General features: G+C 68.9%; 43 protein-coding genes and 10 pseudogenes (2 of these 53 only partly in view). 21 read left to right on the top strand and 32 right to left on the bottom strand.

The genetic code is table 11. The features are described from left to right. Together ACQEXA_RS03875 and ACQEXA_RS03870 are read right to left on the bottom strand one after the other, a co-directional pair. A pseudogene (locus ACQEXA_RS03875) lies at nt 1-57 on the bottom strand (IS3 family transposase); it reaches 1,415 nt to the left of the window's first position. A 144-nt stretch (nt 58-201) separates the two neighbouring features. After that, nucleotides 202-1,170 carry a ferritin-like domain-containing protein gene (locus ACQEXA_RS03870; RefSeq protein ID WP_432937249.1) on the bottom strand — a complete coding sequence of 323 codons (969 nt, stop codon included), beginning with the start codon at nt 1,168-1,170 and terminating at the stop codon, nt 202-204. Nucleotides 1,171-1,699: 529 nt separating this feature from the next. Between ACQEXA_RS03870 and ACQEXA_RS03865 the strand changes: the two genes are divergently transcribed. Then, nucleotides 1,700-2,473, top strand: coding sequence for a class I SAM-dependent methyltransferase (locus ACQEXA_RS03865; RefSeq protein WP_432937252.1), 774 nt, complete (start codon nt 1,700-1,702; stop codon nt 2,471-2,473). Nucleotides 2,474-2,516: 43 nt separating this feature from the next. Here ACQEXA_RS03865 and ACQEXA_RS03860 read toward each other — a convergent pair. Further along, nucleotides 2,517-3,273 (bottom strand): annotated as a pseudogene (locus ACQEXA_RS03860) (IS5 family transposase); the annotation flags it as partial. Between the two features lie 315 nt (nt 3,274-3,588). Between ACQEXA_RS03860 and ACQEXA_RS03855 the strand changes: the two are divergent. The 9 genes and pseudogenes from ACQEXA_RS03855 to ACQEXA_RS03815 all read left to right on the top strand — a co-directional run bounded on the left by ACQEXA_RS03855 (nt 3,589) and on the right by ACQEXA_RS03815 (nt 12,961). After that, nucleotides 3,589-3,792, top strand: a complete 204-nt coding sequence (locus tag ACQEXA_RS03855) for a cold-shock protein (protein WP_071365560.1) — start codon at nt 3,589-3,591, stop codon at nt 3,790-3,792. Nucleotides 3,793-3,878: 86 nt separating this feature from the next. Continuing rightward, nucleotides 3,879-5,612 (top strand): DEAD/DEAH box helicase, encoded by a 1,734-nt coding sequence (locus tag ACQEXA_RS03850; protein ID WP_433128683.1) that lies wholly within the window; start codon nt 3,879-3,881, stop codon nt 5,610-5,612. A gap of 527 nt (nt 5,613-6,139) precedes the next feature. Then, nucleotides 6,140-6,892 carry a hypothetical protein gene (locus tag ACQEXA_RS03845; RefSeq protein WP_432937256.1) on the top strand — a complete coding sequence of 251 codons (753 nt, stop codon included), beginning with the start codon at nt 6,140-6,142 and terminating at the stop codon, nt 6,890-6,892. Between the two features lie 373 nt (nt 6,893-7,265). Next, nucleotides 7,266-7,754 (top strand): hypothetical protein, encoded by a 489-nt coding sequence (locus ACQEXA_RS03840; protein WP_432930360.1) that lies wholly within the window; start codon nt 7,266-7,268, stop codon nt 7,752-7,754. A gap of 81 nt (nt 7,755-7,835) precedes the next feature. Continuing rightward, the gene (locus ACQEXA_RS03835; protein ID WP_433128681.1) at nt 7,836-9,356 is read left to right on the top strand and encodes an ISKra4 family transposase; all 1,521 of its coding nucleotides are present in this window, start codon (nt 7,836-7,838) and stop codon (nt 9,354-9,356) included. Between the two features lie 342 nt (nt 9,357-9,698). Continuing rightward, the gene (locus tag ACQEXA_RS03830; protein ID WP_432939925.1) at nt 9,699-10,733 is read left to right on the top strand and encodes a NucA/NucB deoxyribonuclease domain-containing protein; all 1,035 of its coding nucleotides are present in this window, start codon (nt 9,699-9,701) and stop codon (nt 10,731-10,733) included. 95 nt (nt 10,734-10,828) lie between these two features. Further along, entirely contained in the window at nt 10,829-11,425 is a 597-nt protein-coding gene (locus tag ACQEXA_RS03825) for a hypothetical protein (protein ID WP_433128678.1), read from the top strand. Further along, a pseudogene (locus ACQEXA_RS03820) lies at nt 11,389-11,616 on the top strand (IS256 family transposase); the annotation flags it as partial. The gene ACQEXA_RS03825 and the pseudogene ACQEXA_RS03820, both read left to right, overlap by 37 nt. A 193-nt stretch (nt 11,617-11,809) precedes the next feature. Beyond that, complete coding sequence (locus ACQEXA_RS03815; protein WP_432937264.1) at nt 11,810-12,961, top strand: hypothetical protein; 1,152 nt, start codon at nt 11,810-11,812, stop codon at nt 12,959-12,961. A gap of 6 nt (nt 12,962-12,967) precedes the next feature. On the opposite strand, the pseudogene ACQEXA_RS03810 reads toward ACQEXA_RS03815, so the two are convergent. After that, a pseudogene (locus ACQEXA_RS03810) lies at nt 12,968-13,315 on the bottom strand (transposase family protein); the annotation flags it as partial. 375 nt (nt 13,316-13,690) lie between these two features. Here ACQEXA_RS03810 and ACQEXA_RS03805 point away from each other — a divergent pair. Continuing rightward, entirely contained in the window at nt 13,691-14,452 is a 762-nt protein-coding gene (locus ACQEXA_RS03805) for an SDR family oxidoreductase (RefSeq protein WP_432937266.1), read from the top strand. A gap of 320 nt (nt 14,453-14,772) precedes the next feature. Beyond that, nucleotides 14,773-16,080 (top strand): vanadium-dependent haloperoxidase, encoded by a 1,308-nt coding sequence (locus ACQEXA_RS03800; protein ID WP_433128676.1) that lies wholly within the window; start codon nt 14,773-14,775, stop codon nt 16,078-16,080. 151 nt (nt 16,081-16,231) lie between these two features. Here ACQEXA_RS03800 and ACQEXA_RS03795 read toward each other — a convergent pair whose 3' ends face one another. Continuing rightward, nucleotides 16,232-16,645 (bottom strand): cytidine deaminase family protein, encoded by a 414-nt coding sequence (locus tag ACQEXA_RS03795; RefSeq protein WP_432937273.1) that lies wholly within the window; start codon nt 16,643-16,645, stop codon nt 16,232-16,234. 247 nt (nt 16,646-16,892) lie between these two features. On the opposite strand from ACQEXA_RS03795, the gene ACQEXA_RS03790 reads away from it, so the two are divergent. Continuing rightward, nucleotides 16,893-17,288, top strand: a complete 396-nt coding sequence (locus ACQEXA_RS03790; RefSeq protein ID WP_432937276.1) for a GNAT family N-acetyltransferase — start codon at nt 16,893-16,895, stop codon at nt 17,286-17,288. Between the two features lie 303 nt (nt 17,289-17,591). On the opposite strand, the gene ACQEXA_RS03785 is transcribed toward ACQEXA_RS03790, so the two are convergent. Beyond that, nucleotides 17,592-18,101: a CGNR zinc finger domain-containing protein gene (locus tag ACQEXA_RS03785; protein ID WP_432937278.1), complete on the bottom strand. Its 510-nt coding sequence runs from the start codon at nt 18,099-18,101 to the stop codon at nt 17,592-17,594. Between the two features lie 37 nt (nt 18,102-18,138). Here ACQEXA_RS03785 and ACQEXA_RS03780 point away from each other — a divergent pair, with 37 nt between their 5' ends. Beyond that, nucleotides 18,139-18,795, top strand: a complete 657-nt coding sequence (locus ACQEXA_RS03780) for a hypothetical protein (protein ID WP_432937281.1) — start codon at nt 18,139-18,141, stop codon at nt 18,793-18,795. A gap of 676 nt (nt 18,796-19,471) precedes the next feature. On the opposite strand, the gene ACQEXA_RS03775 is transcribed toward ACQEXA_RS03780, so the two are convergent. The 5 genes from ACQEXA_RS03775 to ACQEXA_RS03755 form a co-directional block, all read right to left on the bottom strand. Then, the gene (locus ACQEXA_RS03775) at nt 19,472-20,440 is read right to left on the bottom strand and encodes a D-2-hydroxyacid dehydrogenase (RefSeq protein WP_432937284.1); all 969 of its coding nucleotides are present in this window, start codon (nt 20,438-20,440) and stop codon (nt 19,472-19,474) included. Continuing rightward, complete coding sequence (locus ACQEXA_RS03770) at nt 20,437-21,576, bottom strand: Glu/Leu/Phe/Val dehydrogenase dimerization domain-containing protein (RefSeq protein ID WP_433128674.1); 1,140 nt, start codon at nt 21,574-21,576, stop codon at nt 20,437-20,439. The genes ACQEXA_RS03775 and ACQEXA_RS03770 overlap by 4 nt, the downstream gene beginning before the upstream one ends. Before the next feature lie 112 nt (nt 21,577-21,688). Then, nucleotides 21,689-27,106: a non-ribosomal peptide synthetase/MFS transporter gene (locus tag ACQEXA_RS03765; RefSeq protein WP_433128672.1), complete on the bottom strand. Its 5,418-nt coding sequence runs from the start codon at nt 27,104-27,106 to the stop codon at nt 21,689-21,691. Next, entirely contained in the window at nt 27,103-30,465 is a 3,363-nt protein-coding gene (locus ACQEXA_RS03760; protein ID WP_433128670.1) for an amino acid adenylation domain-containing protein, read from the bottom strand. Before ACQEXA_RS03760 ends, ACQEXA_RS03765 begins: the two co-directional genes overlap by 4 nt. A 379-nt stretch (nt 30,466-30,844) precedes the next feature. After that, complete coding sequence (locus ACQEXA_RS03755; protein WP_432937295.1) at nt 30,845-33,424, bottom strand: amino acid adenylation domain-containing protein; 2,580 nt, start codon at nt 33,422-33,424, stop codon at nt 30,845-30,847. Between the two features lie 475 nt (nt 33,425-33,899). On the opposite strand from ACQEXA_RS03755, the gene ACQEXA_RS03750 reads away from it, so the two are divergent. After that, complete coding sequence (locus tag ACQEXA_RS03750; RefSeq protein ID WP_432937298.1) at nt 33,900-34,223, top strand: ANTAR domain-containing protein; 324 nt, start codon at nt 33,900-33,902, stop codon at nt 34,221-34,223. A 161-nt stretch (nt 34,224-34,384) separates the two neighbouring features. On the opposite strand, the pseudogene ACQEXA_RS03745 reads toward ACQEXA_RS03750, so the two are convergent. From ACQEXA_RS03745 to tnpC, 6 genes and pseudogenes are all read right to left on the bottom strand, one after another. After that, a pseudogene (locus ACQEXA_RS03745) lies at nt 34,385-35,759 on the bottom strand (IS1380 family transposase). A gap of 286 nt (nt 35,760-36,045) precedes the next feature. Then, a pseudogene (locus tag ACQEXA_RS03740) lies at nt 36,046-36,215 on the bottom strand (aldo/keto reductase); the annotation flags it as partial. Nucleotides 36,216-36,784: 569 nt separating this feature from the next. Continuing rightward, a complete protein-coding gene (locus ACQEXA_RS03735) occupies nt 36,785-37,657 on the bottom strand; it encodes a carbohydrate ABC transporter permease (protein WP_359407344.1) in 873 nt (290 codons plus the stop codon). A 12-nt stretch (nt 37,658-37,669) separates the two neighbouring features. Beyond that, entirely contained in the window at nt 37,670-38,617 is a 948-nt protein-coding gene (locus tag ACQEXA_RS03730) for a carbohydrate ABC transporter permease (RefSeq protein ID WP_359407341.1), read from the bottom strand. A gap of 53 nt (nt 38,618-38,670) precedes the next feature. Further along, entirely contained in the window at nt 38,671-39,792 is a 1,122-nt protein-coding gene (locus tag ACQEXA_RS03725) for an extracellular solute-binding protein (RefSeq protein WP_433128668.1), read from the bottom strand. Nucleotides 39,793-39,851: 59 nt separating this feature from the next. Continuing rightward, complete coding sequence (tnpC, locus tag ACQEXA_RS03720; protein WP_432920114.1) at nt 39,852-41,300, bottom strand: IS66 family transposase; 1,449 nt, start codon at nt 41,298-41,300, stop codon at nt 39,852-39,854. A 150-nt stretch (nt 41,301-41,450) separates the two neighbouring features. Between tnpC and ACQEXA_RS03715 the strand changes: the two genes are divergently transcribed. Then, nucleotides 41,451-41,954: a hypothetical protein gene (locus tag ACQEXA_RS03715; protein ID WP_433128666.1), complete on the top strand. Its 504-nt coding sequence runs from the start codon at nt 41,451-41,453 to the stop codon at nt 41,952-41,954. Nucleotides 41,955-42,185: 231 nt separating this feature from the next. Next, nucleotides 42,186-43,223, top strand: coding sequence for an IS630 family transposase (locus ACQEXA_RS03710; RefSeq protein WP_433128664.1), 1,038 nt, complete (start codon nt 42,186-42,188; stop codon nt 43,221-43,223). On the opposite strand, the gene ACQEXA_RS03705 is transcribed toward ACQEXA_RS03710, so the two are convergent. The 11 genes and pseudogenes from ACQEXA_RS03705 to ACQEXA_RS03655 all read right to left on the bottom strand — a co-directional run bounded on the left by ACQEXA_RS03705 (nt 43,220) and on the right by ACQEXA_RS03655 (nt 52,319). Continuing rightward, nucleotides 43,220-43,633 carry a hypothetical protein gene (locus ACQEXA_RS03705; protein WP_433128662.1) on the bottom strand — a complete coding sequence of 138 codons (414 nt, stop codon included), beginning with the start codon at nt 43,631-43,633 and terminating at the stop codon, nt 43,220-43,222. The two genes, ACQEXA_RS03710 and ACQEXA_RS03705, sit on opposite strands and share 4 nt — an antisense overlap. Nucleotides 43,634-43,800: 167 nt before the next feature. Beyond that, entirely contained in the window at nt 43,801-44,595 is a 795-nt protein-coding gene (locus ACQEXA_RS03700; RefSeq protein WP_433128660.1) for a hypothetical protein, read from the bottom strand. Then, nucleotides 44,592-44,849: pseudogene (locus tag ACQEXA_RS03695) on the bottom strand (ISKra4 family transposase); the annotation flags it as partial. The gene ACQEXA_RS03700 and the pseudogene ACQEXA_RS03695, both read right to left, overlap by 4 nt. A 68-nt stretch (nt 44,850-44,917) precedes the next feature. Further along, on the bottom strand, nt 44,918-45,754 hold the full coding sequence (locus ACQEXA_RS03690; RefSeq protein ID WP_433128658.1) for an IS66 family transposase: 837 nt from the start codon (nt 45,752-45,754) through the stop codon (nt 44,918-44,920). Beyond that, entirely contained in the window at nt 45,733-45,867 is a 135-nt protein-coding gene (locus ACQEXA_RS03685) for a hypothetical protein (protein ID WP_433128656.1), read from the bottom strand. The genes ACQEXA_RS03690 and ACQEXA_RS03685 overlap by 22 nt, the downstream gene beginning before the upstream one ends. 188 nt (nt 45,868-46,055) lie before the next feature. Then, entirely contained in the window at nt 46,056-46,691 is a 636-nt protein-coding gene (locus ACQEXA_RS03680; RefSeq protein ID WP_433128654.1) for a response regulator, read from the bottom strand. Further along, on the bottom strand, nt 46,688-47,827 hold the full coding sequence (locus tag ACQEXA_RS03675) for a sensor histidine kinase (protein WP_433128652.1): 1,140 nt from the start codon (nt 47,825-47,827) through the stop codon (nt 46,688-46,690). Before ACQEXA_RS03675 ends, ACQEXA_RS03680 begins: the two co-directional genes overlap by 4 nt. 4 nt (nt 47,828-47,831) lie before the next feature. Then, nucleotides 47,832-48,602 (bottom strand): hypothetical protein, encoded by a 771-nt coding sequence (locus ACQEXA_RS03670; protein WP_433128650.1) that lies wholly within the window; start codon nt 48,600-48,602, stop codon nt 47,832-47,834. Further along, nucleotides 48,599-49,534, bottom strand: coding sequence for an ABC transporter ATP-binding protein (locus ACQEXA_RS03665; RefSeq protein ID WP_433128648.1), 936 nt, complete (start codon nt 49,532-49,534; stop codon nt 48,599-48,601). The genes ACQEXA_RS03670 and ACQEXA_RS03665 overlap by 4 nt, the downstream gene beginning before the upstream one ends. A 474-nt stretch (nt 49,535-50,008) precedes the next feature. Then, the gene (locus ACQEXA_RS03660; protein WP_433128646.1) at nt 50,009-50,749 is read right to left on the bottom strand and encodes a hypothetical protein; all 741 of its coding nucleotides are present in this window, start codon (nt 50,747-50,749) and stop codon (nt 50,009-50,011) included. A 131-nt stretch (nt 50,750-50,880) separates the two neighbouring features. After that, a pseudogene (locus tag ACQEXA_RS03655) lies at nt 50,881-52,319 on the bottom strand (IS701 family transposase). A 192-nt stretch (nt 52,320-52,511) separates the two neighbouring features. Here ACQEXA_RS03655 and ACQEXA_RS03650 point away from each other — a divergent pair. Next, complete coding sequence (locus ACQEXA_RS03650) at nt 52,512-52,925, top strand: ester cyclase (protein WP_433128643.1); 414 nt, start codon at nt 52,512-52,514, stop codon at nt 52,923-52,925. Nucleotides 52,926-52,944: 19 nt separating this feature from the next. Here ACQEXA_RS03650 and ACQEXA_RS03645 read toward each other — a convergent pair. Next, nucleotides 52,945-53,631, bottom strand: a pseudogene (locus ACQEXA_RS03645) (transposase); the annotation flags it as partial. A 280-nt stretch (nt 53,632-53,911) separates the two neighbouring features. Beyond that, nucleotides 53,912-54,391, bottom strand: coding sequence for a hypothetical protein (locus tag ACQEXA_RS03640; protein ID WP_432937959.1), 480 nt, complete (start codon nt 54,389-54,391; stop codon nt 53,912-53,914). 509 nt (nt 54,392-54,900) lie between these two features. Between ACQEXA_RS03640 and ACQEXA_RS03635 the strand changes: the two genes are divergently transcribed. The 3 genes from ACQEXA_RS03635 (at nt 54,901) to ACQEXA_RS03625 (ending at nt 56,526) form a co-directional block, all read left to right on the top strand. Further along, nucleotides 54,901-55,086, top strand: a complete 186-nt coding sequence (locus ACQEXA_RS03635) for a hypothetical protein (RefSeq protein WP_432937962.1) — start codon at nt 54,901-54,903, stop codon at nt 55,084-55,086. 124 nt (nt 55,087-55,210) lie between these two features. Continuing rightward, entirely contained in the window at nt 55,211-55,717 is a 507-nt protein-coding gene (locus ACQEXA_RS03630) for a SigE family RNA polymerase sigma factor (RefSeq protein ID WP_433128640.1), read from the top strand. Nucleotides 55,718-55,728: 11 nt separating this feature from the next. Further along, nucleotides 55,729-56,526: a hypothetical protein gene (locus ACQEXA_RS03625; RefSeq protein WP_432937967.1), complete on the top strand. Its 798-nt coding sequence runs from the start codon at nt 55,729-55,731 to the stop codon at nt 56,524-56,526. A gap of 339 nt (nt 56,527-56,865) precedes the next feature. Here the strand turns inward: ACQEXA_RS03625 and ACQEXA_RS03620 are convergent. Both ACQEXA_RS03620 and ACQEXA_RS03615 read right to left on the bottom strand, forming a co-directional pair. Then, nucleotides 56,866-57,404 (bottom strand): annotated as a pseudogene (locus tag ACQEXA_RS03620) (GNAT family N-acetyltransferase). Between the two features lie 69 nt (nt 57,405-57,473). Then, nucleotides 57,474-57,671: the final stretch of a hypothetical protein gene (locus tag ACQEXA_RS03615; protein ID WP_432940090.1), read on the bottom strand. Its footprint extends 339 nt past the window's final position; the window shows 198 of its 537 coding nt (coding positions 340-537); the start codon falls outside the window, past its right edge — the gene reads right to left on this strand; the stop codon is at nt 57,474-57,476.

Genomic DNA, 57,671 nt, shown 5'->3' with positions numbered 1-57,671 from the left:
GGCGGAACGGGCTGCTACCTGCGGATCAGGGGTCCCGTGGTCGTTGGTGCTGGCCACCTGGGCACTACTCCTTCTCCGCCCTCGACTCAATGAATCATGCAGTCTGCCTGACTCGGTCTACTTTGGCAGAGAGGGGTGGCAACGGCGTCGAGTGACCGCCGCCCGGCTGACCCCATCTTCGTTCCATTCTGTTATGAGTTCTCAGGTGGTGTGGAATTGGGGGCCGTAGGTGTGGTGGGTGTGGGGGATGGGGGTTTCCATGAGTTCTACGGCGGGGGTTTGTAGGCGGTGCATGGCGCGGATGGCTGTGTCGAGGGTGTGGGGGGTGCCGTCGGTCCAGGCCATGTCGAGGGTGTCGAGGACGGTGGTGTAGGTGGTGTCGAATTGGGTGAGGAGTTGGTGGACTGGTTTGGGGGGGTGGTGCCATCCGCCGGCGGGGACGGTGGCCATGGGGCGTGTGGTGGGGAAGGGGACGGGGGTGCCGGTGAATTGCCAGCTGCCTCGGGTGTTGCGTAGTTGTTGGCCGTGGTAGATCTCGGCGAAGGCGTAGTAGTGGGCGGGGTGGTTGTGGTCGAAGGCGTCGTCTGGGGAGCCGTCGGTGCCTTCGCCTTGTTCTTTGATGATTTCGATGGAGCGTTCGACGTCGTTGAGGGTGGCGATCGGTTTGAGGACGTCGGAGCCGATGTGTGCGGACAGTTGTCCCCGGGTGGAGAGTTTGGGGGCTGTGGTGTGGAATGTTTTGAGGAGGTCGGTGTAGAAGGCGCCGACGCTGGGTGAGGTGTCCGCGGTGCGGGTGAGGGGTGTTTCGGGGGCTTCGATGGCCATCATGACGTCGTGTACGAAGGGTTTGGTGAGGCCGGAGAGGTAGACGTTGACTCCGGTGCGTACTCCGCCGGGCAGGGGTCCGGGGTAGGTGGGTGCGGCTTTTTTGATGTGGGGTCGGCCGCCTAGGGCGACCAGGAGGTTGCAGACCAGGCCGAGGTGGTACATCTCGTCGCCGACGATGCGTCGGATGAGTCGTGCGGTCTCGCAGGCGCGGTCTTTGATGGACCACCAGCCGCACAGGTACGGGGGGATGGTGGCCAGTTCGAGTTCCACGGCGATCTGGAGTGCGGTTTTGAGCCAGTGGGTGCCGCGGGTGTGCTGGGGGACGGCGAGCAGGCGTGCCACGGATCCGTGACCTGGGGCGGTGGGTGGGCTGCTTGTTTGTCCTGTGGCTTTGGCGGGTTCGGATGCGGAGACGGGTGCGGCGGCGGCCAGGGCGGCCGATGCCAGGAGGCTCCTTCGTCTGAACGGGGGAGTGGTTGCCCTGTCCGGTTCATCCTTTCCGTCTGTCATCGCAGCCTCCGCGGGTAGGGGTGGCCCTGCCTGGGAGCCAGGCGTCCCGGGGGCCTCCGGTAGCCAGCGAAGTTATCAGCCGTCCCGCCTTGTTCCCGTGGTGCGCGGTGTGGTGGGGCGCATTTACCACCCTGTCGGTCGACCCCGCTGGCGGTGCACGTCACCTTGCGTGACGAGGTGTCCGCTCTGCCCGGGACACTCCTGGCGTTCGGACTCGCGGGCACCGTGTGTGCTCGCAGCGACCGCCGCGCCGGGTGGTCGACGAGCCCAACTTCCCAGTGGGGCCGGTGGGGGAGTGCCGTCCGGCCCGAGTCACACCTGGGTTCTGTCCGGCGGATCATGTGACTACTAGGCTGCGACGATGGAACGCGTAACCGACGTGCCCGAGAGTCTCGCCCCGTCTGCAGATGGTGCCCAGGTCAATGACTACGACACTTTCGCCGAGGCGTACTCGGCGGAGAACGAGAACAACCTCCTGAACGCGTACTACGAGCGGCCCGCGATGCTGGCTCTCGCCGGAGACGTGGCCGGCCGTCGGATCCTGGACGCCGGCTGCGGTTCAGGCCCCCTGTCCGCTGCACTGCGCGACCGCGGTGCTGCCGTCACCGGCATCGACGCCAGCGCCGGGATGCTGGCGCTGGCCAGGCGGCGGCTGGGCGAGGACGCGGCCCTGCACGTGGTCGACCTGAGCGCCCCTTTGCCGTTCGCCGACGGTGCGTTCGACGACGTGGTCGCGTCGCTGGTGCTGCACTACCTGGAGGACTGGGGGCCGACGCTGGCCGAGATACGGCGCGTGCTCAGGCCCGGTGGTCGGCTGATCGCGTCGCTGGACCACCCTTTCGTGGCCTACACGATCACGGATCCTCGGCCCGACTACTTCGCGACCACCAGCTATACCTTCGACTGGACGTTCAACGGGCAGTCCTTCCCGATGAGGTTCTGGCGCAAGCCGTTGCACGCGATGATCGATGCCTTCACCACCGCCGGCTTCCGCGTTTCCGTCATCAGCGAGCCGCAGCCCGACCCGGCCGCCCGCGAGCTGTTCCCCGACGACTTCCAGAACCTTTCGATCAAGACCTGCTTCCTGTTCTTCGTCGTCGAGGTACCGCCGCCGGCTGCGGGCTCGGACGACTAGCCAGTCGCGGGTCACGAGCGGAGCGAGAGTCGGACCGAGGCTTTCGTTCCTTGCAGATCGTCTTGTCGACGCCGACGGTCGGCCGCCCTGACTGCCGCGGATTTGCCGGCCGGCTCGCTGGTTCTTCGGCTCGGGGATGGTGTGCTCGTTCTGGTGTCGTCGCAGGTAGCGGCGGTTGCGGAGGGACGAGTACGCCTTATCGCCGCCGAGGTGGTCGGGCCGGGTGCGCGGGTGTCTGCCGCCCGGCTGGCCGACGCGGATGCGTTCCATGATCGGGATGAGCTGTGGGGCATCGCCGCACTGGCCCGGGGTGACCAGCAGGGCCAGTAGGCGGGGCCTCCTTCACCGACGTCATGGATCTTGTAGGTCGGGCCGCCCCGCGAGCATCCGAGTCCCTCGTGGGGGCGGTGCTGCCGGGGTGCGCGTCGTTTCCCGACGCTCGCGGAACGCTCCTGCGGGCCGCGGAGGCGTGCTGGTGGGCCCCGGCAGGTGGTCGAGTCGAAGCTCACCATCGACCAGTCGATCCGGCCTTCAGCGTCGGCGTCGGCCAGGACGGCCGCGAAGATCTTGTCCCACGTGTTGGCTGCCGACCAGCGTCCGTCCCGCTCGTACACGGTCTTCCACGGACCGAAACGCGCAGGAAGGTCCCGCCCTGGCGTTCCGGTGCGCAGCCGGTACAACATCCCGTTGATGGGCCTGCGGTGCCTGACCCAACGGCCGCCACGCTGCACGGGTTTCGGCAGATGTGGTCTGAGCCGAACCCACTCTGCGTCGTCAGATCTCCCCCGCCCCGTGGCCATGCCAACGACCCGAGACCACGGCGGCCACAAGATCCGCCTGACAGGCCCCAGCCCGGTCCGCTTGGCTTCCTCCACTGCCTCGGCAGCCACGGTCACGTCTGTCATCAGGCGCAGTTGGGCAGCCCAGGCTGTGAGCGGAGTCCGGCGCGTGCCGTGTTGATCCACCACGGGCGGCCCGGCTGTGCTACGGTTTCCGAGTTGCAGTTGTGGTACCCATGAACCTATGTGCGCCTGACGGGAATGTTTCTCCTTCAGGCGCATATTTTGTTTTCCGGCACCTCCGGATGGGGCCTCTGCCTACAGAAGAGGAAAGTCATGGCACAGGGAACCGTGAAGTGGTTCAACGCCGAAAAGGGTTTTGGCTTCATCCAGCAGGACGGCGGCGGCCCCGACGTCTTCGCCCACTACTCGAACATCGCGACCCAGGGGTTCCGTGAGCTCCAGGAGGGCCAGCGGGTCTCCTTCGACGTCACGCAGGGCCAGAAGGGCCCGCAGGCGGAGAACATCATCCCCGCCTGATCACCCGGCGCATATCCGCTCACCGGGGTCCGCACCTTCATGGTGCAGGCCCCGGTTGTGCTGTTTCCAGGAAGGTAAGCAACCGCATGTCCCGCAGGCCCCAGAAGCCGAATCGGCGCGCCTCGTCACCCTCACCCTCCGCGACGTCGCCAAGGGAGTTCCGGCTGCCGGAAAGCACGACACCCGCCCTTCCCGCCGTCGCGGACTTCGCCGATCTGGACATGCCCGCGGGACTGCTGAAGACCCTCACTGCGCAGGGCGTGACCACGCCCTTCCCCATCCAGGCCGCCACCCTGCCCAACTCACTTGCCGGCCGTGACCTGCTGGGACGGGGACGTACCGGCTCCGGCAAGACCCTGGCGTTCGGGCTTGCGCTCCTGGCCCGCACGGCCGGACTGCGCGCTGAGCCCAAGGCGCCCCTGGCCCTGGTGCTGGTTCCGACCCGTGAACTCGCCCAGCAGGTGGCGGACGCGCTGACCCCCTACGCGACGGCGGTGAACCTCCGGCTGACCACCGTGGTCGGCGGTTTGTCCATCACCAAGCAGGCCGCTGCGCTCCGGCGGGGCGCCGAGGTGCTCGTGGCGAGTCCCGGCAGGCTCAACGACCTCGTGGAACGCGGGGACTGCGTGCTCGACAGCGTGCGCATCACGGTGCTGGACGAAGCCGACCAGATGACCGACATGGGCTTCCTGCCGCAGATCACCAAGCTGATCCAGCAGGTGCGGCCCGACGGACAGCGCATGCTCTTCTCGGCCACCCTGGACAGCAACATCGACCGCCTGGTGCAGCGGTTCTTGACCGACCCCGTGGTGCACTCCGTGGACCCGTCCGCAGGAGCGGTGACCACCATGGAGCACCACGTGCTCCACGTCCTGGACGAGACCGACAAGAAGGCCGTCACCGCGCGCATCGCCGCCCGTGACGGCCGGGTCATCCTCTTCCTCGACACCAAGAGGTCCGCCGACCGGCTCACCAAGCGGCTCCTGGCCGTCGGGGTCCGCGCGGCGGCACTGCACGGAGGCCGCTCCCAGCCGCAGCGCAACCGCACCCTGGAACAGTTCAAGAACGGCCAGGTCACCGCGCTGGTGGCGACGAACGTCGCGGCCCGGGGCATACACATCGACAACCTCGACCTCGTCGTGAACGTCGATCCCCCCACCGACCACAAGGACTACCTCCACCGGGGTGGCCGCACGGCCCGCGCCGGCGGCTCCGGCAGTGTGGTCACGCTGGTCCTGCCCGACCAGAAGCGCGACGTCACCCGGCTCATGTCGGACGCGGGCATCCGCCCCCGGACGGCCCGCATCACCTCCAGCGACGTGGAACTGGCCACCATCACCGGCGCCCGCGAGCCTTCCGGCGTGCCCGTCACCATCGAGGTCCGCCAGCCGGCGACACCGACGACGTCCCCGTCCCGCCCGGCCCGGAAGACCGGCACCGAGACCGGCAAGCGGTCCGGCGGCCGCCGTCGCAACGGCGGCGGAGCGGGGGCGGCAACAGGTACGACCCCCGCGACGGGAGGGCGGAGCTCCGGCCGCCGGGCCGCAGCCGGAGCAGCAGCGACGGGTGGCACCTCCGCAACCGGCGGACGCAGCTCTGCCCGCCGGGCGGCAGGCGGCAAGGCCGCGGGCGGTGCCGCCGGCGCGGGCGGCCGCAGCGCCGACCGCCCGGCCGGAGCCGGTGCGGGGACCGGCGCTGCCATCGGGAAGGCGGGCCGTCCATCCGGCCGCCGCGCGGCGACCGGCGGCGCCACGGGCGGTGCCGGCAGCGGCGGCCGCGGCTCCGACCGCCGAGGCGGCCGCCGCATCTCCGGGGCATAGGCGGCACCGGGCCGTTCGCCCTGTTGAATACCCCGCGTAGGCGGCGTGGCTGTTCCTCATGATGATGTAGTGGCCGAGGAGCACGCCGCCCTGCTCCTATGGCAGGCGCGGGCGGCACCTCCGCACGGTCGAGGGCGAAGCGGCCCGCCGGTACCTGCAGCGTCTCGCCGGCATTTCGCCCAGGCCCCCGCCGGCAGCGACCTGCATCAAGTGCGGTGCCCGCCGCGGCCGGCAGTAGCTGCAGGATGCTGCCGGCCTGCTGATCCATCAGGACACCCGCACGGTTCGCGGCGAGCTCATCGCCGGGGACGGCTGCTGGTACAGGTCGCCGTCATGCACCAGTGGCTTGTGGAAACCGGACGTATTCGCGTAGACGTCCCGATTATTCAGCGCGAAGGCCTCACCTGGCGCCCAGGATGCCGCAGCCAGCCGCTGCTGCCGGCGAAGGCTGGCGGAACTTGTACTCGATGCCCATTGCCGGGTGGCACGGCTTGCGCCGGGAGGGAACCGTGGCTCTGGGTGGGCTCGTGTCCGAATACGGGTGGAAGGGAAACCGGGCGAGGTTCGCGGGGAGAATCATGCAGATTATCGAGGTGACCGGCTTTGCCGTTCGATCCGCTGTGATCACCATGAGGCGGAGAGGGACGCCACTCGAATTCGTGATCTTCCCGATGGTGCACGTGGCTTCGCCGACGTTCTACTCTCAGGTTCGCATCAGGCTCAGGGAATGCGACCTCATAGTCATGGAGGGAATTCGAGGGAAGTCGGTCGGGGTAAGTGCCCTCACGCTCGCGTATCGGTTCGCCCCACGCCGGCGGCGTAACGGACTACAGGAGCAGCGTGAGGAGCTGCTGCTTCCCAAGGACGTGCCGGTCATCAACCCGGACGTGACCGCCGCCGAGGCGATCGCGGACCTGAAGGCGCTGCCGCGGTGGATGTACCTGTTGCTCATGGTCGCGGCTCCCGTGATGGGCCTGGTGTTCGCGCTGCGTGGTCCGCGCGCCTTCCTCGATGAGGACCAGGTAGTCGAGGATCTTCCGTCGACGCTGCGGGCGGAGATGATGGCTGACGATCCTGTGGGGCAGGCGATGATGGGTCGGCGCGACCAGCGGTTGCTCGACGCGCTCGGCGAGATCCACGCGGAACGCAGCGACGAGTCGATCCGCGTGGCCGTCGTCTACGGAGCCGACCACGTCCCGGCGATCGTCTCGGGGCTGAGGGACCGTTACGGGTACCGACCGCGTGAAGCGGAATGGCTTACCGTCCTCATCCCCGCGTAGATCGTCGGGCGAAACCGGTTCTGCGGGGGTCCGGGGGACGGCAAAGCGGACTCCGATCTGCAGGATCGGTTCCTGGGGTTCGGCCGCCACGTGCTGGTTGCCATTGGGAACCCGTCCCAACCTGAGGTCACCGAGCGCCCGGCTGCCCGAGCCCCCCCCGGTCACCCATCAAACCGAAACTTTCACGACAACGGCCGCAGTCCTGGGGGTCCGGCGAAGAAGTGGGCCGCCGAGTTGTCGAGGTGAATGGCGATCGCCGGAATCCGACAAGGGTGCGGATCCTCTCGGGGGACGGTTGAACTGGGGTTTTGCTGATCTGGGTGTGGGTGGGGTGTTGTCGTCTCTACCGTGCGGGTAGAGGAGGCGGTGCCGGATGGGCTCGTTGATCGGGGAACTGGAGGCTCGGCAGGCGGCGGTGCGGTCCCGGGTGGAGGAACTCGAGCGGGAGATCGCCGTGTTGACCGTGCGGTTGGAGGCTGAGCGGGACCGGCTGGAACGGTTGACCGTGACGCGGGAGACGCTGGAGGAACTCGCGGCTGAGGGAGTGGCCGTGGACGCGGTCGAGCCGGTGGGCGGGGGCCGGGTGGTGGGAGCGCAGACGGTGACCGTGTGGCGGGAGGGGATGAGCAGCGCGGATCTCCCTGCGGTCTACCGCGACATCGTGGGCGTGATCGACGACGGGCCCGAGCCGGTGCAGGCGAAGCAGGTCGTGCCGAGGATCGGCCTGCCCGCGCAGACGTCGAAGATCGAGGGGACGCGGTCGAAACTGAAGCGGCTGGTCGAGCGGGGCTGGCTGGACGAACAGACACCCGCACTGTTCACCGCGTCGGCCGGAAGGACGGCGACCGGTTCGGTGCGGTGAGCCAACTCCCGGTGGTCAAGGGGCTCTTCTTCCTACCGTCGTAGGTGCCAACCAGGAACGACGGCCGGAAGAAGAGCCCGGATGGAACGCTACGACACCCACGATGTCCCTGACCCGTTTGCCTGCTCGATGGAAGCGGTGGAGTCGCTGGCAGCACGGCTGTCGGCACCCGAGACCGCCGAGTTGGACCATGCCGCGGTGGAACAGCTGATCGAGACCGATGGCCGGGAGATCCTGCGCCGGTTCTTCCAGGACCACCTCGACCTGCGGGCGGCCCGTGAAGAGCAGGCGCCGCCGCCTCGGGCGGTCTTCGGTCCGGACCGCGAGGTGCGGCCGTACCGCGAGAGGGGGCATGCCCGGCAGCTGACCTGCTTGTTCGGCACGGTGAGTGTGACGCGGTGCGCCTGGCGGAGCCGGGGCCTGTCGAACGTGCACCCGGCCGACGCCCAGTTGTCGCTGCCACGCGGCCGGCACAGCCACGGCGTCAAACGCCTCGCCGTGCGCGAGGCGGTCCGTGGTTCCTACGCGCAGGCCGTCGCGGCGATCACCGACCGGTGCGGGCCGGTACTGGGCAAACGCCGGGCCGAGAGCCTGACCGTCGAGGCCGCCGGCGACATCGACGCCTTCTACCACCACAAGATCGCCTCCCCGTGCACGGCCGACATGCCGCTGGTCATCCAGGTCGACCAGAAGGGGGTGGTGATGCGGCCCGAAGCGTTGCGCGAGGCCACCCGCCGCGCGGCCGAGGCAAAGAAGCGGCAGGGCAGGCAGGCGCGGCTCGCACCGGGCGAGAAACCGAACCGGAAACGCATGGCGACCATCGCCTGCGTCCACGACACCCACCCCGCCCAGCGCCGTCCGCACGACATCGTCCACCCACCCGGCGGCCGTACCCGCCTGCGGACGGTGCGGCCCGGCCCGAAAGCGGTCAACCGGTGGTGCACCGCCTCCCTGATCCACGACCCCGACGACGTGATCGCCGAGGCATTCACCCAGGCCAACGACCGTGACCCGGGCCATCACCGGCCCTGGCTCGTCCTCGTCGACGGCGCCCGCCACCAACTCGACCTCGTCGAAGCCGAAGCACAGCGCCGCAACGCCAAGATCCACATCTTGATCGACTTCGTCCATGTCGCCGAGTACGCGTGGACGGCCGCGCACGCCTTCCATCCTGTCGGCAGCCTGGAGGCCGAGACTTTCGCCGCCGAGACACTCACCGCGATCCTGCACGGACACGCCGCCCGCGTCGCCGGCGAGATGACCGCCCGCGCCGAGAAGGAACAGCTCACCGGGGCGAAACGGGACAGCGTCGACACCTGCGTGCGCTACCTGTCCGGCCACCTCGACCAGCTCCGCTACGACACCGCACTGGACAAGGGCTGGCCCATCGCAACCGGATCGGTCGAAGGCGCGTGCCGGCACCTCGTGGGCGACCGCCTCGACATCACCGGAGCCCGCTGGGGCCTCGCCAGCGCCGAAGCCGTCCTCAAACTCCGCGCTGTCCACGCCAACGGCGACCTCGACACCTACCTCGCCTACCACCACACCCGCGAGCATCAGCGCACCTACCCCGACCAGCACCACAACCAACCCAGCACTTGATCAACAACCTTCCCTCAGAAGGATCCGCACCCATCCGACAATCCGGCGTCCTGCCCTGCGCGGGCGGGCTCCAGTGCCGGAGTCGGTGACGGTTGGCGCCCGGCGGAGGCCTGCGACCGAGTCAGAGTGCTCCTCGACCCGGAGGCGCAGCAGGACCCGACCTGGCCTGCTGACTTCGGCCTTGCCCGCGTGACACCGCTCATCTACGGCTGAAAACAGTCGAATTGGTGTGCCATCTGTGCGCTCCCCGTGTTTGGATGGCGGCCAACGCGACGGGGGAGCAAGAGAGTTGACCGTTGTGCCCCCGTCGTCTGCGACCAACACAGGGGGAATAACTTGACAGTGCGAAAGCTTCTCACCACGGGGGCTGTGGGGCTGGGTCTGCTCGTCACGGTCGCTGCGCCGTCAGCTTTGGCGGACCAGCCGAGTGACGGAATGCTGCGCGTCACCGTCGGCTCGCCCCGGCACCCGGCGGGCGCGCTCGCCGGCCCGGCCGTCAATGCGACCTGCACCATCAACCGCATCACCGTGAACCGCTTTAGCGAGTGCGAGTGGGTCACCGTCCATCTCGACGTCGTCAAGGTCGTCAATGGGCGTCCGGTCATCGAGGGCACCGCCGACTTCGACGTGAAGCACCAGATGACCCTGAAGACCAACTCCGCCAACTGGAGTGAGAAGTTCAGCATCTCCAAGGCGAGGACCACCGGCCAAGGCAGGGGCGTTGCCGTCAATCTCGCCGCCGCCTCCGGAGGCGGTACCAGGGCCGCCGTTCACTTCCAGCAGGGTCATACCCTCGACAGCGCGGCGAGCGGCACCGTCGGCTACACGACCACCATCGCCCCGAAGAAGATCAAGCCCAAGGCGAAGACCACCTACAACTACACCTTCACCAAAGCCGGCTACAGCCCGGGCAGCGTCTCCTACGCCTCCGCCGTGTACCGGTGCGACAACTACTACGGCAGCACCCGAACCAACCGCTCCGGCTGCGCGATACCCCAAGTACCCACCGGCGTGAGCATGGTCGGCCTAGCGCGCATCGACGAAGGAATACGCAAGCTCCGCGCCCGCGGCGGCCACTACGGCGACCCCAACGGCGGCAAGCCCCTGCACTGGGTGATCAACAAGACGCAGGAGAACGCCAACAGGACCGCGGTGTGCCCGCGGACCGCACCGCCGGACATGCGGCGCGCCGGCCGCACCTCGTGCGACGAGTACCCCTTCGCTTCCACCAAAGAGGGTGGCACTCACCTTCCTGCCAACCAGCGGGAGATCACCTGGGTCAAGACCCAGGAGAACAAGTCCCAGGGCGGACGTATCACCGCATGGCGCGGCCAGATGCACGTCATGGACGGCGATCCGTTCTATGTGATCGCCTGAGCCGCGACTACACTCCCCGCCAAGTCAGACAGGGTGCCCCCTCCCGCTTCGCCCGGGAGGGGGCACCCTGCCCCGTTCAAGGAGGCTCCCTCCCCATGCTGGTCAGCGCATCGTCGTTCACCGTCGAGCTCGGCGAAAACGGCTACCTCATCGGCTTCACCGACGACTACGCATACCCCTCCGAGATGCCCTTCGGCTGGCGCTGCGGCCCGGCCACCGACGCCAACGCCGTCGTCCTGACCACCACCGACACAGGCCCTCTCCAAATCACCATCGAGGTCCACGACACCCCACCGGCACCCGAGACGGGCGGCGAATGGGAGCCCGCGGAGGAACTCAGCCTGCGCACCGACCTCCCCACCCTCTACCTCGCCACCCTCGAACAAGGCGACATCCTGGACGCGTGGCCGGACGAGGAACCTGCCCTCGAGGCCCCGTCCTCCTCTGACAGCTACGACTGGATGCGGATGCGCCTGTACTGCCACGCCGACGACCCCGAACCCGGCATCGGCGACCACGGAGAACGCCACCTCGTCCAACTCTGGCCCGCACCCCAGACGCCCCCCCTCCACCCCGACATCACCGAGGAAGACCGCCAGGCACGCGCCGAGTACGCCGCGGACATGGCCACGCCGGTGGAGGACTACACGGTCACATACACCTCCCCATCGAGAGCACATTCAGCACCGTGAAGTTGAGGACCAAAGTCACCCGCGGGGCTGGCAGCCCGGGCGCGGCCCTGGCGATGGTGTTCAAACTCGTCGAGTCCGCCCAGGCCCGCTGGCGCGCGATCACCGCACCCCACCTTGTCGCCCTCGTCCGCAACGGCGCCCGCTTCAACAACGGTCACCTCGTCGAACGCCACGAAGTCACTGCAGCCTGAGTAACCCCGCTGATCCACAACTCTTGACAATTACTCGGTCGCGAGTTCCGTCCGGGGCGTAGGCCGGCGATCGGTCAGGGCATGACAGGATTTCACCATGCACTGTGACGTCTGCGATCACGAGATGACGAAGTGGGATCGTCCGCCGTCGCGGTGGTGTCGTGAGCTCTGGATTTGCACATGGTGCTATGCGGTGACCCAGATCGGGACTCCGGACTATGAGATCAGCCGCCCCGGACACTGTCCCTGGGACATCCGGTGGGAAGCGGCATGGACGGACATGCTGCCGGACGCCGGCCGGCACGCATATGGCTACTTCCACAAGACGCTCTGCGGGATCGAGAAGCCGGACATGACCGGCTCGCAGTTCGGCATGTGGGGCGGCGCATACAGCGATGAATGCCCTGACTGCACGGCCGCGGCCCTCGCCATCGACGCGCGGTGGCCCAAGGAGCGACGTGACGGCTTCCGAGTGAGCGTCCCGGCCGTGCCCCAGCCCCGTCCCGAGGACGACGCCGGTCACGTCCAGCCAGTAGACGAACTCGGCCGACTGGACATCCGGCTACCGCAGACGCCGACGGGGCCGGAGACGCGCGTTCTTGCGGGTTCCCCTGCGAATGCGCCCGCCGAAGATGGATTCCGACAGATCGGCGATGGCCCTGAGGCGGTGTGCCTTCCGGCGTTCTGGGCCGGGCATGGGATCGGACCCTACCGGCCGTACGACGAACAAGGGCGTACCTTCGCATGGTTCCAGGCATATCCCCTTGAGACGGTTCCGCCGTTGGACGAGGAGTCCTTCGTCGGCGACTTCGCCTGGTTCGGCGAAGTCGGTGATCCGCTCGACTACCGCACGGCCGTGACGGAGCCGATCGCAGCCGATCTGGCGAGAGACGGTCTCTCACTGCCCGCGGACTTCGTGGCGTTGATCACCCGAGCCAACCTGCACCGCTGCCTTGACCGCGTGGGCGGTGGTTCCTGGACTGATGTGACCGGCCCACTGCCCAGCCCTGTCGATCCGGCCGACCGCATGGTGCTCTTCTTCCGCGATCAGCAAAGCTGCATCATGTGGTACCTCTACCTGCACCACAGCGGGCAGTCCGGCATCGTCTGCTCCGATTGGGATTTCACCCTGGAACCAGAGCTCAGGTACGGACCCGCCCACGAGATCGTCCTACCGCGCCGCGAGATCTTCTGGACCGCCCCGAGCGTTGAGATCTTCGCCTACCGGTTCCTGGCTGAGGCGAGGCTGGTACTCGCGATCCACGACAAGAAGCGGGCCATCGAGCTCGATCCGGAGCTCCTTGCCTACCTCGCGCACTACGTGCCCGGTTCGAGCAGTGAGTGAGGGCTATCACGCAAGTGATCCCTGCGAGGGCTTGGACGCCTCGGAGAGTCTCAATGTGCAACCCGCCTGGACGAGGTTGTGAAGTCGGGCGATCCCGAGGACAGCATCGTGCACGCCATCTCCCTTGAGCCCGTAGTCGCGCAAGATCTTCCAGGTCTTCATCCAGGCGAAGACATGCTCAACGCGGGCTCGGACTTGCTTGTGAGAACGGTTGTGCTCTCGCTTCCCACCCCAGAGCTCGCCGCCGGCGGGACGGCGGTGCGGGATCAGGAGACCGGTACCACGGTAGGCGCCGTGAGTAATGGTTACGATCATTCCGGCTCCATTCCTCGCACCGGATTCCACCCACGCCTTGCGTTTCCTGGGGGTCCGAGCCGACCTCACGCCTGGCGACGTACCCCTGTTCGGAGCAGGGCGCCCCGGCTTCCCGCGGCTCACGAGACACCAGGCCCAGTCCACCAGGCAGGACACGGGCGCCTGGACTGCCGCCAGACCCACAGCCCCCGCTGCGGCGAGGCCGGAAAGCGCCCCCGCGACACCGTGTGTTCGCGACACGAGCCGCGCGGTGCCGGCCGGTCGTCCTCGTGGGCGGCGGTAGGTGCCCGGCGGGCGGTGGGAAGCCCGAGGGACGACACTGGGAGCAAGGGCTGATACCCGGGAGGTACGGATGACGTGCGGCACACAGGACGATGCCTGTGACGTGATCGTTCTCAGCCGAGGCGCTCGGTCGTGACCGCCGTACCCGGCGAATCCGGTGCCGGTCGCCGTCCCGTCCTTGCCGGTCAGACCGTCGTGCTCATCGGTGGCAGCGCGGGCATCGGACTCGAGACCGCCCGCCAGGTGCGCGCGGAGGGCGGCCAGGTGGTCCTGGCCGGCCGTGATCCCGAACGGTTGCGGCAGGCCGCGCTCGAACTCCAACCGCTGAGCACAGCGGCGCTGGACGCGACCGACACCGACCGCCTTGAGCAGTTCTTCCGGGAACTGCCCGGCCCGGTCGACCATGTGATGGTCACGGCCGGCGGCCCGGCCTACATGCCCTTGGCGGACATGGACCTCGCCGCCGCCCGGCGTGCGATCGACGAGCGCTTCGCCACGACGCTCGGGGTCGCCCTCTACAGCCGTGACAAGGTACGGGCCGGAGGCACGCTGCTGTTCATGGGGGGCACCGGAGCCCGCCGGCCCGGTGTCGGAATGGCCGTCACGTCCGCCCTCACCGCCGCTACGCCCGCGCTCATCGCCAACTTGGCGCTGGAATTGGCACCCATCCGCGTCAACGTCATCGCCGCCGGATTCGTCGATACGCCCTTGTCCGCCTCGCTGCTCGGCGATCAGCTGGATGCCCGGCGCGAGGAGCTGCGCGCCACGCTGCCCATCCGACGGGTCGTCGGCCCGGCCGACGTCGCCGCACTGGCCGTCCACCTCATGTGGAACGAGGCGCTCACCGGCGGAACGTACGACATCGACGGCGGTCAGCAGCTCATCTCCCGCTGACGCTCAGTAGCTCCCCGCCGCGGCTCCTGAGGCCTCGTCATCCGGCTGGCTGCCTCCCAGGCGGCGATTTCGATCTGCTGCTGAAGGGGCAGGTCCCGCCAGCTACAACCGGCGTTGCCGTGCGAGTTGGGCCCGGATGCAGGCAGGGGCGTCGGGTCGCTCATCGGGGGGCCGCCACGGGCCACGCTGTTGGCGCCCGGTTTGCGCCCCGGCGGCGTCAGCACCGGGGAACCGCATCTGCGTGGCCCTCCGGCCGTGTGACGGTTGTGTCGGTTATGCATGCCTCCACTCCGGGCAGACCGGCTGCCGTAGGCGCCGTCATGTCACTTCTCCTTCTGCTCGTTACAGTCCTGAACGGCCCCCCGGCCACCGCCGGCAGCCACGCGCCGCCTGCGGCGGACCCCGATGTGATCCGTGAATGGAACACGATCGCCACCGACACCATCGGCACCAACCTCGGCGCCACCCGCCCCTCGGGCCAGGTGATCATCTGGCACGGGTTCGTCTCGGCTGCCGTCTACAACGCCGTGGTGGGCATCCAGGGCGACTACGCCCCCTACAAGTGGCAGGTGCGTGGCCCCTCCACCGCGTCGCCCGAGGCGGCAGCCGCGGCCGCGGCCCACCGCGTACTGGTCACCTATTTCCCCGCCTCCCAGGCGCCGCTCGACGCCGCCTACGCCGAATCCCTCGCCAGGATCCCCGCGAGCAGCGCCAAGACGCAGGGCGTGGCCTTCGGGGAGCGGGCCGCCGAGCACCTCATCGACCTGCGCGAAGGCGACGGCCGGGGTGCACCAGTGCAGTTCACCGCCCAGCCGGCGCCCGGCGTCTGGCGGCCCACCCCGCCCAGCTACCAGCCCTTCATCGACCCCTGGCTCGGCAGACTGCGCCCGATGATGCTCGCCGCCCCGGCCCAGTTCCGTCCCGGAGCCCCACCCGCGCTGTCCTCGGCCCGCTATGCCCGGGACGTGAACGAGGTGAGGACCATGGGGGGCGAAGACCGGGTCGCCCCGCACCGCGTTCCAGACCGAGACCGCCCTGTTCTTCGGGGCAATCTGGGCGTGCAGATCCAGGGGGCGCTTCGGGACTACACGGCTCGGCACCACCTGGGTATCGCTGAGACGGCACGGCTGTTCGCCGCGGCGAACACCTCGGCCACCGACGCCGTCGTCGCTGCCTGGGACGCCAAACTCCACTACGGACGCTGGAGGCCGATGACTGCCATCCAGCTGGCTGACACCGACGGCAACCCCGCGACCCCGGCCGACCCGCAGTGGCAGCCGCTGCTCGTCACGCCACCGCACCCTGACTACATCAGCGGCCATGCCGCGGTCGCCGGCGCCGTGACCCAGACCCTGAGCGGGCTCCTCCGCACCATGCGCCTCGACCTCACCCTCTTCTCCGAGGCCACGGGCACCACACGGCACTACGAATACGCAGACCGGCTCAACGAGGACATGATCAACGCCCGCGTCTGGGCCGGGAACCACTTCCGCTCCGCGGATGTGGCCGGGTGCCAGGCCGGCAGCCGCATCGGCGTCTGGGCGGTCACCCACTACTTCCGTCCCCTGCGTTCGGCGCAGGCCGCGCCGACGGCACTTCCCACGTGCCCGCAGACCAGTACGCGCTGATGCCCTGACACCTTCCCGGCCAGGACCGTCGGCGGGTGCGTGCCGAGGCGTGCATCCGCCGACGGTCCCGTCCCTCGTGCCGGGTAGTGCCACATCAGACACGTTCGCCCTCTTGGCTGGCTGGCGGTGTCAGCCCTGTTGAGTGTGCGGTCTACTCGGCCTCGAGTTGGTGGTCGGCCCAGATGTAGCTTTCGGGCAGCAAGTCGGTGATAGGGACCGTTCGGGTGCGGTCGCCTTTGCCGACGATGACCTTGAGGGCGGGGAAGTAGTCGATGAGCACCTGACGGCACCGGCCGCACGGGGGAACAACCCCGCGGTCGCGGTCGCCCACGGCGACGACGGTGTCCAGCTCGTAGGCGCCCTGCGCGGCTGCTGCGCCGACAAGGACCAGCTCAGCGCAGGGGCCTCCCGTGAAGTGGTAGGCGTTCACCGCGGTGATGATCCGGCCGTCCTGGGCGCGGGCAGCTGCTGCCATGGTGTGGTTGTCGCCCCGGCAGCGCGTGCGAGCGACGTGCGCTGCAGCCTGGACGAGTTCGAAGTCGACGTGGTGGGACTGCGTGGTCATCTTCTCTGCCTTCGTCGGGTGTCAGGCGACGTTGACCCGCGTGACCAGGGTGCGCAAGCGAATATCGGCGGTGTGCTTGTTCCGCCAGATGATGTGGCGGCGCATCATGCTGCCCTGCTCCTTGTGGTCGGCATGGTCGGTGCCGTCCGGTGTGAAGCAGCGCGGGGCGGTGAACTGGCCCTTGATGCGACTCCTGGGCGTCGAGCCAAGAGGACCAGGGGTGAGGGCGGCGGTCTACGCTCGCGTCATGACGATCATGTACGAGTGGCGCGGCGACTTCGACAACGCATCCGTCAACGCGCTGCATGCGGTGGGATTCAACCATCGGACCTCGGATGTCGATTGGCTGTCCCGGGTACACCGCCACAGCCTGGGTTGGGTCTGTGCACGCCACGACGGTGACCTCGTCGGCTTTGTGAACGTCGCGTGGGACGGCGGCGTCCATGCGTTCATCCTGGACACCGTGGTTGGGGGGAGCCACCGCCGCTCCGGGATCGGAGTCGGCCTTGTCGCCGAAGCCGCCCGACATGCCCGTACGGCCCAATGCGAGTGGCTGCACGTCGACTTCGAGGACGACCTGCAGCCGTTCTACTTCGATGCCTGCGGGTTCAAGCCGACGGCCGCGGGCCTCATCGCACTCTGAGCCGGCCACGCCGCATTCCCCCCGCCGTACATAACCGTGAAGCCTTGGTAGGACAGGTCTCTCCACAAGATCACGTCCATACCAACCATAGGTGTCAAGTTGGTCACCTACGTTGTCACGCTCGATGTCCTACGCAACGTCGTGGAGCACCTCGCCCGACTACTGGCCGCCCACCGCCATCAGATCGGCACACCGAAGGGCTCACGCGCGCAAGGCTTCCCTTGCCGTTCCGGCGATGTCGCTGCTGGCTGTCGGCCATTCGAGGAGGCAGGCGGAGCGGTCGTGGCTGGCTGCCTCTTCCGCTCAGCCAACGGCCTTGCGGCGCGCGCGGTATGCGGCGACGGTGGTCCGGCTGGCGCAGGCGTTGGAGCAGAACCGCCGGGTGCGGTTGCGGGAGTCATCGACGTAGTAGCGTCCGCAGGCGGCGGCGCGGCAGCGGCCGATCGTCACGGCCGGGTCACCGGAGACGACGTGCGCGAGTGCGGCGGCACAGCTTCGCCCGAGCCAGCGCACGGCGTCTTCGCCGTTCGGAGCGAAGTGCAGGTGCGGAGAGCCTTCGCCGTCATGGTCGTCGACCCTGATCAGCGGTGGGTGCTGTTCCAGCAGGGCGTTTACGGCGTCGATCGGCCCAATGTGGGAAGCGGCCTCGACGGCATCGCGCAGCCCGGGCAGGAAAGCAGCGAGCCGCTCGGCGTCCGGCTCTGCGATCCGGTGCTGGCGGAACATCTCCTGGCGCAGCTCGCTCGGGGCGTCACCGTTGACGAATTCGACCGCGAGGCGGGTCAGGTTCCCGATGTAGTCGGCGTAGTGCACTTGACCACCTACCTCCCGCACTTGAAGAGTAGGCACCATGACCACTGATGCCACCTACATGATGGACCGTGGACCCGCAGTCGCGCGAATGCTGCATCGCGTGGGCCGGTGGGACGAGGCGCTCGCCGTGCTGCCCACCGACGCGCTCGCGGAGCGGGCCGAGATCCTGGTGGACCGCTACTGGTGGCGGCTGGACGGCGCCGCGGCGGCCGCGGAGGCGGTCAGGGCGCTGTCGCCGGACGACCCCGTGCTCGCTGGATATTTGGGCGCACAGGTTCGCTACACCCGGTTGCTGTTCAGCCTGGGCCCACTTCCCGAAGACCTGCAGCAGGCCCGTGAGGCCTTCACCATTGCCACGGCCGACGCCCGACTGGCCGGTTGGTCCACGTTCTGGCTCGGGGTGCTCGCCGACAACATCGACGGCGACAGCGCTGCGGCGCGACCGGCCTACCAGCAGGCACTGGGACAGGCCCGCGAGCAAGGTGACGCGCTGCTGGAGTCGTACGCCACACGCCACATCGGCGCTCATCTCCTGGAACGGGATCGGGAACAGGGCATCACCCTGTTGCGTCGGTCATACCACCTGCGGGCATCCCTCGGCGCTCGTCCGCAGACCGCGGCAGCAGCCCTTACTCTTGCCGGCGCACTGCCCCCGGAGCCGAGGCCGACCAGCTCCGTGAGACAGCCGGTCTGACTGCCCGTGAGCTGGAACTGACCTGGCTGCTACGCGCGTTCTGACGTGGGTTCCCCGGCCGGCCCGGCGGCCGTCGGCTCCGGCACGTGGCTTCGCAGTCGCTCGTCGCATTGATTCGTCGGCACACTCAGCGGGCGAACCACGCACCTCGCCAAGACGGAAAGATCCGCCGGACAGGCCCTGGACCGGTAGCGCTCCGCAATACGGGACCAAGAGCGCCGTGAAACTGACCCGCTACCAGCGGATAGCGGCCCGCAGGAAACCCGCGAAAGGGCGAGCCCCTCGAATTTCCTCTTGCACCTGGGCATGCCGGCGTAGCGGTGCAGCGGCAGCCGGTCCTTGATGTCCTTGAGCACCTTGGCGCGGGACTTGCCGAGTTCGCGTGTGCCCTGCTGCTGGGGTACGGCGCCCTCCCCGAGGCAGGGGACGGCACCCTCACCCGATGACCGTTGTGGCCCGCATTCGCCTCATGAGGTGGATGCCGAATCGCCCTCGCGGCGATTCGACCGAGTCCGGTCCTGCTGCGCAGGAGTCCGGTTCTTCCCGGCCGGCAAGGCCGGGGGCTCCTCGGGGGAATCCGGTGCACCGATCCGGGGTCGGTGAAGGATCGGCGCGTTGACCCCGGCCGCCGGTTGGGGCCGGTGCCGAACGTAGTGGTTGAGCGGTGACGTCTTGGTCAGGAATCCGATTCGTCGCGGTTGACGGCAATGACGTCACGCGGCAGCCGGTCCGCGCGCAGGTCCGCCAGGTTGTCCAGGAACGTCTGCCCGACCGCGGCTGGTTCTCCGGGGAAGGCGAAGGCGCGGTGCGGTGAGACGACGAGATTCGGTACCGTCCACGCGGGATCGTCGGACGGAAGCGGTTCGACCCGGTGCACGTCGAGAAAGGCGCCGCGCAACGCACCCGAACGCAAAGCCTCGTGCAGCGCCGCGTCCTCCACCGTGGATGCTCGTCCGACGTTGACCAGCACCGCGTGCGGAGGCAGCACGGCCAGGACGTCCTTGTCCACGAGGTTCGCCGTCTCGGCGGTGCCCGGAAGGCAGCACACGACGTGGTCGGCACTCGCGGCGGCCTCGATCAAAGCGTCGACGCCCACGGTCCGTTCGGCGTTCTCCACGGGGACCGCACCGGTCCGCGTGACCGCGACGCACTGGGCGCCCAGCGCGGCAAGCCTGCGCACGACGGCTTGCCCGATCCGTCCCGCCCCCACGACGAGTACTGTCGAACCGTGCAGCATCGATGCCTGCGACGTGTACCAAGGGCGTTGCTGCGGACGCTCGGACAGCGCCGGGAAGTCCTTGAGCAGCATGAGCAATGCGGACACGGCGTACTCGGCAACGGGCTCCACCGGCACCCGCGCCGAACCCGTCACCAGCAGCCCCGGCGCCGGACCCGCAGCGGGCAGGTGGTCCGTGCCGGTGCCGGTGAGATGCAGCCACCGCAGATTCGGCAGCAGTGCCAGAGCACCGGGCGGGAACTGGTAGCCGACCAGGACGTCTACGCCTTCTCGCACGTCCTCGGGCAGGTCGGCGATGGACTCGGCATGCAGCGTCCGGACTTCCTGATCGATGTACGGCACCAGCTTCGGTGCCATCTTCGTGTGCGCGACGAGCACTTTTGGGCGCGTCCAGTCGACGGCGTTCACAGGGCGATGTTCCGGTCGGTCAGCAGTTCCGCGACCGGATCCGGGCTGCCCGAGGCGCTCAGTTCCTGGATGAGCGCGCAGTTCTTCTTGATCTTGCTGGCGATCCAGTCCCGCAGCCATGCCGAGAGCTGCGGCGTGGTGAGCCCGGACGGTGCGATGCCGGTGATGATCGTTCCGGTGAGGGCGGCTCCGCCGACGTTCACGACGACGTCCGGGAGCACGATGTGGCCCGCCTCGCGCAGCATGCGGCGGGCGGGCTTGCTGATGCTCATGTTCCCGCCTTCGACCACGATGCCCGTACGCACCGAGGACACCGCGGACTCGTCGATCGCGTCCGCGTTCGCGGCGAGCACCAACAGGTCCGCCCCGACCTTCAGCCACGCGCGGTCTCCGTCGTGGATGCGGACCGAGGACGGCAGTTTGCCGCGGTCGACGGTGCCGTCGGTACCGGTGCACTCGATCAGTTGTTGCACGGGCAGACCGGCCGGATCCTCGATCGTGCCCAGCACGTCGGCGACCGCGACGACCTGGTGGCCGGCGGCCACGAGGTGCAGCGCCGCAGCTCGGCCAACCGCCCCGAAACCCTGCAGGACGACACGTTGCGAGGTGCGGACCCCTTGTGCGTCCAGCGTGGCCAGCGCGGCCGTCGCCACACCGAACCCGGTGATGTCGGACATGGTCCGGTAGAACTGGCTCCATTCCACGTCGAGCCGGGTCGCCCCCGGCACACTGGCGATGTCGTAGCCGGCTGCGGCGAAGAACGTGTCCCGGTCGGCCTGGGTCGTCCCCTGGTCACACCCCAGGTACACACCTCCCTGCATCAGCGGTCGGGCCACTTGACCGAACGTCCGCATCAGGGCGTCGCGATCGCCGATCGTGCCTCGGGGGCGGATGCCCGCCTTCGCACCGCCGATCGGCAGGTCGGCCAGGGCCAGTTTGTGGGTCATCGCCCGTGCCAGGCCCGCGAGTTCGGCCGGGTCTACGGTGGCGGTCATCCGTGTGCCGCCCATGGCCAGGCCATTGACCGTGCTGTCCACGACCACCCATGCATCGGCGTCGCAGCCAGGCAGGGACAGTGTGGTGGTGAACAAAGGCGACGGCGCCTGCGTGGGATCGCTGTGCAGTAGCTGAGTCATGTCTTGCTGTCCTTCGTGGGTGTGAAGTGTGTTGGTCACGGCGTCGGCGGGCGGCGGGACGGTCGTCGTAGGGCCGATGCGGCCGCCGAGGGCGTCTCACGTCTGCAGGGCATCACGGGTGGTGAGCGGAGCCGGCTCGGTCTTGCAGAGCGTCCGCCTCGTCCTGGAGGGCATCGAGGTCCTCCGCGATGACGCCGGCGGTGGGAATGTCGGGAAGTCTGTCCTCGATGTGGCGCAGGGGGCGGTAGCGCAGCCCGAGAATGCCCCAGCAGGACAGCAGCAGTCCTCCGACCACCATGAGCAGGCCCATGCCGCGGCCCTGTCCCGTACCGTCCATGATCCACTGGAGGAATTGGCTGCCCGCGACCCACGGCCCGAACACGTGGTTGTACAGCAGGGGGGTGAGCAGGAAGCCGAGCGGCATCAGCCCGGTGGCGAGCATCTGGTTGGTCGCCACGACGCGGCCTTGCAGTTCGAGGCCGACCTTCGCCTGCAGGATGGCGAGCCAGTGCGCGTTGAGGATGGCGGTGCAGACCCACCACAGGAAGAGCCCGACGCCCATGAGTACCGGTACGGGCCGCAGCCCGATCAGCGCTGTCGCCAGCCCCATCCCGATGGTCGTGCCGATCATGCCGTCGGCGCGGCGCCGGGTGCCGCCCCAGAACGCCATGCTGAGGCCGCCGACGGCCGCGCCCAGCCCGCCGGCGGCGACCACCAGACCCAGCACCGCTGCACTGCTCGTGGAGAGCACCAGCGGCGCGGTGAGCACGGTCGTGGTGGCGGTGATGTAGTTGACGACGACGAAGAAGACCACCATCGCCACCATCGGCGGGCGGCGCACGCTGAAGCGCCAGCCGCCCGTGATAGCCGAGGCGAAGGTCTCCCGTCGCTTGCGGAACAGCCGGTTCGGGAAGCGCACCAGGAGCAATACGCTCGCGCCCATGAGTACGGCGACCAAGTCGACGTACACCACGCCGTTCAGTCCGGTCAGGGTGATCAGGGCGCCGCCGAGCATCGGTGCGATCAGCGTGCTGATGGCGGTGCCCACTTGGATGATGCCGTTGGCCTGTGCGAGGTAGGGCTTGGGTACCAGCTGGGCGACCGAGGCGAGGTATGCCGGCCGCTGGAAGGCGGCCGTCACCGAGGTGAGTCCGGTGAAGAGGGCGACTTCCCAGATCTGCAGGCTCCCGGTGGCCGCCGCGGCGATCAGCCCGGACAGGGTGATGCCGTAGACCGCGGTACAGCCCAGCAGTACACGGCGTCGGTCGTACCGGTCGGCGATCGCGCCGCCCAGGGGGGCGGCGAAGAACGCGGGCGTCAGCGCCAGCATGGTGATCAGTGAGTAGTAGCCGACCTGGTGGGTGCGTTGGTAGACCCATACGCCCAGGCCGAACGCGGTGAGTGCGGCGCCGGTCATCGAGGCCGTCTGGCCCAGCGCGAGCAGCGCGAACAGGCGCAGGTCCCGCAGATCCCGACGGGCCGGATGCGCCGGTCGGGGGGACGGGCCGGCAGCGTCGGCAGACCGGGTGTCCCTGGACGGCGCGGCGGGGCCGCCGCCGGTCAGTCGGCCGGAGATCAGCTCGGCCAGTTCGACGGCCTGGTGTTTGAGGAAGTAGTGACCGGCTCCGGATATCCGGGCGAGCTCGACCTCGTCGGCGAAGGCGTGCCACTCCTGGTACCGCTCCTCGAAGAGCTCCGTGGTGCGGTCTCGGTCTCCGACGACGCACAGGACCGGGGTCTGCAGCCGCGCGGCGTCGGTCGCCTCGAGCTGCGAGCTGAACCAGTCGATGGCCTGGCGCGCGTCGTGCCGCACGGCGCCGATCATCGCTTCCTGGGTCTCTTCCTCCAGTTGTCCGCCGAGGGCCTGCAGTACTTCGCGGTAGGCGCGGTCGGAGGTCCAGCGGTCGCTGGGGAACCAGCGCTGTACGAGGGAGGAGAGCCGTCCGGGAAGCCTGGCAGTGGGGAACGATGCTCCGAGCACCACCCCGGCCAGTTCGCTGCCCTGGGCCTCCAGCTCCAGTGCCAGGGCGACCGCGGCCGCGGTACCGACGCAGTGCCCGTAGACCAGCACCGGTCCTGACCCGCGCTGCGCAAGCTCGTTGCGGCAGCCGTCCACCATCTCGGGCAGCGTGAGCATGGTCTCGTCCGAGCGTGCGGGGTCGTGCCCGGGCAGCTCCACGGCCAGGATCTCCGCATCGGGGTGACGTGACGTGAGTTCTTTCGCCAGCGGCTGGTACGAGGCCGCAGAGCCGCCTCCATAGGGGACGCAGAGCACCGTCACGCTGGGGGTGGTCCCCTCCGGGGGACCTGCCAGCCGCTGGAGCAGCCCGGAATCGGGTTCGGCGGGCTGGTCCAGGAAGGCCGCCAGTTCACGCACGGTGGGACGGGTGAACAGGTTGATCACCCGTAGGGCCGGGTCGATGGCCCGGGCGGCCCGCAGCGCGCGCAAGGAGTCGCCGCCGAGGGCGAAAAAGTCCTCGTCGATGTCGAACTCCGCGTCGGGGAGTTCAAGGATCTCCTGCCAGACGGTGGCTATGCGGCGCTCGGTGTCGGTCCGGGGGGTTGTCCGGTCCGCACGGTCCTCCGCCTCGGGCTGGGGGAGTGCTGCCCGGTCCACCTTGCCGTTGGGCGTCAGCGGGATGCTCGGCACGCTGACCAGCGCCGACGGCACCATGTGGGTGGGCAGCACGGCACGCAACGCGGCCCGCGCGGCCCGGGTGTCCAGCGGTTCGCCATCCGAGGGTACGAGCCAGGCCACGAGCCGCCGCTGATGGGCTTCGCCGACGGCGAGGACGACGGCCTCGCGCACCTGGGGCAGGGCACGGCAGGCGGCGGCGACTTCGCCGAGTTCCACGCGGTAGCCGCGTACCTTGACTTGGTCGTCGAAGCGGCCGAGGAACTCGATCAGGCCGTCGGCGTCGACGCGAACCCGGTCGCCCGTGCGGTAGCAGCGGCGGGTGCCCTCCAGGGGGTCGGTCACGAAAGCGCGCCGGGTGGAGTCGGCATTGTTGAAGTATCCGCGGGAGACTCCGGGGCCGGCGATCAGCAGTTCGCCCGGCACCGTGGGCGGCAGCAGCCGCCCGGCCGGGTCCACCACATAGCAGACAGCATTGGGGAAGGGGGTGCCCAGCGGTGCGACCGCACCGCCCCGGTCCTCCGGCGCGCCGGCCTGTGTCAGGTCGCATCCCAGGACGGAAACGGTGGTCTCGGTCGGGCCGTAGTGGTTGTGCACCGTCAGGTCGGGTCGGGCCGCGCGGACGCGGTCGAACAGCTGCCACGGGCACGCCTCGCCTGCCAATACCAGGGTGCGGCGCGGCAGCACCGCCGCCAGGTCGCCGTGTGCGGCCAGCAACTCCAGGTGGCTGGGCACCATTTTGACGACGTCCACCGAGTGGGTGGCGAAGTACTCGGCCAGCCGCTCCGGACCGGTGGCCGTCTCGCGCTCCACCAGATGCAGCGTGCCCCCGCTCGCCAGAGCCCCGAAGAGGGACAGATACCCCAGGTCGGCTGCGGCGGTGGACAGCAGTGCGAAGGACTGCCCGTGCCCGGAGATGCGCTCGAGGCCGCCATGCAGATAGTGCACGAGGCTGCGGTGCTCCACCGCGATGCCCTTGGGCGTCCCGGTCGACCCGGACGTGAAGATCACGTAGGCGAGCTGGTCCGGGCTCACCCGTACCGCGGGCCGTGTGGTGGGCAACCCGCTGTCGGCGGCCGTCTCCTCGATGACTGCGACGTGGCCTGCCTGCACCCGGCCCGCCAAGTCCCGCTGCGCCAGCACGATGTCCGCGCCGACCGCCGCCAGGGTCCCCGCCAGCCGGTCGTCCGGGTAGGACGGTTCCAGCGGCACGAACGCCGCCCCGGCTTTGAGGACACCCAGCAGGGCGACTGCCAGGTCCAGGCTTCGGTCGGCCAGCACAGCCACCGGCGCCTCGGTGCGCACTCCGGTGGCAAGCAGCCGGTGGGCGACCCGGTTGGCCCGCCGGTCCAGCTCCGCGTAGGACAGTGTGCCGTCCCATGCGGTCACCGCGACGGAGTCGGGCGTGGTGTCCGCCCTGTCCTCCACCAGGGTCGTCAGAGGGCGCTCCAGTGGGTAGTCGCGCACGGGCCCGCGCAGTACCCCCGCGCTGGGCTCGGCCAGCTGCAGCGCCCCCACCGGCTGGTCCGGGTCGGCCAGCAGACCGTCCAGCATGCGCAGGTACCAGTCGGCGATGCGCTGCGCGCTGTCCGGGGTGAACCGCTCGGCGCGGAACTGCAGGACACCGCTCAGCGCGCCGCCGTCCTCGCGCTCGAAGCAGTGCAGGGCGAGGTCTGTCTTGACGGAGCCGGTGCTGATCTCGGCGTACTCGGCCACCAGGCCCACGAAGAGCCCTGAGATGTCCGGGCGGCGGTAGAGGTTCGCCATGGTGTCGAACAGCGGGCTGACGCCCGTGGTGCGCTGTGGGCGCACCCGCTGCACCACCCGGTCGAAGGGCACGTCGGCATGGCCGAGCGCGTCCAGCACGGTAGTCCGTACCCGCTGCAGCAGCTGCCGCCCGGTGGGATCCCCGGAGAGATCGGAGCGCATCACCACCGTGTTGACGAACAAGCCCACCGCCCGGTCGCTGCCCGGCACGCGGCGTCCGCCGTCCGGCACGCCCACGGTGATGTCGTTGCTGCCGGAGATGCGCGCCAGCAGCGCTTGCCAGACGGCGAGCAGCACCATGAAGGGCGTACCGCCCGACTGGGCGGCCAGTGCCCGCAGCCGTGCGGCCAACTCCGCGGGGAACGCCAGGGGCACGTTGCCGCCGGTGTCGGAGGGCACCGAGCGCTGCGGGTGGTCCGCCGGCAGGTCCAGCGCTCCGGTGGAGCCGCGAAGCCGCTCCTGCCACCAGTCCAGGTGGCGGGACTCCAGCTCGTCGGGCAGCGGTTCGACCGTCGCGGCGTACTGCGGTGGTGCCGGAGGAAGGGGGCCAAGGCCCAGCCGAGCGCTGTACAGAGCGGCCAAATCGGCCACCAGCAGTCCGGTGGACCAGGCGTCGGTGGCGATGTGGTGCACCACCAGCAGCAGCGCGTGGTCCTCCTCGCCCAAGGCGAAGCACACGACCCGCAGCGGGCACTCACGCCCCAGCGCGAAGGGCCGGCGCACGTGCTCACGCACCAGCCGGTCCAGCTCGGCCTCCGGGTCCTGGAACGAGCCGAGCTCCACGGTGTCCAGCGGCACGTCCTCGGCCGGCTTGGTCGCCATGACCGGGTTCGGTCCTGAGGCGTCCACGACGCTGCGCAGCACGTGGTGCCGTTCGGCGACGTGGCGCACCGCCCCCAGCATCGCGTCGCGGTCCAGTGCACCGCGCAGCCGCAGCAGTACCGGAACCAGGTAGGCGGGGCTGTCCGGCTGTAGCTGGGACTCGAACCACATGCGTTGTTGAGCGGCACTGAGCGGCACCGGGCCGTTCTGCTCGGCGGGGCGTCGCGGGCCCGCCGTCCGAGCGGACAGCAGTGCCCGCAGCCGGTCCTGGTCTCTGTCCGAGGAGCGGGTGGCGGGGACGGTCATTCGGTGCCGCCCTCCTCCGCGTCCAGAACGGCGAGGGCACGCCGTTCGACTTCAGCAGCCAGGTCGGCCAGCACAGGGAGTTCGAAGACGGTGTGCACGGCCACTTCGACGCCCAGCGCGTCCCAGATCTCCCTGGCCACCCGGATCGCCGTCAGCGAGGTACCGCCGTGCTCGAAGAAGGAGTCGGAAGCCGCCACGTTCTCCACGCGCAGCAGCCCCTCCCAGGTCTCCGCGAGAAACACCTCCACGACCGTGGCGGGCTCCACCCGCTTCCGTTCCACCGCGGGCTGCGGCGAGGCCTCCTGCCGCGGTGGCACCGACAGTGCGATGGCCAAGCAGGCATAGTCGGGCGCGGAGGTGCCCTCCGTGAGGACCTGGAAGAAGCCGTCCAGGAGTGCCTCGGCAGCGGCTTCGTCAAAGCGCTCCACGTCGTAGGACAGCTGCACTTCGGTGCCGGAGGCGGTTTCGTTGACGAGGAAGGTGACTTCGTAGCGGGCCGCACCGGTGTCCAACTCGCCCAGTGACCGCAGCTCCACCTCACCCGCCGACGCACGGACCGGCGCCCCGGACGGGTGCACCGAGAGCGCCACCGGGGTCAGCGGCACTCCGGCCAGCCGCGCCACACCGGCCGCGTCGGCCGCCTCCGAGAGGGCAGCCGCGGGCAGGTCGGTGTGTGCCAGCATGCGGTTGCGCGCCAGCGCCGCGAGTGCGGCCACCGAGCGGAAGCTCTGTTCGGGCTCCCACCGCACCCGGACCGGGAGGACCGAGATCAGCGGGCCGACCACCCGGTCGAGTTCCACCAGGTCGCGTCGTGCCGCCGGAACCCCGACGACAACGTCGTGGGTGCCGGTCCAGCGGGCGAGCAGCACATCCAGCGCCGCCAGGTACACGGCGAATTCGCTCAGCCCGGTGGTCGTGCCCAACCTGTGCACGGCCTCGGCCGTCTCCGTCGGCAGCGGGCGGACCAGTCGCGCTCCCCGGTACTTCGGGGGGCCGCTGCGAGGGCGGCGGGCCACGTCGTACGGCGGTTGTGCGCCTGTCAGTTCCTCGGTCCAGAACGCCTGGTCGGCACTCGAGGAGGCAGCGAACAGCTTCTCCTCCCAGCGGGCCACGTCACCCAGTTGCACGGCGGGGTCCGCGAGCTGGTGCCCGGCATCGGCAAGGTGCGCGGCGAGCTCGTCCAGGACGATGCCGCCGGACCAGCCGTCGAAGGCCATGTGGTCGACGGCGATCACCAAGGTGGCCGTGTCCTGCGCGGTGCGCAGCAACACGGCGCGCAGCAGCGGTATGTCGTGGTCGGACGCGAAGGTCTGCCGGGCCGCCTGGTCGACCAGCGCACGGATCTCCGTTTCGGTCATCGTCCGTGCGTCGTACTCGGTGAAGGGCACGCGGGCCGGGGCAAGCACCTCGCCCATCGGCCCGTGCTCGCCCTCGCGCACCACGGTGCGCAGCGCCTCGTGCCGGACGACGAGAGCGTCCAGGGCAGCGGTCAGCGCGGCCGAGCTGACAGGGCCGGTGATGCCGATCGCGAACGCCTCGGTGGTGACCCCGGGGAAGCCACTGACCTGGCGTGTCGTCCACAGTTGGCGCTGTATGTCGGTCAGCGGCACCTCTGCGCCCGGGAGCCTGGTCGGCGGCGGTACCGGCGCTACGGCGCCGGCGAGTCGGCGGGCCAGTCCCGCCGCGGTGGGCTCGGCCAGGAAGTCTCCGAGCTGTACGGCGGCACCCAACTCCGCGCGGACGCGTGCGACAACTCGCGCGGCGGCCAGTGAGTGGCCGCCGAGAGCGTCGAAGCGGTCCGTGCTGCCCACTCGGGGAAGACCCAGGACATCCGCGATGATGGCTGCGACCTGTTCCTCAGCGCCGTCGCGCGGTGCCTCATAGGTGTAGTCGCCGTCGGTGCCGTTGGTGAAGGGGATCGCAGGCAGTGCGGCCCGGTCCACCTTGCCGTTCGTGTTCCGTGGCAGTTTCTCCAGCACCAGGATGCGCGCCGGCACCAGGTAGTGGGGCAGTCGCTCGCGCAGATGGTCCCGGAGTTCGGCCTCGCCGGACACGGAGGCGCCACCCGCCGCCGCGGACTCCACGTAGGCGTGCAGTACGCGGGTTCCGTCGGCGTCAGCCGGGGCGATGGCCACGGCGTGCCGCACAGCCGGGTGCGCGGCCAAGGCGGATTCGACCTCACCGAATTCGACCCGGAAGCCGCGCACCTTGACCTGATCGTCGAGGCGGCCGAGGTAGTACAGGAGTCCGTCCTTGCGGTGGACGAGGTCGCCGGTGCGGTAGCGCCGGCCGCCGGGGGAGGCAGGGTCCTCGACGAATCGCTCGGCCGTCAGTTCGGGCGTGCCGAGATAGCCACGGCCGACAAGCGGTCCCGCCACCCACAGCTCGCCCGGCGTCCCGTCGTCCACCACCCGCTGGTCGGTGTCACGCACGGTCAGCTCGCAGTCGGCGACCGCCGTTCCGATGGGCGGATTGCCGATCTCGTCGCGGGCGATGACGTGTGTGGCGCAGAAGACGGTGCACTCGGTCGGCCCGTAGAGGTTGACGACGGTTTCCACACCCGGCTGCGCGTAAAGGCGGTCGACCAGTGGGCGGGTGACCGCCTCGGCGCCGACGTTGACCCGGCGCACGCTGCTGGGCAGCGGCTGTTCCAACAGGGCGGCCAGCGACGAGGGGGGTGCGCTGATCATGGTGACCTCGTCGCGGGCGGGCAGCGTCGGCAGCGCGAGGATGTCGTCCGCCAGGACGACGCAACCTCCGGCGCTCAGAGGTCCGAAGATCTGGTGGACGGACGCGTCGAAGGAGATCGACGCAGTGGCCAGCCCGGCCCGCAGGGGCTCGGGGCCGATGGTCCGGCCCATCCATCTCAGCAGGGCGACCACGGAGGAGTGTTCAATCACCACACCCTTGGGGGTGCCGGTGGAACCGGACGTGAACAGCACGTACGCGACACCGCTGCCCGCCCTGGCCGGAGCCTCTGCACCGTCGTCCGGGTCGTCGATCAGTACGGGCTGTGCGCCGGTCGCGGCGACGGTCGGGGCCAGTTCACGTGTGGTCAGGACCTGTTGGAGCCCCGCCTGTCGGACCATTCCGGTGAGGCGAGGCACCGGCAGATGCGGGTCGAGTGGGACGTAGCCGCAGCCTGTCCGCCACACCGCCAGCAGCCCGGCCACCAGGCGCTCGTCGCGGCCGAGGCACACACCGACCAGGCCCCCGGACGGCTCGGTCAGCCGCTGCGCGAAGCCGGCGGCCAGCCTGTCCAGTTCTCGGTAACTGGTCCGGCGATCACCGACGATGACCGCGGTCGCGTCGGGGACGCGTTCGACCTGAGCGGCGACAAGGTCGTACACACTCGTCATGGGGACTCTTTCTCATAACTCGAAGGGGGCTGCTCATGCGACGGACAGCCCCCGTCCACATGAAGCGGTGCTCCAGTGATTCATCACGCCGCTGAGCTGGGCTGGAACCGCACCATGGACGCGATGTCCCGCGGTATGCCCAGGCGCTTCAGCGGCAGGCAGTGGTGCGCTGAGTGAAGCCCTGGTCCGGATGGGTTCCGGGGGTGCCCAGCGTGTGCTCGGTCGCACCTTGGGTCAGCAACGGGTCTGGGCCGTGGTGTTGACGTGGATGCGGTGACGGGGCAGACGGGTGTCGGCCCCCGTCGGATCGGGGGATGGCCCACCTGCGCGCTCTCGCTACTGCTCCCGGCCCGCCGCTGTCCGAGGACAGCGGCGGGTCTCAGAGCCGCGTGGCCATCAGCGTGTGGAGGTTGGTGTCGGCCAACCACGGTTCCTGCTGGTGGGAGACGGTGAATCCGGCTTCCGCAAGGAGGTTCGAGCAGATGACCAGACGGCCGTCGATGTCCTGCACCTCGACGACGACCGACCGAATACGGTGCCAGTCGTCGTCCGCGATCCCGCGGAGCACATCCAGTTCGGCCCGTTCGACGTCGATCTTGAGGAGCGCCACCCGGTCCACATGGTTGTCCGCGAGAATGTCGGAAATGGTGACGACTTCGACGGTCGCGTATTCCGGGGCATGAATTCCTTCACAGACCTTCGCCGCCTCGTCTTCGTCAAGACCTCGGTTGCGCAGGTAGGCGATGGTCAGTTGATCGTCGATGCGTGGGTCTGCATAGAGCCCGGACTGGCTGGGCGTCAGCGGGTAGTAACCGAAGGTGCGTTGCCCCTTCTGATCGGCAACCGCGTACGGGAACGCCTGCGCCGCACTGCTGTGCCGGGCCAGGTTCTCGACCAGACACCCGAAGACATCCGTGGCCGGCTCGAAGGCGAGCACCCGTACGTCATCGGCCTGTTCGGCGAAGTACATCGCCGAGATACCGATGTTCGCCCCCACATCCAGCACCGTCTCTCCCCGAGCGATGCCTTTTGCCGCCTCCGCGTAGACCCCGGATTCGAAGATCTCCCGCCACAACATGTGCGCGTCGGTTGCCTGAGGACAGCGGACCGTTCGTCCGTCGGGCAGCGGAACATCCATGGCCGTCTTACTCGTCCCGACGGACTCCGCTCCTGCCCGGCCTGGGTTTCCAGGCCGGTGCGGCCCCTCGGGCACCGCCGCGACCGTCTCGGCGCCACTGCTGTCCGCAGCCTGCTTCACCGCTGCGCGCAACGGCGCGGGCGTGGGGTCCTGCCGGGTGACATGCATGCGTTCCCGCAGGAGTTCGCGCAGCAGTGGACGTTCGCCACTCACCTCGCGCGACGGAGCCGGTGTCGGTCGTCCGTCGGTCAGCCGTTCTTCGGCGCGCCGACGCAACAGCGCTCGATCCAGTTTTCCGCTGGTGGTCAATGGAGTCTCGTCCATGATCAAGAACCTCGTCGGCACGTAGGCAGCGGGCAGTCTGTCGGCCAGGTATGAGCGCAACCTGCCGAACAATGGGCTTGACTCTGCATCGGCATTCGCGGGCTGCACCCAGGCGACGAGTTCCACGTCCTCAGCGACCTTGGCCGCAACCACCGCGGCCCCGTTCAGCTCGGTATGCGCGGCGAGGTGGTGCTCGATCTCCTGTGGCTCGATGCGCTGACCTCGGATCTTGACTTGGTCGTCGACGCGTCCCAAGTACTCCAGCTCGCCGTCGACCAACCGCACCCGATCGCCGGTCCGGTACAGCCTTTTCACCGAAGACCCCTCCGGTGCCGCCACGAACGCCTTCGCGGTCAGGTCCGGCCTGTTCAGATAACCCAATGCCAGCGGCACGCCACCGATATGCAGCTCGCCCTCGTGGCCAGGCGGTACCGGCAGCCCGTTTTCGTCCAGCACCGTCAGCACACAGTTGTCGATCGGTCGTCCAATGCAGACGACGTCGATATCCGCCGCTGCAGCCGGACAGCTCCAGTGACTGACGTCGATGGCCGCCTCAGTGGGACCGTAAAGGTTGTGCAGAGCAGCGGTCAGGGTGCTGACGAAGTCTCTGGCCACCTCCACCGGGAGCTGTTCGCCGCTGCAGAACACGTGCCGCAGCGACGTGCACCGCGCGGCGTCCGGCCACCGGAGAAACTCACGCAGCATGGAGGGCACGAAATGGCAGACCGTGATCTGCTGCTCCACGACGGCCCGCGTCACCAGCACCGGATCGCGATGTTCCTCCGGGGAAAGCAGGACACAGGTGGCCCCGGAGATCAACGGCAGCCACAGTTCCCAGCCGGACACATCGAAAGTCACGGGCGTCTTCTGCAGGATGCGGTCCGTGGAACTGATCCGGTAGGCGTCCCGCATCCACAACAGGCGGTTGACCAAAGCTGCGTTCGGTACCACGACACCCTTGGGCGCCCCCGTTGAACCTGAGGTGAACAACACGTATGCGGGCTGTTCGGCGGCGGCCTCGAGCAGCGGTTCGGGTTCGCCCTCGACTGCTCCGGCAGCAAGCGAGGAGATCTCGATCGTGTGCAATCCCTGCGCGGTCATCATGGACTCGGTGGCGGCGGTCACCAGTGCCGTTGTGCTACCGGCGACTTCGAGCACCTGACGCACCCGGGCGGGCGGATCCTGCGCCTCGACGGGCAGATACGGCAGTCCTGCCTTGAGTACTCCCAGCAACGCGACCAGCAACTCGGTGCTCCGGGGCACCGCCACCACGACGGGCAGACCAGGCGTCGCGGAGTCTTGCAATGCCCGGGCGACCGCGTCGGACCGTACCTCCAGTTGCCGGTATGTCATCGTCCGCGCCCCGGCCTGGGCGGCGACGGCCGTCGGGTTCAGCCGCGACACCGCCCTGACCAGCCCTGGAACGCCATGAACAGTTTCGCTGTCTACCTGGCGGCCAACCAGCTCACCGCGAGTGACAGCCTCTTCTTGCCGCACGGAAACCCCACTTGTACGCACCGAGTTGCCACGCGAACGTACGTACGCGATTGCCGGATGGGCAACGCTCCTTGATGACGTCCTAACTCAGCGTCTCGTCAGGGGGCAGCCGTAGTTCCGGTTTCATGCTTTAAGTCCGGTTTGCTGTGTGGGGGTTGCATCGACTCGCCAAGCGGGTTCGGGGCATGATGATCTTCCGGTTCTCTACCGGGGTTATGCGCAGGGCGCCGGCCTGAGGGCTCTGCCGAGGAAGGTGCGCATCGGGCTGACCGGCTGCGAGCATGAGGACGACGGGGCGGTGTGCGCGGGCGCCACCGAGTGGGGTGCAGGTGAAGAACCTCACCTGGTATCGGGTCACAGTGGGCATAAAGTGACAATCCGGTCTACAGGTAAGGGTTCAGTATGGAAGAAACTAGCCCAATACAGATGGGGTAGCAGACCAGAGTCCCGCCCCCGTTCGACTCCGGATGATCTGATGTGCTCTTTCGCAGTCTCCACACGCCGCCCGTCGGAATCGCTGTCCGCCACCAATGTCGCGATCGAGAATGAACGGCTCCAAGCGGAAAAGGAGCAGCTGAAGCAGGCGGTAACCTCGCACGCCATCGTCGACCAGGCCATAGGCGCCCTGGTTGTTCTCGGACAGGTTCCACCCGAAGAGGCATTTGAAGCCCTGCGGGATGTCTCGCAGCGCACCAATACAAAGCTGCGCGTTGTTGCCGAAGAGGTGTTGCAGTTTGCGCTAGGGGGCACTTTGCCGGACCCCCAACTCACCGAACTACGGCGAGCGCTGGCGCGTTAGCCTCGATCTTTCGTGACGGTCCGTCGGTTCATCTGGTGGGCCGTTTCGGCTTGTTGCGCATGTATCGGGCAGGCTGAGTACCCGGCTGTCGCGTCGGGTGGGCGCCGGGTTCCACGGCTCCGGTCGGAGTGGTGCTGCTCGTAGGGACGGGAACGCGCTGGTCAGCCGGGGTTCGGGAGAGCTTCGAGCCGTGCCAGGGCATCAATGATCGCGTCGGTCCAGGGCCAGTGGCGTGCGAATCTCAGGTGCCGGCGGCGGGCGGTCGTGACGATCTGGCCGGCGGCGGAGAACAGGCGGAGCCGGAGACGGCGGGGCTCCCATGTGCGGGTCTTGCCGGTCAGCGCGAGCATGGGCATCCAGGCCAGCAGGTCAAGGGCGACCTGGACGATCTCCAGCCAGATCTGGTTCTGCGCGGTGTCGTGCAGGGGCAGGTTGCGCAGGCCGGTAGCCCGGGCCGCGCGTATGCGGTCCTCGGCGCGTGCCCGCTGGCGGTGCCGCAGTTCGAGTGCGGCGATCGGGACGCCGGTGGTGTTCGTGGCGAACGCGGTGAGCCGCAGGCCGTCGGCGTCGGTGAAGCGCAACTGCGCGCCGGGATGCGGCCGTTCCTTGCGGACGATTAGCCGCATTCCCTTCGGCCAGCCCTTGAGGACATCGCCGTCGAGTTCGGCCACCCAGGCGCCGTCGCGGATCTCGCCACCCGGCTCGACGGCCACCGTCCATGCGGCGGGCGGGACTTTGAGGACGGCCTGGTGGATGGCGTCGGTGATGGTCATGCCGACCGAATACGACAGCCACCTTCCCCGCTGGGCGAGCCAGGCTGTGAACTCGTGCGTTCCGCCTCCGGAGTCGGTACGAATCAGCGTCTGGCGTCCGCGTCGGTACTTCTTCGGCAGTTGAGCCAGGGCGAGTTGGGCCGTGGTGATGTGGTCGGCGGCGGTGTTGCTGCCTGCGTTGCCCGGCCTGAGCAGGCCGGCCACCGGTTCCCCGCTGCCACCGCTTCCGTGATCGACGAACCCCATCAGCGGGTGGTGTCCGAAGGTCTTCTTCCAGGTCGCGGTGGCGTCCTGCTTCTCGGAATGGGCCAGCACGAGCACCCCGTCCAGGTCGACGATCACCTGTCCTCCGGCGTCCGGGGCCGCATGCTTGGCCACGTTCCAGACGTGCTTGCGCTTCGGCCCGTGCGGCCCGTATCGCGTGAATGGCCTTCGGTCCGGCCGCGGCGAGGGTGTCGATCAGGCGGGAGACCGTCGGGTCGGAAGCCACCGGCCCGTACACGGCCGGCTCGGCCCGCAGCATCCCGACATCCGCCAGACAGTCCCCGCCCAGCGCGACCGCGAGCGCCACATCCAGCAGGACCTTGCCCGGATCATGTACCGCGCGCAGCTTGTGCCACGGCGCCAATGCCGCCGATATCGCCCTGTCCAGGCCGGTCTTGCGGATTGTCTCCACCAGCAGCACACCGCCGGCCTGGGAGACCACCCCGCGACCATCGCCTTCGGTACGGACACGCGGGTAGGACCCGATACGCTTCTTCACCTGGAGAGTGCTTCTTTCATGTGACGACCTGGACCCTAGACAAGTCCCATCGTTGCAGGTCAGGAGCACTCTTCGCGTTTCTGATCACCCACCGGACGCACTGCCTCATGAAAGCGCGAGGTTAGTGAGGCGAGTGCGTTCGTGCAAGGGGAGGGCCCCCGCCGCCCGAAGGCCACGGGGGTCAGTGGGCGACGGATTCGACGACGTGCGAGGCGACGACTCGCACCGCGCCGGCCGTACGCCACCGCCAACTCTTGACCTCCTCGACTGGAGTCGGCGTAGCCGCCGCCGGCGCGCACGGCGCCGCCGGTAGCAGTCGCTGCACGTGGAGATCTGGAAGTTCGAGACGCCGACGGCGCGGGCATGCCCGTCGGCGGGGATCTTCTCCAGCGCCTTGTAGGTCTCCACGTACAGGTCCCAGGCCGTGGTGGGCCAGTGGATGAGGTAAAGGTCGACCGCCGCTGGTCGGGCGGCGGAGAGGCAGGCGAGGGCCTCGGCTCAAGCCGGGCGGGCCGCCTCATTACGGCCGTCATCCGGCTCCGCATCCGCCGGGCGAACCGTTTCTTCCACTTTCTGCCGCGGCCACTTCTTCGCCACAGCCATCGCAGCAGCCGCACGAGCCAACTGCGCTTGCACTTGGTCGAACGCTCGAGACCGTGACCGCTTTCGTCGGTGACTTCCGCTCATACTCGCACAACGCGCCACCGCGCTGCCCGTAACCGCAATTCCGCCAAATGGAGCAAGCGGATGTACCGACGCCAGTGAGTTCGCCCCTGTGTCCCTTGCGCCAAGCCTGCACGCGAGCGCGCCTACCGCCGCCGCCGCGCGGAGAGCCGGGTTGCCTGACGAAGGGCCCCGGCCGGTGAGCCGGGCGGGGCCCCTTCGTCCTGCCGGGTCCCAACTGCCCGCCGCGCCAAAGAGGAAAGGGGCCCCCGGCTGCGGCGGCCGGCGGTCCCGGGTCCCTCCGCGGTCGGGCCCGCGCCGGCCCAGGCTCAGCTGAGCCTGGGCCGGCGCGGGTGTCCCCGTTACTTGATCCCCGTCGTCGCGATGCCCTGGACGATCTGCCGCTGGAAGACCAGGAAGACCGCGACGAGCGGCAGGAAGCCCAGGACAGAGGAGGCCATGACCTCGGCGTACTGGATGTTGCTGTTGTTGACCAAGGAGGCCAGGCCGACGGGGATGGTCTGGGACTTGGTCTGGTTGAGGACGAGCAGGGGCCACAGGAAGGAGTTCCAGGAGGTGATGAAGGTGAGGATGGCGACCGTGGACAGGGCCGGCCGGCAGATGGGCATGCAGACCGTTGCGTAGACCCTCCACCAACTCGCCCCGTCGATGCGGGCGGCCTCGATCAACGGCATGGGGATGCCGCGGAAGAACGCCTGGAAGACGAAGACGGACACCGGTGCGGCGACCGAGGGCAGGATCAAGGCCCAGAAGGTGCCCAACAGGTGGAGCGATCGGTACTCGATGAACTGCGGCAGCACCAGGGCCTCGGTCGGCAGCATCAGCCCCGCCGCGATCAGGCTCATCACCACGGTCCGGCCGCGGTAGCGGAGGAACGCCAGCGCGAAGCCCGCCATCGAGCAGAAGGTCACCGTGAAGACCACGGCGAGGGTCGAGATGACCAGGCTGTTGAGGTACCAGGTGCCGATCGGGTAGTTGTCCCACGCGTAGGAGTACGCGTGCAGGGACCAGCCGCCGGCGAACGGCGAGGTCGGATCCTGTGTGATCGATCCGTCGGAGCGAAGCGAGGTGATCAGTGCCCAGGCGAAGGGCACCAGCCAGATCAGGGCGAACAGGGTCAGGCACACGCCGCAGAGCCGGTTGAAGAGTTTCGCGCCGTCGACCGCGGGCGCGGCCGTCGTCGCGGCGGGCCGCGGCTGGGTGATGGTGGTCATGGTGTCCTCCATTCAGGCCGCGGTGCTGGTCGCGCGCCGGCGCCGCAGCCCGTACCAGGCCGCCGAGATCGCGACGATGATGACGAAATAGACCATGGTGGCGGCAGCGCCGTAGCCGCCCCGGTAGGAGGTGAAGCCGGTGTCGTAGATGTATTCGATGACCGGCCGGGTGGACTGATTGGGTCCGCCGCTCAGAAGCAGGTAGATCTGGTCGAAGACCTTGAGCGAGGCGAGGATCTGGAGGATCACCACCAGGCTTGTGGTCCGGCCGAGCAGCGGCACCGTGATGAAGCGGATCTGCTGCCAGGGGCTCGCCCCGTCGATTGCCGCCGCCTCGTAGACGTCCGGTGGGACGTCTTGGATCGCCGCGGTGTAGAGAACGAAGTTGAAGCCGAAGGTCCACCACAGGGTCATCAGCGTCACGGCGGTCCAGCCGCCCGAGGTGCTGCCGATGAAGTCGGGCACCGGCAGTCCGACGGCGCCGAAGAGCTTGGGGAGCAACCCGATCTGCGGGGTGTACATCCACAGGAAGATCAGCGCGACCACGGAGGACGGCACGACGTACGGTGCGAAGAAGGCCAGGCGGTAGAAGACCCGGCCGCGCGGCATACGGGCGGCGAGGATGGCGAAGACCAGCGCGAGGACGACCAGCGGCGGTGTGGTGAACAAGGTGAAGAGCACCGAGTGCCACATGGCGTTCCAGAACAGCGGGTCGCCGACCACATCGGAGTAGTTCGACAGGCCCACCCAGTCGCCCAGCCCGTTCTTGACGGTGGTGGTGTTGAAGAAGCTCAGCACCACACCCACAAGCAGCGGGCCGACCAGGAACACCAGGTAGATCACGAGGAAGGGCGCGCTGAGCAGCACACCGGCCCTTCGTTCGGAGCGGGGCGGCCGGTCGAGCGGCAGGGGCTTCGCGAGCGCCGTGGGTGCCGGTCGCGTCGAGACGAGGGTCGTCATGGTGGCTGCCTCCTACTTCATCGTGACCGGCGGTCGGGCCGTGGTGAACCGCTTCAGGACGGAGCGCATGCTGGAGACCGCGCCCCGAGGGTGAGCCGCCCGGAGATGGCGTCGATGATCGTCGCGCCCACGGTGTTCTGGAAGTCCGAGCCCGCGCCGGTGTACCAGGCGACGGGGTCGTACTGGGCGTTGAAGGCGGCCTGCACGTAGTTGCGCTGTGGTGACTGGTCGAGGAATGCCTTGCTGTGCTGGGTCGGCAGCCACGCGGGGATGTGTCCGCCCTGCGCCCATACGGAGCTGTTGTCGAGCAGGGACTTGATGAACCGCGCCGCGTCCCGGGTGCGGGCGGCGGAACGTTGGGCGTTGCGTGGGATGACCAGTGCGTGCGAGTCGGCGTACGCCACCGGCTTCGGGCCGAGCAGCGCCGGGAAGGGGACGACGTTGAAGTGGAGGCTCTTGACCTGCCGGTACGAGGGGATCTGCCACTCGCCGTCGAAGAGGAACCCGGACTTGCCGGTGCTGAACAGGGCGTTCGCGCCAGAGCCGTTGAGGCTCTTCGGCATCAGGCCGCCCGCGGTGAGGCTCTGGATGAAGGCGAATGTCTCCTGCATCGCCTCGTTGTCGATGGCGATCCGGGTGCCGGAGTGGGTGACGATCGGTCCGGCCAGCCCGGAGTAGATCATGCAGAAGTATCGCCACGCCGTGGACGGATCCGCGGTGATCGACATCACCGCCCCGTACAGCGCGCCGCCCGCTTCCTTCATCGCCTTGACGGCGGCCAGGAAGTCCTCCTTGCCCTTGAGCGGAGTGAGGCCGTCGCCGGCGGGATTGAGGAGGCCGGCTTTGCGAGCCAGGTCCACGTTGTAGTAGAGGACGAAGGGGTGCGTGTCCAGGGGCACCGCGTACACCGTCCCGTCCACGGTGGCTTTCTGCCAGGCCGCAGGGGTGAACTTGTCGTTGGTGACGCCCAGTTCCCCGATCCCGGTCTGTGCGATCGGTTCCAGCAGGTCGGACGCGGCCAACAGCGGAAGCCGTGACAGATGGGAGATGGCGACGTCCGGGGGAGTGCCGCTCGCCGTGGCCAGTGCCAGTTTCGTGTAGTAGGGGCTGCCCCAGCCCAGGATGGTCGCCTCGACCGAGGTGTTGGGGTTGGCTTTCCGGAACGCGTCCTCCATCAGCACCATGTTGGCGCCGTCACCGCCGGTGAAAAGGTTCCAGGTGACTGGTTTGGTGGTCAGGCTGGGGTGGGGATCCAGGCGCCTCGGCCGTCGAAGAGTCGGGTGATGGTGTCGAGCAGGTTGCGGCCCTGCTTGGCGGCGGTAGATAGGTAGCCGCGCACGGCGAAGAAGCGCTCGGCTCCGGGTGCCGTGCGCCAGCCGCCGGAGATCTTCTGCTGGATCTTGGCCATCCGGATGGCCTGCTCGCTGGTGTTGTTGTCGAAGGGCACCCGCCAGTCGAAGGCGAACCGGAGCACCTGGTGGCTTTCGGTGTCGAGGCGGTCGAGCAGGTTCGCGGCCTTGTCCCGTTTGCGGCGTGGTTCGCCGGGGGCGCGGGGCGGGTGCAGGGTCCGTCCGGCGGCGATGATCTCCTCGTAGCGGGCGGTGAGGCGTTCGAGGGCGTCGACGGTGAAGCCGGTGGCGTGAGGGTGCGCGGTCTGGATGTTCTTGATCTCGTCCCAGGTGTCCACCAGCAGCGCGGCCAGCTCTTCGGCCCAGTCCTCGGGGTGGCCGGCAGGCGCGTTGTCCACGACGGAGGCCAGTTCGCGCAGGTGGTGGGCATTGCATAGGGCGTGGACCGCGTCGGTGTACGTCTTGTAGGGCTTCCAGCCGTCGTGGACCGCGATGCCGGTGAAGTGCGGTAGGACGCCCATGGCTTCGAACGCCTTCACGCCGCGCTTCGTGTGGACCTGGTAGAGCGTCAGCGAGCGGGTGCAGGCGGTGTGTACCCAGCAGGTGCGCCCCGCGATCCGGGTGCCGGTCTCGTCGAAGCCGACCACCTCGCACTCGATGAGTTGCTGCCGCACGGCCTCGGTGTGCGGGGCGACTGCCTCGGCGGCCTGCCCGGCCCACCCGAGCAGAGTCGCGGTGGCCACATCCGCGTCCAGGCAGTCGGCCAGCAGTTCGGCGCACCGCTCATAGGGCAGGTGCTGGCGAGTGAGCAGGTAGACCGCCAGGCTCTTCAGCCGCGGCCCGTACTGGGCCGGGGCGGCGGGGGCGTCGGAAGGGGTGGCGGCAGCGTTGACCTGCCCGCAGGCGCAGCGGCGGTGTTCGATGCGGTGCTCGGTCACCCGCAGGCGGATCTCGGGCAGGTCGAAGACCTGCCGCCGCTCGATGGAGACTACCTCGGCCCCGGTCAGGTCACCCGCGCAGCCCAGGCAGGCGGTCGGGGAATGGACCTCGATCGCGTCGGGCTCGTCGACCTGCATCAGCGCGCCCCCGGCGCCGCCGCGGGGCTTGCCCGGGCCTCGGCCCGAGGGCTTACGTAGCGACGTCGGCCTCGCCAGCCCGTCGCTGGACGGCGGCTTGGAGGAGTTCTTCGAGTTCATCCCCAGACGCCGCTTCAGCTCACCGTTCTCCGCGCGCAGCTCAGCGATCTCGGCCCGGGCGGCCGTCAGCTCGGCCCTCAACTCGCCAACGAGTGCAATCAGTTCCGCGTAGCTCGGCAGCGGCGGGGTGTCGGACACGAGATCCAATGATCAACGAGTTGGACGCCAAGATCAACTCAGTGCGCCAGGACCACCAAACCAGTTACTCTCCACGTATGGGAACGGCCCCGGGACGTTTCCTTCGTCCTCGAAGCACTCGCCCGGGAACAGCTGCTTGGTCCAGTCGGTGTGGCGGGTTTCTCCCTCGGCGGTTACACGGCGGCGGCCCTTGCCGGGGCCCGTGTCGATCCGCAGATCCTGTGGGCTGTACTGACGGGAACGGTCCCTCTGCCGGAGATCCCCGAGTTCCCCGGCGCGCTGGAGGCGCTGCGGAAGAAGTATCCGCTGGACGAGTCGTCACGACATGCACTGGATGCCGCCGCAGCAGACCTCTCGGATCCCCGAGTGCGGGCGGTCTTCCAGGTAGCCCCCGGAGCCGGCGGTCTCGTGACCTCGGAAAGCCTGGCAACCGTGCGGGTGCCTGTGGGCATCCGCTGGGGCGGAGCAGACACGGTCAACCCGTACGACGTCGACACCAGGCCGTACCTGGAGCGCATCCCCACAGCGAGTGGCTGCTCGGCCGGCCCCGATGTCCGCCACGACGACTTCTTCGCTCCGGAACCTGCCGACCCGACTGTCCGCGTTCGCGTCGGCAGGGAGGCGGTCGCCTTCTTCCAGCAGCACCTAGGCTGATCCCTCGGCGGAGACAGTGGCGGCGTAGAGCACGGGGCCATCTGCGTTGAGCAACGGACACCGGCGCTAAGGCAACTGCATTGGGCGACTAAGCGGATGACCTGAAGTTCTGCGCGGAATCCGGGGCGGCGGCGTCGGCCGGGCGCGATGGCCTCGATGACACGGGGACCTCGCCGGGTGTTGTATCGAGGTTGAACAAACTATGACAAAACCGGCGAGGTCAAGGCCAGTATGCGTCCGGCATCCGTGTTCGCCAACCCTCCCGGCGTGGCGGACCAGCACCTGTACCACCTGCTGCACCACCGCTGGCGGGAGGCCGCCCGCGTCGTGATGGTGCTGCTGTCCGCCGCCGGCCTGACCGCAGGAGAGATCGGCGAGCTGCTCGGCTACCACCCGGCCACGGTGCGCCGCTGGATCCACCGCTACCACGCCGACGGCGCCCCGGGCCTGGCCGACCGCCCCCGCCCAGGACGCCCCCGGCTCGGCGGGCCGAGGTTGAGCGAGCGCATCCGCCGCCTGCTGACCCGCCCCGGGCCGTGGACCGTCCGCCGGATCCACCACCGCCTGGGCCGGCCGAAGATCAGCCCGCGCACCGTTTACCGGCGCACGCGCGAGCAGGCGGCCTGGCGGCGGCCCCGCCTGACGGCCAAGGGCGACCCGAACCGGCGGCGCGTCCTGGCCGCCCTGCGCCGGCAACTGCGGGCCCTGCCCCGTGGGTCGGTGGTCCTGGCCGAGGACGAGACCCACCTGCACCTGCTGCCGCACATCCGGGCGAGCTGGATCCCGCGCGGGACGCGGCAGCAAGTGGCCACCCCGGGAAAGAACCGGCAGACCACCGTCTTCGGTGCCCTGGAGGTGGCCACCGGCGCCTGGGTCTACACCCTCGACCGCCGCCGCAGTGCCGCCACCTTCGTCGCCTTCCTCCAACTGCTGCTGGCCGCCTACCCCGACACCCCGGCCGTCGCGGTGCTCTGCGACAACGACAGCATCCACCACGCGAAGGCGGTGACCGCCTACCTGGCCGACCAGCCCCGCCTGCGCCTGCTGTTCGGCGCCCGCTACAGCCCGCACGACAACCCGGTCGAGCGCATCTGGGCCGCGCTGAAGGCGTTCCTCGCCAACACCGCCGTCACCTGGCCGAGCCGCCTGCGCCAGGTCCACGCCTTCTTCCGACAACGCTCACCCACCCAGATGCTGACCACCGCCGCACCCTGGTCCTCACCCTGGCTGCCGAGGGATTACGCGCAGAACTTCAGGTCATCCGCTTAGCCTGCGGAGCAGAGGCCGTCGTTCGGACAGAACACAACCCCCGTGTAGTTGTAGCCGGTCCGTATGGTCACGGGATTCGGGTCGGGGGGGATGTTGACGTAAGAACCCGCGTCAGCTGTGGCGGTGAAGTGGACCGTCGTCCCGACCGGGAAGCTTGCGGTGCAGGTGCAGGTGCCGGTCGGGTACGGCTGCGGGTCGCCGGTTGAGTACGGGTCCCACGCCGACTGGTGGCAGTTGATCCCGGCGGGCTGGCTGGTGATGGTTCCGCCGCCCCAGCCGTCGCTGACATACGCGGACAGTTGAGCGGTGGACTGAGCCTGAGCCGGGGCTACGGAGGCGATCGCGGCGGCCGTGGCGAGTGCGGTGACGACTCCCGTCGCGCGCCAGGCGCGGCTTCTGTTCTTACTCATGGGCGGCTCCTCTGATCGAACCAACCCCCTGCGACTAGGCTATTCGCCCCCTCAGGGACGCACAAACCGGGCGAGTTCGCCGTCGGTACCGACGACGGTTGCTCTCGACGGCCGAAGCGACGGTGCCTACAGAGAGGAGGTTCTCTGGCGGCGCCTTCGGCACGCCGTCACGCGGGCGCGGTGGCACGTTCCTTGTACAGCTGGACCGCGTGCTCGACCATCGACGCGGTGAGCGTGGTGACCCACACCATGGTCCTGTAGTCGGTGGAGAATCGGGTGAGCGCAATGTTGCCCACCTGGCCGACTATCTCCCGCTCCAAGAAGCCCATGCTGTGGATGTCGCCGTGCGCGAGCGCGCTGCACGCGCTCCACGCGGCCTCGGCCTGGTCCGCGCCCATGCCGGCGAGGTGCTCGCCCGCGGTCTTGACCATGGTCTTGTAGTTGAAGACCAGCTCCCTCTTCACGTCACTCGCCAGGATCCCGGCAGCGATGGCCAGGTCCCTGATCTGCTTGTCGCGCTCGTTCTTGGGGCGATTGGGCGTCAGGCCCAGGAGGTCGTGCATGCGGCCCATGTGCTTGTCGTTGTCCGCCTGCAGGGCCAGCCTGCGCTTGATGCGCGTCAGACGCTTGCCTGGCGCGAGTAGCCAGACCGCGCGGGCACCGTTTTCGAACGCGGCGCGCAGCAGCGTCGCTTGCGCATAGGTGTGCAGCGTGACGGTGATCTCGTCGCCCTGCTGGTCGCCGATCAGGCTGCGGCGGAGGCAGTGCAAGTGATCGGCAGCGACGGTGATTGCCTGCTGGGCCAGATGGGAGACCTGATACGGGTTGGTCTTGGCGTCGTCACCAGCCAGGGGACTCCGCGGCTGCACGTCCCAGGCCGACGAGGGCGCGGCGGTGAGCGCCTCGTAGGGCTTCGTCTTCTCCAGCGGGTGCGGGTCCTTCCAGGGGAGTTCGGTGATCAAGCTGTGAGGCCGTATCCGTCCTGGTAGCGGGCCTGATGGTTCCTCACCAGCTCCTGCCCGATATGGAACTGGAAGTATGCGTCCATGTCCCCGTTGGCCTCGACCGCGCGCAACACCAGCACCGCCTCGGCCTCGGCCAGTCCCCACCGTGCTCCGCACAGATCCATACGGTCGGCGATCAGGTGGCGCGCTGCTCCCTCGATCACTCCGGTCGCGATCGGCCACCCCTGCTCCAGCGCCGCGGGATAGTCCAGGGTGACTGGATAGCTGCCCCCCTCTGTTCGGAGGCGTGTGTGGTCTCCGGTCGGCGGACCGGTGGGGTTCAGGTGGTGGCGGGCATCCAGGGTCTGCCGCGCATGGCTCGGTCGAGAACGTCGAGCGCGTTCTGGCCGTGGCGGTCGGGGGCCCAGGCGTCATGCATGGCCACCCCGCGGAAGGCGGGTAGGATCCCGGCGGCGTCAATCGCCTCGGCCCCACGCCTTCGGTGCACGCTCAAGTGCACGAACACGCCGGTGGAGGCGGAGTGCAACCAGTGCAGCCGGCCGGCGGTACGAAAACCCGTCTCGTCGAAGAACGCCAACGGCGCGGCTGCCACCTTCTCGGCGACCACCCGGCCGAACGTGTCCAGAATCTGCGCGCAGCGCCGCACCCAGCCCGCCACGGTGGCCACCGCGACACGGGCGCCGAACAGATCGGCCAGCGCCCGGGCGGTACGGTCCTTCGACAGCAACTGCCCGTGCATCAGATACACCCCGGCAGCCGCCAGCCGCGGCCCATACTGCACCGGAGCACCCACCCCGTCCGGCGCGGCCGCCCTCACCTTCTTCCCGCAGGCACATCGCACCGACACCAGCCGGTGCTCGGTCACCTCCAGCCGTATTTCCTCAAGCAGTTCGAAGACCTGCCGCCGCTCCGTCCCCACCTCAGGCGCATACGTGAGGTCGGCACCGCAACCACCACAGGAGTCGGGCCGGTGAGTGAACGTCTCGTCCGGGGCCTCGACCTGGCGCAGTGTGATACCCGGCTGCCCCTTCGGACGGCCCGGACCACGCCCCGACTTCCCCCGCAGCGACTTCGGCGCCGGCTTGGCCAGGCCATCCGAAGACGGGGGCTTCGAGGAGTTCGCGGAGTTTTGGCTCAGCCGGGCCCGCAGGCCCATGACTCGGCCTCCAATGCCACGATCCGCTCACTGGCCACCGCCAACTCGCTCCGCAATCCCGTCACCAGCACCGCGAGTTCCTCATAGCTAGGCAACACCGCGGTCTGGGACATGAGACCCGATGATCACCGAACCGGACGCCAAGATCAAGTCCACTGTGAGCGACCAGCTATCCAGTCACTTCGTCTTTAGGTGTGATCGCCGCTAATTAGCCGGTGATCAGCGTCGCGCCTCCTGGCTTGTGCGTCAGTCATCGGCACCCGGAAGGATCGCTCCGAGTCGAGCCGACGGGTCTGCGGGCTCAGACCAGGCCGTGCTGATACGCGGCGACGACTGCCTGGACGCGGTCGCGCAGGCCGAGTTTGGTGAGCAGCCGGGATACGTGGGTCTTCACCGTGGCTTCGGTCACCACCAGGGTGTCGGCGATCTCTGCGTTACTCATGCCTTGGGCCAGCAGTCGCAGCACCTGCGTCTCCCGTTGGCTGAGGACGTCGAAACGGGGTGGAACGGCGGGCTCGGTGAGGGACGGCAGCGCTCGCTTGATGAGCCCGCGGGTGATGGCTGGGTCGAGCAGCGCATCGCCTGAGGCGACGACTCGGACGGCATGCACGAGCTGCTCCGGAGTGGAGTCCTTCAGGAGGAAGCCACTGGCGCCGGCGCGCAATGCGTGGGCCACGTGGTCCTGGCTTCCGAAGGTGGTGAGGATGAGCACCTTGCAGTCGCGTAGCTGTCGGGTCGCGGTGATGCCGTCCATGGCAGGCATCTGGATGTCCATCATGATCACGTCGGGGGTGAGCTGTCGTGCTTTTTCCACGGCCGCGGTGCCGGTGCCGGCCTCGCCGACGACCTCGATGTCCGGCTGGGCGGACAAGATCATGGCGAATCCGTGCCGCATCAGGGGCTGGTCGTCTGCGATCAGGACGCGGATGTTGTTCATGGGCACTCCCGGAGTCGGAGGGTGGCGCGCAGGGCGTAGCCGCCGCCGGGCACCGGGCCGGAGAAGACCTCGCCGCCGAAAAGGGCCGCGCGGCGGCGGATGCCGTCCAAGCCGTGGCCGCCCGAGCCGAGATCAGCCGCCACGGCAGTCGGTCGAGCGTTGGTCACCCGTAGGTCGAGCATGTCGCCGGTGCGGGTGACCTCGACGCGCGTGGCGACGTGCCCGGCATGCTTGATCACGTTGGTGAGGGCCTCTTGAACGATCCGGTATGCGGTGATCGAGGCCGTACGCCCGGGCGGTTCGGGCACGTCGATGTGCACCTCGACGGGAAGCCCGCTTGTTCGCAGCCGGTTGGCCAGGGCCGACAGATCGGCGATCCCCGGAGCGGGTCCGAAGCCTTCCGCGTCGGCGGGTACGGGTCCGCTCTCGTCACCGACCGGACGCAGGACGTCGACCAGCCGTCGCATCTCCGCCATGGCCTCCCGCCCGCCGTCGATCATGGCGGTGAGTAGCGGCCGGGCGGGGTGATCATCGGTCAGGCTGGTCCGCACGGCGCCGGCTTGGACGACGAGCAGGCTCACATGGTGCCCGATCGCGTCGTGCAGTTCCCGGGCGATCCACACCCGTTCGGCAAGGACGGCCTGCGCGGCTCCCAGGCGCTGTTCGACGGCGGCACGTTCGAGCAGTCGGCGGTGCTCACCGATGTACAGGCCGATCGCCGCTGCCATCGTGCAGGTCATGACCGCCGCGAGGAATCCGGCGAGATGGTGGGTGGCCGCCGTGGCCGCGCCGTAGGCGGTCACGACAGCGAGGGCCGCGATGGCGGTGACTCGCCAGGTGGAGATGGTCGCCAGCGTGTAGAGGGCAATCGCGGGGAGCAGTGGCCCGATGATGCTTCGGTCCGCGATGGTCGCTGCGGCCAGGGCGCACGCCGCTGTGACGGCGAGGACGGGCAGCGGGTAGCGTCTGCGGAAGGCGAGCGCGGCCACGCTGCCAAGCTCGGCGGCACACGCGCCCCACGCGCGTGCCGGGTCGCCCCCGGTGCGCACGCCCACAAGTGCGCCGACGACGGCGAGTACGGCGAGCGTGCCGGCGACCGCGAGGTCGCCGGCACGTCGCCACCGTATGGTTGCCACCGGATCAGGCGTCCCGGTGGGCGGTGCGCCACGCGCCCGCGACGGACGCCACCGCGACCCAGCCGGCCAGGACGGCAGCGGCGGTCGCCACCGACATGGGCACGGTGTAGGCACCGCCCACCGAGATGGGGACGAGCCGCTCAGCCGCGGCGTTTGGGAGGAGTTCCCGCGCCTGTCCGAGGCTCGTGGCGTGCTCCAGCACTCGGGACAGGGCCAGGTTCCAGCCCAGCATGAGTCCGACCGCGATGCTCCGAGAATCGAGCAGCGAGGAGAGTCCGACCGCCATCACAGCAGTGACCGCGATCGACAGGGTGACCGCGAGTCCGCTCGAGGCCAGCGCGCCCGCTGTCGGAGCAGCTCCCGGGCCGGCCAGTAGCACCGCGCCGACCGCCGCCACGGCGACCGCGGGAACGGTGAATGCCAGGACCACCAGCAGCGCCGCTGGCAAGCGCACCGCGAACAGTGCCAGCCTCGACCGGCCCGAGGAGACCAGATCCCGCAATACCCCGGCGGCCGCGTCTCCACCGCCGGCCGCTGTACCGATCATCACTGCCGCGACCCCTCCCAGATAGCTCACGAGCATGATGGCGTTGACAAGCCCGCGCGTTCCACCGGCTGGCCCGAAGTGCGCGGGGTCGGTGATGTGCCGAACCGCCCCGAACCCGTAGAACAGTAGCTGCGCTCCAACGAACAAGACGCCCGACCAGGCCATCAGCCCCCGACGCCGGTACAACTTGAGCAGGTCCGCGCGGATCATCCTGATACAGGTGGTCATTTCGCCGCCTCCAGACGTGACGTGATTTCAAGGAAACGCTCTTCGAGAGTCGCCCGCACCGGCTCCAGCCGTTCCACGGCGATTCCCGCCTCGACCATGCACCGGTTCACCTCTGCAACGGTGACTCCCGGGGCCGGGGTGACCCGGAGCAGGCCGTCCGTCCCGGGCACCGTCTGGGCCGCCACGGCGTGCTGCCGAAGCACTGTCACCGCCCTTTCCTGGTCGTCGCAGCCGACGAGAACCTGCTTTCCCTCGTGGGCGATCTGGGTCACCGGACCCGCGGCCAGCAGCCGACCGCGGTCCATGATGGCTACTAGGTCGCAGGTCTTCTCCACCTCGTCGAGCAGGTGCGAACTGACCACGACCGTGCGGCCCTCATCGACCAGTGACCCGATCAGGTGGCGCATCTGGAGGATGCCTGACGGGTCCAGGCCGTTCATCGGCTCGTCGAGGATGAGCAACGCCGGGTCACTCAGCAGGCAGCGGGCGATGCCGAGCCGCTGCCGCATCCCCAGGGAGTAGTCGCCGACCCGGTCGTCGGCCCGGTCGGTGAGCCCGACCCGTTGGAGGGTCCCCTCCACCCGGCCAGACGCCGACGGGTCCCGGACAGCGGCTGCGACCAGGAGGTTCTCCCGGCCGGTCAGGTGAAGGTGGAACCGAGGCTCTTCCACGATGGCCCCGACACCCGCCAGGGCCCTTCCCCGCCCGGCCGGCATCGGCAGGCCCAGCAGCCGGACCGTCCCAGACGTCGGCTGCGTCAGCCCGAGCACCATCCGGATCAACGTCGTCTTTCCGGCCCCGTTGGGGCCCAGCAGCCCGAACGCACACCCGGCCGGCACCTGCAGGTCCAGCCCGGCGACCGCATCGCGATCGCCGAACCGTTTCGTCAGTCCGGCTGTCTCCAACACCGTGATTCCACGCGTCTTTTCCATGGACAGGAAGCTACTGACGACCTGGTCAACGGCCATCAGGCGTGAGAGCGAAGCCCGATGTCGTCCTCGGGCTCAATCCGCGTCTCGCTCCATCTTTCGGATGACTGAGAAGCCCTATCTCAACCGATCACGGAACGTGCGGGTCGAACAGGTTTCCCGCCGGGGTGATCTTCCGGCGCACGCGCATGAAGGCAGGGCCTCTCGGTAGCCCGGGGATACGCATCGAACCGAGCAATGCCGGGAGGCCCTGGTGTCGTTGTTGTATGAGCCCGTCCAGTTCAACTCGGCTGCTCCATCGTGTGATTGCCTCGCGCACGCGTACGGCAACGCGGCCGATCATCCCGACCGGGTGCACCGGTGACCTGGAGCATTGTCCGGAGCATGACGGGGCGGGGAGATCTTTCGGACGGATAGCGGGCGCAGATCTTATACGGCCCGGGCAGCCCGCTGATCATGCTCACCGACGCGTTGCCCTCATGTCTGCGGAACGCGGTGTGTGGCGACGTTGAGGGCGATCGCGGCGGTAAGAATCCAAATGGCCTGCACGACCGACATGACGATGGCGAAGATGAGCCCGGGGGTGCCGAACACGGCCGCGATGCCCGCGACGACGAAGAGCGCCGCAACGACTTTGGCGGAGTCGGCATACCGCTTGCGCAGCACGCAGGGGCGCAGGGCGTACCCGATGCCGATGAAGACCAACGGTGCGGGCGCCAGAGGGAAGATGCGTGCGAAGACTCCGTTGCTCAGGGCGAAAGTAGTGGCCACGGTGGCCGCGTCCTTCGCGTGAGCGGCAGCGGGTACCGCTTCCAGGAGGGCCGCTTCGATGAGGACGACCGCGAGCAGTACCGCGCAGCCCACGAGAGTGACGAGACCGGCCAACTGCCGCACGGTACCGCTGTGGTCCAGGAGAGTCAGGAAGAACAGGATGCTGAGCGTCGCGCCGGTGACTTGAAGCCACCCACCGGCGTAGAACAACAAGGTGTGGCTGTTCGCGTAGGTGATCAGCTGATGGGGTGACGCGCCCGCGTAGGGCCAACTGGTCAGTGCCGGCACGGCGAAATAGATGATCAACAGGACGGGGCCCGCGATACCCGCCCAGGCACCCCAACGGCGAGCTCCTCGGCCCCAGTCGTCGGGCCAGTTGGATGCTTGGGGCGGGACCTGTGAGGGCAGGGCCGAACTCCGCTTCGGCGCGTCCGCATCTGAGCTCATCAGACCCCCCTGTCGATAGCCAGTGACAGTGGATCGGCATGGCACCTCCGTGTCAAGAACCCTGGCTGCGACGGGACGACGGTAGCCCGAGCGCAGTCGTCGGCACCAACCGCAGTGAGCACTGCACGTTCTTAACGGTGGTTTGTTAGTTCGGGGGGTAGAGGTTCAGGGTCTGTCCGGTGGTGACCGCGTCGATCAGGGCTTGGAGTTCGGGTGGAGGGGGCGCGTTGGACCAGGCCCGCCACCAGCGTTGCAGCACGATCGACGGGGTCAGCCAGCCGCGGACGGCGCGAATCGCCTTCGGCCAGCACGGCGGTGGGGGCGGGGCCGGCAGTGCCGGGCCCCTCTCTCCAGCGTCGGCTTCCGGCACCAGTGTTGACGTACTCTCAGGTCCCGCACTGGTGCGTCCTGCTTCCCAGCAGAAGGCGAACGCGCAATTGACCAGGGTCTGGTGGCGGCGGATCGCGACATTGGAGCGCACCTGGAAGTCGGCCCACCCCAGCTCGTCCTTGACCTGCTTGTAGCCCTGCTCGATCCAGTTTCGAATCCCGTAGATCCGCACGACCTCGGCCAGGTCCGCGGGCGGATAGGGGGACTCGGCCGCGCGGGGCGAGCCGGGGCGGGGCAGGTCGGTGGCCAGGTACCAGGTGGCCTTCTCCGGCAGGGTGGACGGATCGGCGGTGGCCACCACCAGCCGCGTCAGGCCGTCCGGACCCCAAAAGCCCAAGGTGGCGTCGGCGGCCCACCAGGTGGCGGTGTGCCCGTCGCGGAAGGTGCGCACCACCGGCGTCCAGGCGCCGGGCTCCTCGGGGCCGTGCCAGGCCAGTTCGCGGGCGGCGTCCACCGGGGTGCGGGCCTGGTCGCCGTAGGCCCACACCCCGCGGCGGCGCTTGACGGCCATCACGAACGGCACCTTGGCGGCGTGCAGCTCGCACCGGAAGTCGTCCAGGTCCCCGTAGGCGCCGTCGGCCACCGCCGCCCGGAACGCGATCCCCAAGAACCTGGCCTGACAGGCAAGTTGGGCGGCAATCTTCCACTTGGTACGGAAGGCCGGGTCGCTCTTCCCCCGCGGGAAGTGGTGGGCCGGGGTGTAGGGCACGGCGTGCAGCGGGTAGTAGAGGCGCTCGTCGGCCCACAGCGTGGTCACCGTGACCACGGCGTTGTCGGTCTTGCCGTACCGGCCCAGCCACTGCCGGCCCACGTGCGCGGTGGCGGTGCCGTCCTTGCGGTCCCCGGAGTCGTCGATGACCAGCACCCCGCCGGCGTGCGGGGCGGTCGCCTCGCCCTGCAGCAGCAGCTCCAGCCGCCGGGCGTTGACCCGCTCAGGGTCCCAGGTCGACTCGGACAGGAAGAACTGCAGCCGCTGCACCGCCGGGTGCTGGGCCCCCACGACCGGCTCCGCCCCGGCCAGGCAGGTCAGCGTCTTGTTCCGGTCCCGCGGGGCCAGCAGCCCGGTCAGGTACTCCCTAAACCCGCGCCGCTGCGCCAGCGACGAGAACAGGTCGTCGAACCGGGCCGCGTAGCCCTCCAGCGGCCCCGGCGCCGGCGGGCACGGACGCCTCGCGGTCACCATCGCGACCACCTCCGAACAACATCGCCCCCGCCTACCGGCCTACCGCACGTTCCGCCCCAGGTCAACAAATCACCGTTAAGGCCCTGAGGGCTCCGGGGCCACCGCCGCGTCCCTGCGCCGCTGGACCTCGTGATCGAAGCAGGTATAGCTTGCGCTGAACCATCACACCGCACCAGAGGGAACTCACACATGCCTACCGCTGCTGACACCGTCCGCGAATGGAAGCGCCGAATGCGGGCACGGGAGTTCGACCGCATGGCCGACGTTGTAGACCTCGAAGGCTACACAGAAATCTGTCTCGGCCTCACCGGCTGGACGACCGGCTACGACGTTGCCCTCCAGAACTACATCCGGAACATGGTCGAGCCATGGAGCGACCAGGTAACCACGGAAGTGGAGAGCGTCGAGGGCGAGGATGCCGTTGTAACCCGCTCACACCTCGAAGCAACGCATACTGGCGAGTTTCTCGGTATCTCCGCCACCGGGCGCCGAGTCGAATGGGACGCGATCACCATTGTGAAGGTCCGCGAGGGGCGCGTAGTTGGCCAGTGGGCACAGCCAGACCTCTGGGGCATCTACCAGCAGCTGACTCGCCCCGAGTAAGAGTGCCCGGCAATAGGCGTTACTTGAGGCGTTTGGTGGTGGGGCAACCGTCCCAACGGTAGAGCGAGGTGGCGCGGCGGATGAGCATACGGAGCGTGACGATAGCGGCGGACAGGTAGAGGTAGAAGTCGACGACCTGGCTGCGTTTCTCGGTGCAGCGTCGCAGCTTGCCGAAGCCGTTCATCCACGCATGACTGCGCTCGACCACCCATCTCTTGCCGGCCTGGATCGGAGCGGGCACGCCTTTGCGGGCGATCTCGCCGGTGAAGCCGAGTTCCGACAACGCGGCCCAGGTCTTGTGGCTGTCGTAGCCACGGCCCAAGTTGACATTGACCTGATCTGGCAGGGACCCGACCTGCTCCTTCGCGGCCTCCAAGGTGGGTACGAGCAGCGGTGAATCGTGCCGGTTGGCCCCGGCTGAGACGATGCCCAGCGGGATGCCGCGGGCCTCGGTGGCCACCGAGCGATTCAGGCCCTGCTTGCCCCGGTCCACCGGGGAGCGCCCGGCGGCCTCGCCACCGCAGGGAGCCTTGGTGATGCAGCCGTCCACGGACAACTCGCCCAGCTCAAGGCCGATCATCCGGTCGTACGCCTCAAGCACCAGGGCGTGCAGCTGCCCGGCTATCCCGAGTTGGGCCCAGTAGGCGACTCGTCGTCGGTTGGTGCGGTCCGAGCATCCAGGAGTCGCGACACGTTCGTAGGACGAACAGCGCCAGCACCGCCCCGCAGGCCGCGAGCACGCCCAGCGCGTGCCGTCGCCGCAATGCGACCAGCCCGCAGCACACTGCGGTGCCCGCATAGGCGAGGGCGTCCACGGGGCGGGCGTCGGGCTGGCTGCGGCCGGCGACAGCCGCCAGGGCGATCGAGACCGCGAGACAGCACACGGCAAGCAGCAGGTCAAAGCCCACGGAGCGCCACCGGGCGGGACAGCGGGCGGGGACGGCTATGCACACGCATCGACGGTAGCGCCGTCCGGCACTCACCGGTCACACCCTGGCGCGGCGGAAGAACGCCGGTATGTGGGCCAGGAGTAGAGCAGCGAGTGCCGCCAACGCGAGCGCTGCGCGCGTCATGATCGTGGGGTCGTGGGCGCCGAAGGTCAGCGCATAGCCTCCGTAGGCGATGAGCACGGCCCAGCAACTCCACCAGGCCCAGCGTTGCCGGGCTCGGAAGGGTATCGACACGATGGCCAGGAAGAGCAGGGCGAAGGGCAGTTCGTGCAGGACGTAGCCGCGTTCCAGGAGGGTGATGTAGTGCGCGGTGCCGGGCTGTTGCGCCCGCACGCCCGCCCAGGAGACGCCGACGAGACGAGTGAACGTGCCCGAGTGGTCGGCGGGCAGCCCGGTCCCAGCAGTGGCCATCAGGTCCAGCAGCGCTGCGAGGGCGTTGAAGCCGCCCAGCACAAGCAGTGCCGCCCAGGCGGCGGTCGACCAGCGGGAGATCCTTGCATCGGTGGGTTTCGTCATGACGATGACGATCCCGCCCGGCGGTCGTACACCGCGTCCGCCCGCAGGCGACACCAGCGGCATACGTCAGCCGACGTACGCACACCCGCGACCGTGCCGCCGCGCTACCGACGGCGGAGAAGGACTGGGCAACCCTCAGCGATCCCTGACGGTTTCCTCGCTACTGTAAGCAGGCTGCCCAGGGCATCGACGGTGCAGGGGTGGCGGCGGGCGAGGATCGGGGCCGAGGAGCAGCGGTCAACGCTGACATTGATCTTGGAACAGAGGGTCCGCGTCCCGATCGCGGAGATCGCTGGCGGTCAGGACGCGGCCGGCCCTGATCGAGGCCAGCCTGCCCTTCGACCGCGGCCAGGTATGAGGCAACTGGTCACGGCCGTGCTCGCCTGGAAGCCCCCGAACGTCCCGCCCCGTGACTACGAGCAAATCGCCCTCCAGTTGACTGGCCACGCCCGCGCGGTGCAGCCGCTGTCCAGCACCGCGCCTGCCAACTGGCGTAGAACAGCGACTACATGGCCCTCGCCGAGGTCGTCCTGGGCGAGGCCAAGCGGCGGCTGTGCGTACCGATGGAGGGAACCGCGGCATGCATCCACGGCCGCACGCACCTGGTGCGGGGGCTCTACGAGCGGCTCGTCCGCCTCGCCGACACCTCCCCGTCAGGCCTCATCAGCGGAAACTCAGCCGCCGCGAACGGTTAGACGACAGCTTCTACCCGCACCGCACCGGTCGGCGTGATCCAGTTCACAGAGATGATGTGCATAGAAGGACGGTGGCCTGGTCCTTTCAAGGGGTGCATTCGCGTGAGAGAGGGGAACCCTGCCGATGGCGCGGTCCAGGGACGTGGAGTTCCACGATTTTGTGTCCAGCCGCTGGTCGGCCGTCTTCCATTTCGCGCGGCTGCTCACCGGCGGCGACCGGTACCGTGCCGAGGATCTGATGCAGGAGGCGTTCGTCAAGCTGTGGTTCGCCTGGCCCAGGGTGGGACAACAGGCCCCCGAGCCCTACATACGGAAGGTACTGGCCCGCGCGGCCATGCGTTCGGCGCGACGGCGCTGGTGGGCCGAACGCCCCGCCGATCTACTGCCCGAACGCGCCGACACGGCCGACGAGACGACGAGAGTCGACGAACGCGCCCGTCTCGAGGCCGCTTTGGCGCTGCTGCCTGCACGGCAGCGGACCGCAGTGGTACTGCGTTACTACCAGGACCTCTCCGAAAGCCAGGTCGCTGAAGCGATGGGCTGCCCGCTGGGAACGGCGCGCTCCCTGGTCACCAGGGGTGTGGCCCGCCTGCGGCAGGCAATGGCCGAGACCGCCGAGCCGGTGAAGTGAGGAAAGCCACGATGGACCACTTCGAAAAGGAGCTCTCGCGGATGATGCGCGAAACCGAGCAACACGCGCCTTTCCAGCGCCAACAGCAAAAACGTCTCCGGGCAGGGGTGCGCACGCGCCGCCGTACCCGGGGCGCCTGGATAGCCGCCGGATCCGCCCTTACGGTCGCCGGCATGGCCATCGGCGCGGCCACCATCTCGAACGCCTTCGCCCACGACCCGGCGGCACCGGCGCATACGGCGCAATCAGCGCAGGCCATCCACCATCCCTCCTTCCTCCAGGCGTTGCAGCATGACATCCCCGCGGAACTGGGGCGCCTGCACAACGACACCAAACCGAACTCCTTCGTCCTCATCGGCCCGAAGGGCACCAAGACCAACCTGGCGGTGTATATCTACCGGACCAGCAGCGCCAGCGCCGGGACCGCTGACTCGTGCGCCCCGGCCCGCAAGAAGGCCGCCCTCACCGGCGCCCCCATCTCCTGCACACAGCTACCCGTCCCCGGGGGCAGCGGCTGGAGCATGTCCGGTACCGAACAGGGCCTCAAGTTCAACAGCATCAGCTACCAACGGCCCTACGGCGGCGAGTGGCTGATGGTCACCGTGGAAAGCTGCAACGCACTGCACGCCTGCGAGACTGGCAGCGACGCGACCCACCCGCCCCAGACCCCCACCACCAGCGCACCGCCGCTGAGCCTCGCCCAACTCAAGCGGATCGCCACCGACGAAGCCGTGATCTCCGCCTCCGGTGCCCCCTTGAAGGACCTCATCCCCCCGACTCCGCCTACGAATTCCGCGCCGCGGCACTGACTCCCGCACGCTGCCGACGGGCCTGACAGCGGGCGATGCGGTTCGTCGCGCTGTCGGGCTGTGTGCGGGCCGCCCTGACAAGGACGGCCCGCACGCAGCGGCGAGCCGACCCCGCCGGGATGAGTCTCCGGCCAGGACTGCCGCGACGGTGCAGCGCAGCGGTGTTGGACGCGGCCACGCAGTCCGCAGCCGGTGCACAGGCCGCAGGCGTTGCGGTAGGGCCCGCAGCGTTCGGCCTCGATGGCGGCGATGTCAGCGGGGGGACGGCAGGGCTTCGTCAAAGTTCTACCTTGCCCTGTTTGTCTGCATCGCTCTACCGCGAGACCGGGCTCTTGCTGTTCATCCCCGAGGCGTCCAATCGTTCGCGAGGAGGCCGAGGACGGCTTCGTCTGCGTATGCGCCGTACACCCAGGCGGAGCGCCGCAACGTTCCCTCCCGTGTGAACCCGCCCCTGGTTGCCGCCGCGAGCATCGGCGTGTTGTCCGTGAGGGTCTCGATCTGCAGGCCCTGCAGTCCGCGTACGGCGAATCCGTACTCGCACAGCGTGTGCAGGACATCGACACAGAGCCCACACGGCCGCGGAATGCGGGTCGCAGGGCGATCCCGATGTGAGCCGCTCGGTTGTGTGTATCGATGCCCCAGAGTAGGGCCTCGCCGACCAACTCCCGTGTCTCCAGCTCCACAACGGAGAAGCATGCTGTCTCGTCCGATGGTCCGGTCACGGCGAAGGGCGAGTGATCCGAGTGTGGTGATATGGGCCGCCACGGGCGAGAGTCGGCGCGTGACCGTGTGGCCACATCGTCGTACAGCTCGGACTGGAGAATTAGGACGTCGCTCTCGTGCCGGGCACGCAGCCCGATCTTCTCGCCATGTATCACAAACCATTGCTATACGAGGGGCAGCGGCCGACCAACCAAGTTGCCCCACCTGACCCACACAGGTGACAGTCATGAGAGCCCGAGGAGTGTGAGCGGTCGCCGGGGGTCGCGGGCGTTGCGGCGGAGGCCAGCGGCGATGTTGGTGACGCCGGCGATCTTCAGGGCGCCGATGGCCAGGTTGCGCCAGGTGGCCATGGCGCGAGGTGCGTTGCCGGTTCGCAGCTGGGAGGCGTCCTCGGCGAAGGTCGTGTCACGGACGTGGTGCAG

Origin of the sequence: Streptomyces sp. CA-106110, assembly GCF_050936285.1 — a bacterium.
Classification (GTDB): Bacteria; Actinomycetota; Actinomycetes; order Streptomycetales; family Streptomycetaceae; genus Streptomyces.
Note: the sequence above shows the minus strand (reverse complement) of the source record. Positions and strands in the feature narration are given on the sequence as shown.

Excerpts from the sequence above, each read along its gene's own strand:
- ACQEXA_RS03865 (WP_432937252.1), top strand. The coding sequence starts at position 1,700 with ATGGAACGCGTAACCGACGTGCCCGAGAGTCTCGCCCCGTCTGCAGAT.
- ACQEXA_RS03640 (WP_432937959.1), bottom strand. The coding sequence starts at position 54,391 with ATGACGAAACCCACCGATGCAAGGATCTCCCGCTGGTCGACCGCCGCC.
- ACQEXA_RS03735 (WP_359407344.1), bottom strand. The coding sequence starts at position 37,657 with ATGACCACCATCACCCAGCCGCGGCCCGCCGCGACGACGGCCGCGCCC.
- ACQEXA_RS03825 (WP_433128678.1), top strand. The coding sequence starts at position 10,829 with ATGCTGGTCAGCGCATCGTCGTTCACCGTCGAGCTCGGCGAAAACGGC.
- ACQEXA_RS03680 (WP_433128654.1), bottom strand. The coding sequence starts at position 46,691 with ATGAACAACATCCGCGTCCTGATCGCAGACGACCAGCCCCTGATGCGG.
- ACQEXA_RS03670 (WP_433128650.1), bottom strand. The coding sequence starts at position 48,602 with ATGACCACCTGTATCAGGATGATCCGCGCGGACCTGCTCAAGTTGTAC.
- ACQEXA_RS03835 (WP_433128681.1), top strand. The coding sequence starts at position 7,836 with ATGGAACGCTACGACACCCACGATGTCCCTGACCCGTTTGCCTGCTCG.
- ACQEXA_RS03760 (WP_433128670.1), bottom strand. The coding sequence starts at position 30,465 with ATGACGAGTGTGTACGACCTTGTCGCCGCTCAGGTCGAACGCGTCCCC.
- ACQEXA_RS03705 (WP_433128662.1), bottom strand. The coding sequence starts at position 43,633 with ATGAGTAAGAACAGAAGCCGCGCCTGGCGCGCGACGGGAGTCGTCACC.
- ACQEXA_RS03630 (WP_433128640.1), top strand. The coding sequence starts at position 55,211 with ATGGCGCGGTCCAGGGACGTGGAGTTCCACGATTTTGTGTCCAGCCGC.
- ACQEXA_RS03650 (WP_433128643.1), top strand. The coding sequence starts at position 52,512 with ATGCCTACCGCTGCTGACACCGTCCGCGAATGGAAGCGCCGAATGCGG.
- ACQEXA_RS03730 (WP_359407341.1), bottom strand. The coding sequence starts at position 38,617 with ATGACGACCCTCGTCTCGACGCGACCGGCACCCACGGCGCTCGCGAAG.
- ACQEXA_RS03840 (WP_432930360.1), top strand. The coding sequence starts at position 7,266 with ATGGGCTCGTTGATCGGGGAACTGGAGGCTCGGCAGGCGGCGGTGCGG.
- ACQEXA_RS03625 (WP_432937967.1), top strand. The coding sequence starts at position 55,729 with ATGGACCACTTCGAAAAGGAGCTCTCGCGGATGATGCGCGAAACCGAG.
- ACQEXA_RS03855 (WP_071365560.1), top strand. The coding sequence starts at position 3,589 with ATGGCACAGGGAACCGTGAAGTGGTTCAACGCCGAAAAGGGTTTTGGC.
- ACQEXA_RS03850 (WP_433128683.1), top strand. The coding sequence starts at position 3,879 with ATGTCCCGCAGGCCCCAGAAGCCGAATCGGCGCGCCTCGTCACCCTCA.
- ACQEXA_RS03780 (WP_432937281.1), top strand. The coding sequence starts at position 18,139 with ATGACCACTGATGCCACCTACATGATGGACCGTGGACCCGCAGTCGCG.
- ACQEXA_RS03795 (WP_432937273.1), bottom strand. The coding sequence starts at position 16,645 with ATGACCACGCAGTCCCACCACGTCGACTTCGAACTCGTCCAGGCTGCA.
- ACQEXA_RS03685 (WP_433128656.1), bottom strand. The coding sequence starts at position 45,867 with ATGTCCCAGACCGCGGTGTTGCCTAGCTATGAGGAACTCGCGGTGCTG.
- ACQEXA_RS03665 (WP_433128648.1), bottom strand. The coding sequence starts at position 49,534 with ATGGAAAAGACGCGTGGAATCACGGTGTTGGAGACAGCCGGACTGACG.
- ACQEXA_RS03790 (WP_432937276.1), top strand. The coding sequence starts at position 16,893 with ATGACGATCATGTACGAGTGGCGCGGCGACTTCGACAACGCATCCGTC.
- ACQEXA_RS03710 (WP_433128664.1), top strand. The coding sequence starts at position 42,186 with ATGCGTCCGGCATCCGTGTTCGCCAACCCTCCCGGCGTGGCGGACCAG.
- ACQEXA_RS03765 (WP_433128672.1), bottom strand. The coding sequence starts at position 27,106 with ATGACCGTCCCCGCCACCCGCTCCTCGGACAGAGACCAGGACCGGCTG.
- ACQEXA_RS03635 (WP_432937962.1), top strand. The coding sequence starts at position 54,901 with ATGGCCCTCGCCGAGGTCGTCCTGGGCGAGGCCAAGCGGCGGCTGTGC.
- ACQEXA_RS03770 (WP_433128674.1), bottom strand. The coding sequence starts at position 21,576 with ATGACTCAGCTACTGCACAGCGATCCCACGCAGGCGCCGTCGCCTTTG.
- ACQEXA_RS03660 (WP_433128646.1), bottom strand. The coding sequence starts at position 50,749 with ATGAGCTCAGATGCGGACGCGCCGAAGCGGAGTTCGGCCCTGCCCTCA.
- ACQEXA_RS03750 (WP_432937298.1), top strand. The coding sequence starts at position 33,900 with ATGTGCTCTTTCGCAGTCTCCACACGCCGCCCGTCGGAATCGCTGTCC.
- ACQEXA_RS03800 (WP_433128676.1), top strand. The coding sequence starts at position 14,773 with ATGTCACTTCTCCTTCTGCTCGTTACAGTCCTGAACGGCCCCCCGGCC.
- ACQEXA_RS03690 (WP_433128658.1), bottom strand. The coding sequence starts at position 45,754 with ATGGGCCTGCGGGCCCGGCTGAGCCAAAACTCCGCGAACTCCTCGAAG.
- ACQEXA_RS03725 (WP_433128668.1), bottom strand. The coding sequence starts at position 39,792 with ATGGAGGACGCGTTCCGGAAAGCCAACCCCAACACCTCGGTCGAGGCG.